Below are 57003 nucleotides of genomic sequence, written 5' to 3'. Positions count from 1 at the left end.
CGCCGCACGTCCGGGTGGTGCGTGATGGTCACGCGAGGCGCGGCCTTGTCGGCCTGCTGGGTGAGGTCGGCACCCTGGACGCGCTGCTTCGCATAGTCCAGGGCGTTGAGGTATGCCGTGGAGAGCGTCGAGATCGCCTTGGTACCCACCAGCATTCGCGCGTGCTCGATGACGCGGAACATCTGCGCGATGCCGTCGTGCTTGTCACCGAGCAGGGTGCCGGACGCCGGCTCCTTGTCGCCGAAGGTGAGCTCGCAGGTGGTCGAGACCTTGAGGCCCATCTTGTGCTCGAGGTTGGTGACGTAGACGCCGTTGCGCTCGCCGAGCTCACCGGTCTCGAGGTCGACGTGGTACTTGGGGACGATGAACAGCGACAGGCCCTTGGTGCCGGCGCCGGCGCCTTCGGGGCGGGCCAGCACGAAGTGGATGACGTTGTCGGTCATGTCGGACTCACCGGAGGTGATGAACCGCTTGACGCCGGTGACGTTCCACGTGCCGTCGCCGTTGTCGTGCGCCTTGGTGCGGCCGGCGCCCACGTCCGACCCGGCGTCGGGCTCGGTCAGCACCATCGTGCAGTGCCAGCCCTTCTCGATGATCCAGCGGGCCATCTTCTTCTGCTCGTCGGTGCCGAGGATGTAGAGCAGCTTGGCGAACGAGTAGGACGCGGCGAACATCGCGATGGCCGGGTTGGCGCCGAGCACCATCTCGTTCATGGCCCACTTGAGCGACGGGGGAGCGACGGTGCCGTCGAGCTCGCCGGGCACGTCGACGTTCCAGAAGCCGGAGTCGGTGTAGGCCGCGTAGCTCTTCTTGAACGACTCGGGCATCGTCACCGAGTAGGTCTTCGGGTCGTAGACCGGCGGGTTGCGGTCGGCATCGGTGAACGACTCGGCCAGCTCGTTCTCCGAGAGGCGGGCCACCTCCTTGAGCATCTCCTTGGCGGTGTCCGCGTCGACCTCGGCGTACGGGCCGCTGCCCAGCACGTCCTGGCGGCCGAAGACCTCGAACAGGTTGAACTCGAGGTCGCGCAGGTTGCTCTTGTAGTGGCCCATCGGGCACCTCCACTGTCGTGGGACGTCGGTGTCGTTCACTGGCGTCATTACTTGCCGGTAACTTCCATGGTGCTACTCACGAGTAACGAATGCAAGCCCCTGTGCGTCACGCCACCCGTACGGCCGATCCGGCGCGGCCCGCAGTGCCGACCCAGCGGGTCGCGAGAGCCCGCGCGGCACGGTCGGCGAGCAGGCGGCATACTCGCGTCCCATGAGTGGGCAGGATCCGCACGACGGCAGCCGCGTCGTGGCGCAGGCGCGCGCCGACCTGGCCGCCGGCCGCGAGTGGCAGGCGCGCGAGGCGCTCGTCACGCACCTGGCCCGCGCCTACGACCCGCCGGCGCTGGAGCTGCTGGGCGAGGTGCACGAGACGATGCGTGACCTGCCGGCCGCGGGCGCGGCCTGGTTCGGCACGACCCGGCGCGGCGCCGACGTGGACACCGCGATCGCCGCGTGGCGGGAGCGGTATGCCGACGACTTCCCGGCGATGTGGCGTTCCCTGCCGCGGCCCGTGCGTGAGCACGAGGGCAACGCGCGCGTCGACGCCCTGCGGCGCCGGGCCGACGCGGTGACGCCGGCGCCGGCCACGCCCCGGGCCGAGGGTGGCGTCGAGCCGGGCGCCGACGATGACAGCAACGGCGTGGACGGCGCCGTGGTCATCGCGATGATCCTCGCGGCCCTGTTCGTCGTGTTCGCGGTGATCGGCTTCATCTGGGTGCTGACCTGGATCGTCCCGAACTGAGTCGCTCGCACTGAGGCGCTGGTCCCTTACCGCCGTTCAGGAACCTTTCCCGACGGTCCGCTCGTTGCCGCAACGCCACGTCCGAACCCCAGGCGCCCTGTTGCCGCGCCTCCCGAACGGAGCTTCCTCGCTGTGAAACGCAACGTCCTCGTGTCCGGTGTCATCGTCGCGCTGTTCGTGGGGGTGATCGGCGCGGTCCTGGCGTTCGCACCCGACCGCGGCTCAGGCGGCCCCGGTGGCGGTGGCGGCGGTGGCGGGGGCGCCGTCGATGCCGCGACCCTGGTGCGCGAGAACAGCCACCGGCTGCAGACCGCAGCCGACGGCAAGGTGACGGTCGTGGAGTTCCTCGACTTCGAGTGCGAGGCGTGCCGGGCGGCATACCCGGTCGTGGAGGACCTGCGCGCGAAGTACGAGGGCAAGGTCACCTTCGTCCTGCGCTACTTCCCGATCCCGAGCCACCAGAACTCGATGAATGCCGCGGTCGCTGTCGAGGCCGCAGCGCAGCAGGGCAAACTCGAGCCCATGTACAAGAAGATGTACGACACCCAGGCGCAGTGGGGTGAGCAGCAGGAGAGCAGGGCGCCGCTGTTCCGCCAGTTCGCCCAGGAGCTGGGACTGGACCTCGCGGCATACGACAAGGCCGTCGCCGACCCGGCCACCCAGAAGCGCGTCGAGGCCGACCGCAACGACGGTGTCGCCCTCGGCGTGCAGGGCACCCCGACCTTCTTCCTCAACGGCACCATGATCCAGCCGCAGTCGGTGCAGGACTTCGAGGCCAAGATCGATGCCGCCCTCGCGAAGTGACGTCGCGCCGGCCGCGGAGCCGGTGAGCGACGACGAGCAGGCGGACCGCGCGGACGGCCACGAGGCATCGGCGCGTCCGTCGCGAGCGGTCGTCGTCGCCCTCGCCCTCAGCTCGGCTTTCGGGCTCATCGCATCCTTCACGCTCCTGCTGGAGAAGATCCGCGGACTCCAGGACCCGGCATACCGGCCGTCGTGCAGCCTCAACCCGGTCGTGAGCTGCGGATCGGTCATGAACTCCGAGCAGGCCGGCGTCTTCGGCTTCCCGAACCCGATGATCGGGGTCGCGGCCTTCGGTGCCCTCGTCGCGATCGCGCTCGCGCTGGTGGCCGGCGCTCGGTTCGCGCGCTGGTACTGGTGGGGGATGCTCGCGGGCACGACGTTCGGGCTCGTGTTCGTGCACTGGCTCATCACGCAGTCGCTCTACGAGATCAACGCCCTGTGCCCCTACTGCATGGTCGTCTGGGTGTGCACGGTGACGGCGTTCCTCGCGGTGGTGTCGCACCTCATCCGCACGAGCCCGGCGCGCCTGCCGGGCTGGGTGCGCGGGCTGCCCGGGTGGGCCATGGTCATCGGCGTCATCTGGGTCGTGGCGGTGGCCGGGCTCATCGCCGAGCGGTTCTGGTACTACTGGCAGACGCTGGTCTGACCTACCCTTCGAGCATGGCAAGGACGACGGCGGCGGACGAGGCGGTGCTCGGGCTCGATGCCTGTGTCGAGCGCGTCGTGCACCCCGACCGCGTGCAGCTCGCGGTCGACGCCGCGCTGCCGGCGGAGTCGCTCGGTCAGGCGGCCGCGTTGTTCAAGCTGCTCGGTGACCCGACGCGGGCGCGGCTGCTGTACGCGTTGCTCGAGGTGGGGGAGCTGTGCGTGTGCGACCTCGCTGCGGCGACCGCGACCCAGGAGGCGACGGTGTCGCAGTCGTTGCGGCTGCTGCGCGCCTCGGGCGTCGTCACGGGTCGCCGCGACGGCCGGCTCGTCTACTACCGCCTCGCCGACGCCCACGTCCGCATGCTGCTCGACCTCACCCGCGAGCACGTCGGCCACGAGGGGTCGAGTGAGGGACAAGACCCCGGTATGCCGGGTGTTCGCCACTAGCGCGGAGGTGCGGCATGCGTGGGGTCCCGGTCGGTGTCGGGTTCGCCCTCGTCGCGCTGGCGCTCGCGGGCTGTGGCGGCGGCGCGCAGACGATGGAGGCGGCGGACGGGACGCAGGTCTTCGTCGGGCGGTCTGAGTCCGACGGAGCTGACGCGCTGCTCGAGGGGCCGCTCGCAGTGCTGGACGGCTGCCTCGGCGCAGGGGAGCAGGTCGTGGTCTGGCCGCACGGAACCACAGTTGTGGACGACGACCCGTGACGGTGACGGTGCCCGGCAACCGGGGCGAGCTGCGGGTGGGTGACCAGGTCAGGCTTGGTGGCGGGGTGGCGCTGGAGCCGGCGCCGTCGAGCGTGGCTGCGGAGCCGCTCGAGGTCGCGGGCGTGACCGTGCCCGCGACGTGCGCCGGCCATGGTGTCTGGATGGCCTCCCCGGCCGACTGAGCCGGTTCGTCGCTCCGGAAGCCGCTTCCTCGGGTTTCCGCCCACACCCCTCCAGCCCCACCTGGCCGACCCGACCGGGCTGGTTCAGGACGTGATTTCGGGGGTGGACGCGGACTTGGGCATTGTGAGAGAGTCCTCTCGAAAGGGTTCTCTCACAACTTGGCAAGGGGTGCGCGATGGCCAACCCGTATGGCGACATCGAGCTGGGGGCGCGGGGGATGCGGGCGCTGGCGCACCCGGTGCGGCTGGCGATCCTGCACCAGCTGCAGAACAGCGGCCCCAGCACGGCGACCGCGCTGGCGCCGCTCGTGGGCGCCACCCCGTCCGTGACCAGCTGGCACCTGCGCCACCTGGCCGAGCACGGCCTGGTGCGCGACGCCGAGGTGGAGGGCGACGGGCGCCAACGGTGGTGGGAGGCGGTCGGCACCGGGTTCCGGTTCGCCGCCAGCTCCGAGGAGGACTTCGACGCGGCCAAGGTGCTGGGTGGGGTGCTCATGGAGCAGGCTGCCGGCCTGCCAGCCCAGTGGGCCCGTGAGGTCGAGCCGTTGCTCGACATCGAGTGGCGTCGTTCTGCGGGCCTGTCGAACACCACGTTCGAGGTCACGGCTGACGAGCTGGCCGCGTTGGAGAGCGCCATCGAGGACCTGATCGCCCCCTACGTGCGTCGCAAGAGCAGCGGGGACAAACCGGTCGACGCGCGATCCGTGCGAATGCTGCGGTACGTGCTGCCGGAAGCGGAGCGGGTCGACGAGGACGACGACGAGGACGCATCGTGACCGATACCGCTGCGCCACAACGACTTTCACGCGACCGCAGGTTCGTCCGCTTCTGGGTCGGAGACGGTGTCTCGCAGTTCGGCGACCGCATCACCGAGCTCGCGATCCCGCTCATCGCCGTCACGTCGCTGCACGCCAGCGCGCCGGTGGTCGGGTTCCTCACGGCCGCCGTCTGGGCTCCCAACCTCGTGTCGCTGCTCATCGGCAGCTGGGTCGACCACCAGCAGCACAAGAAGCGCCTCATCGTCGCGGCCGACCTGCTGCGGTGCCTCGTGCTGCTGTCGCTGCCGGTCGCCCACTGGTTCGGCGTCGTCACCATCGCACAGCTCTTCGTCGTCGCCCTCGTGGCCGGACTGGGGCAGGTGCTGTTCCAGACGGCATACGCGCCGTTCTTCGTCTCACTGGTCCGCCGTGACCAGTACGTCGAAGCCAACAGCATGCTCAGCACCACACGGTCCCTGTCCTTCGTCGGTGGCCCGGCCCTCGGCGGTGGGCTGATCCAGTGGCTCACCGCGCCGGTGGCGGTGCTGGTCGACGCGCTGTCGTTCGCGTTCTCCGCGTTCATGGTTCGCGGCGTGCGCGTGGAGGAGCAGCCGGTCGTCAGGGATGACGCGAGCTCCCTGGGTCGGCGGGCGTGGGCCGGTCTGCAGTTCGTGGGGCGCCACCCCTACCTGCGGGCGTCACTGGCCTGCGTGACCACGATCAACTTCTTCAACTTCGTCGCGTCGGCACTGGTGATCCTCTTCGCGAGCCGCCACCTGGGCCTGTCGGCCGGGGTCATCGGTCTCGCGCTCGGCATCGGCGCCACCGGTGGCGCGCTCGGTGCGATCACCGCGAGCCGCGCCGTCAAGGTCATCGGCGTAGGCCGCACGGTCATGACCGGTGTCGTCCTCTTCTCGGTGCCGTACGCCTTTCTGCCGCTGGCGGGTGGGTCGACGTGGAGCCGGGCGGCAGTGCTCGGTGCGGTCGAGTTCGTGAGTGGCTTCGGCGTCATGTGGCTCGACGTGCCGCTCAACGCCCTGCAGACCGCGGTCATCCCGGATGCGTTGCGCAGCAGGGTCGTCGGCGCCTTCTCGACCATCAACTACGGCATCCGGCCGCTGGGGGCGGTGCTCGGCGGTCTGCTCGGCGCGTGGCTGGGCGTCGAACCGACGCTCGTGCTCGCCGGCGTCGGCGGTGCGCTCGCAGTCCTGTGGCTCATCGGGTCGCCGATCGCGCGCACTCGCACGATCGACGACCTCGACGAGGTCCAGCCCGACCCTCTCACCTCACGATGAGCTCGCGCACCTCCGGTGGGGCGGACCCCGGGCTGAACAGCAGCCGGACACCGCTCACCTGCCACGCCGGGTCGACCGCAAACTTCGCGTAGGGCGCGGTTGGGTCGAGGGCGCCGACGGTCGTCCAGGTGTCGCCCCGGCGCACCTGGACCTCACCGGCCGCCGTGCCCACCACGACGACCTCGTTCACCGACTGTGCCGGGGTCACGTTGGCGGTCAGGTGCGCTCCCTCCACGGGTGCCGCCGCTGCCACGAACGCGGTCGCGGGGTTGGCGTCGAAGGCGAGGCCGGCGCCCGATCCCGGCTTGGCCCGGACATTGGTCTCGTAGGCGGTCGAGGGCGGGCTCACCGTGAACTCGCGGATCTTGACCCACTGTCCGCCGGGGTTGTCAGCGGCCGCGCGCAGTCGGACGTACCGTGCCTGGGCTGGGGCGTCGAAGGTGTAGCGCACCACAGGCGAACTGGAGAAGGTGCCTGCCGAACTCCACGTCGTCCCGTCGGTGGAGTACTCCAGCGCAGCGTTGTAGAACATGTCGCCGGTCTCGGTGTCGTTGTCGGCCTGGTGGATCTCGACGTCACCGACCGGCTTCACGGATCCGAGGTCGACCTGGACCCACCTGCCGGCGTTGCCTGCGGTGTTCGACCAGTAGAGCGTCGACAGGTCTCCGTCGACCATGCGGCTGACGGCGTTGCCGCCATAGGTGCCCATGGAGCTCGACGCGGTGGCCGGGTATGCCGGTGTGCTGACCGGCGTGGCGCCGAGCCACTTCACGTACTCCGCCTCGGCCTTGGCGACGAAGGCCTCGAAGGTGCCGTCGCCGACGGCGGGGACGATCACGTCCTTGCGGACGGTGCCGTCGCCGCCCTGGTCGTCGACCGTGGGCTGCTTGGCCTTGGCAGCCCACTCCTGGGCGGCGAGGTACTCACGCGTCGCGGGGACGCCGTCGCCCGCGTCGATCGCCTCCAGCATCGCGACCTCGTGCCGCAGGGCCGTCGCCCACTGCGACGCGGCAGTGATCCACGGCTCGGCGTCGGAGGCGAAGCCGGGCTGGGCCATGGCGGTGAGGGTGGTGGGGAGCGCCCGGATGCGCTCGAGCCGGCTCATCAGGGCGGTCGAGCCACCTGACCCGCCGCCGGTCCTGGCCGCCCAGAAGGCGTCGACGTCCGCGTTCAGCTCGGGCGCATACACGACCGCCTTCCGGTACGGCCAGCTCTGGTTGAGGTCGGCGAACGTGCGCAGTGCGGTGCGGACGGAGTCCTTGGGTCCGGCCAGCTCGTCGAGCACCGCGCGCATGGAGGCTGCCGGGTCGTATGCCGGGCCGTTCCACGTGTAGTCGGCGTAACCCGCCAGTGCGGGCAGTGAGGCGTACGGCTGGATCATCGGGTTGGACGTGAAGCCGTCGATGTGCTGGTAGAGGTCGGGTGCCCGACCGGTGAGCGGGTTGAGGAAGAGTCGCCCGCGGCGGCCGTCATTCACAGGGAAGTTGTCCCAGATGTAGAGGTGGTCGGTGCGGTAGGACTGGGCGGCCCGGGTCACCGACGGCACCGTGATCGTGTCGGAGAAGACGCCCTCGCCGGTCCACTGGATGCGCACGTCGTCGTCGAGGCGCTCGCCGAACTCTCCCTTGTAGGGGTCCTCGCCGGAGCCGCTGTAGTTGGTCGGAACCGTCTGGAGCGCGGGCAGGCCCTTCGGCTCGAGGTACTCGCGTTGGATGCGGTTCAGGTAGTCGGCCTGTGCGTCGGCGAGCCAGTGCCAGTCCCCGGTGTTCGGGTACTTCTGCCGGTCGGAGTCGCAGGTGAAGCGCAACGGGATGTCGTCGAGGGCGATGTAGAAGGACCGCACGCCGAGGGCGCGCAGCTGCTCGAACTTGGTGATCGTCGCGTCGAAGTCGGCCTGCGAGCTGTAGCAGATGTCGTTTCCGGGTGAGAGTGCGAAGGTGAAGTCGACCTTGTTGGCCGTCGCGCCGGTCACGAGCTCACGCATCCGGTCCAGGGCCGGGCCGTCGTACAGCTCGCGCCACTCGGCGCGCAGGAGGCGGTCGTCCTTGGGCGTGTAGATGTAGGTGTTCATCTTGTGCCGGCCGTAGAACTCGAACTGGTCGAGTCGTGCCTGGTGCGACCACGGGATGCCGTAGAACCCTTCGATGGCGCCGCGGATCGGCATCAGGGGCCAGTCCCTGATGGACGCCCCGGGCACCTGACCGGCCTGGACCAGCTGGCGCAGGGTCTGTGCCGCATAGAACGTGCCGCGCTCGTCCACGCCGTTGAGCGCGATGACCGGTCGGTCCTGATAGCGGCCGCTCACCAGCACGTAACCCTCGGGCCGCAGGTCGGCTGCGTCCTTGCTGCCCATGCCTGACACCACGCGCGAGATGCCCGGGTTGCCCTGAACGGTTCCCAGCCACACCTCCTTGCCCTGGCCCGAGGACGATGCCGAGACGACGGCCCTGCCCCCGGCGGCGGTGACGATTCCCCGCACCACGTCGACGGCGGCCGGGTCGGGTGCGTCACCCGTCACGATCGTGACGCGTCCCGACAGCGGCACTCGCGGCCCGCCCAGTGTCATCTGCTGCGGGGTGGGGAGCACCTGTGGTGGGTCGGAGGTGGCCGCCGTGGGTGCGGCCGGCACCGCTGCGGCGGGGACCGATGAGAGGATGGCGCCGGCCGCAGCGATGGCGGTGAATGCGGCGGTGACCATGCCGGCTCGTCGCGGTCGGAGGCGGTGGGCGGTGGCGGACGGTCGGGTGGTCATGGGCTACTCCTCCGCGGGTGCTGACCGTTTTGATGACTGGATCTGATCGATATGGGTCACAAGCGATCAAGGTCAAGCGTCACATCGCCCGACGCTAGACCGCTTTGGGCGGGATCGCCACGGTTCGCGGGGTATGGAGTTCGTAAATACCGACATCGCTAGGCTCGAGGCATGCAGTCGCCAGCCCAGGGAGCCGTGCGCCTGGCGCGGGCGGCGGGTCTGGCGGTGAGCGCCTTCTCCCTCGCCGCGGGTGCCCACCTCGCCGGAGGCGGCAGTATGCCGGCTGGCGCCTGGTCGGCGGCCATCCTCCTTCTCGTGTTCACCGGGTCGGTGCTCGTGACCGGCCGACGACTCGGTCCGGTCGCGGTCGTCGCATTGCTGGGTGGCTCGCAGCTGGTGCTGCACCGTGCGTTCGAGTTCACCCAGCCCACGGCTGTGGCGTGTGTCCCGGCGATGCCTGAACACGCTGGACACGTGGCGGGATCCGTTGCCGTGTGCGCGGATTCGTCCGTGACGGGCGCGGCCATGCAGGGCATGGACCACTCCATGGGTGGCGGCTGGGCGATGTTCCTGGCGCACTCGGTGGCCGCCGTGCTGCTCGGGCTCCTGTTGGCGCGCGGGGAGGCTGCAGTCTGGTTCCTGGCCGCACTCGTGGCGCCCCGTTGGCGAGTTGTGGTGCGGCCTCCGGTCAGGCCGCGCGCCCTCCGGGTGGCGTGGCAGGCGCCCGCCCGTCCACGTCGTGAACCTGTCCTCGGCGGAGTGGGTCGTCGGGGCCCACCGCTGTCCCTCGCGACCCTCGGCTGACCCGGACCGTCCGACCCGACGTGCGGGTGGCCGCTGCCGGTCGCAGACGACCCACCCCCTTCCGCTCCACCTCGACTGTGGCCGCGGACCCCCAATCGTCGTAAGGACTTTCGTACATGTTCAGCCTGCCCACCCACCCCCGCCGCCACGCGGCATACCCACTCGTCCTGGTCCTGGCAGTCCTCGCCGTGCTCACCCTCGGCAGTGGCCCGGCGTCCGCCCACTCGGCACTGAAGTCCACCAGCCCCAAGGCCTCCAGCACCGTGCCCACGCTGCCGGGCGAGGTCACGCTGTCGTTCAACGAACAGCCGCTCGAGCCGGGAGCCGTCGTCCGCGTCACCGACCCGACCGGCGCGGTCGTGTCCGACGGCAAGCCCACGATCGGCGACCGCATGATCAGCCAGAAGGTCAAGACGGCGCAGGCCCCCGCCGGCGCGTACAAGGTCTCGTGGCGCGTCACGTCCGAGGACGGTCACCCGATCTCCGGAACGTTCGGCTTCACCACCCGCACCGCAGCCGCCGCGCCCACCGCGGCTGCGCCCTCGACGACCACGTCGCCCGAACCCACCGCCACCACCGGTGCCGCGACGCCAACCGTCACTGCGAGCCCGACCTCGAGCCCGACCGCGAGCGCCCAGGCCGCGCCGGGGTCGACCGACGGGGACAAGGGCTCGCGCACCGGCGTGCTCATCGCGCTCGGTGCCGCCGTGGTCCTCGTCTTCGGTGGTGCCGCGGCCTTGCTGCTGGCCCGCAACCGACGCCAGGAGGACTGAGCCCCTGGGTCGTCAGCCCGCGGCTCCCTTCGCGGTCGCTGTCGCGGGAGCCGATGACGGGAGCCGTCGGCCCGCGGCTCGCTTCGCTCGCGGGCGGCCTCCTCCCGATTCCCGGCGCGACTTCCATTCAGAAAAATTGATGGCCCCGACGAAAAGCGTGTCGGGGCCATCAATTTTTCTGAGCCGATGACGGGAGCCGTCGGCCCGCGGCTCGCTTCGCTCGCGGGCGGCCTCCTCCCGATTCCCGGCCTGCCTCTGAGTCGCATTGCAAAGGGCCCCCAGACGGAAAAGCGTGTCTGGGGGCCCTTGCAATGCGAGCCGATGACGGGAATCGAACCCGCGTGTCCAGCTTGGGAAGCTGGCGCTCTACCATTGAGCTACATCGGCGTGCACCACCGGATCCGGTGGTGCGGCAGGCAGTCTAACCGACACCGCAGCCCCGCCAGACCACCCCCGCGAGGGCCTCGCGTTAGTCTCTGCACGTGCTGCTCAGCGACCGCGACATCAAGGCCGAGATCGACAAGGGACGCGTCGTCCTCGACCCGTGGGACCCCGAGATGATCCAGCCGAGCAGCGTCGACGTGCGCCTCGACAAGTTCTTCCGGCTCTTCGACAACCACAAGTACCCCTACATCGACCCCTCCGAGGAACAGCCCGACCTCACCCGCCTCGTCGAGGTCGACCAGGGGGAGCCGTTCGTGCTGCACCCCGGCGAGTTCGTCCTCGGCTCCATCTACGAGGTCGTCACCCTCCCCGACGACGTCGCCGCCCGCGTCGAGGGCAAGTCCAGCCTCGGCAGGCTCGGCCTGCTCACCCACGCCACCGCAGGCTTCGTCGACCCCGGCTTCACCGGCCACGTCACCCTCGAGCTGTCCAACGTCGCCACTCTCCCCATCAAGCTGTGGCCAGGCATGAAGATCGGCCAGCTCTGCTTCTTCCGCCTCTCCAGCCCCGTCGACAACCCCTACGGCTCGAGCAAGTACGGCTCCCACTACCAGGGCCAGCGCGGCCCGACCGCGAGCAAGTCGCACGAGAACTTCCGTGCCATCGACGTCTGACCCATCCGCGGACCGGTCGGTGTCGAATCGTGCCCGACACCACCGCCCGTACCGCAGGAGCACCGCTTGCCCGCACAGCTGACCTGGCCCGTCGAGCCCGATGGGCCCAGCGCCGTCGTCCTCGTGCTCCACGGCGGCCGCGACCGCAGCCAGGCGCCGGTCCGCGAATGGCAGACGGCCGTCCTGCGGATGCGACCGTTCGCGGGCGCGCTCGCCGACGCCAGCGACGGCCGCATCGCGGTGGCAGCCATCCGGTATGCCGTACGCGGCTGGAACGGTGCCGCGGCCAGTCCGTTGCGTGACACCGAGCTCGCGCTCGAGCAGGTGACCGGCCGCCACCCCGACCTGCCGCTCGGGCTGCTCGGCCACTCGATGGGTGGCCGCGTCGCCCTCCAGCTCGGCGGGGACGAGCGGGTCCGCGCGATCGCCGCGCTCGCACCGTGGGTCGAACCGCAGGACCCGGTGCGCAGCCACCCCGGCCTGCACGTCCTCATCAGGCACGGCACCCGTGACCGCATGACCTCGCCCAAGCGTTCCAAGGCCTACGCCGAAGCCCTTGCCGCGAGAGGCGTCGACGTCACCTACGAGTCAGTCAGCGGCGGTGACCACGCCATGCTGCGGCAGGCGTCGCAGTGGCACCAGCGGACCGCCGACTACCTCGTGCGCCAGCTGCTCACTGACTGAGCCTCACGGACTGGGCGCGGCGCACAGCTCGTCGCACAACCGTTCCGCCAGCTCGAAGTCGCCGCTGAGGTCGCGGTCGTCCACGTCGTCCGGCAACCGCTCGACCACCCGCCATGCCGGCGCGAGCCCACCTCTCGGCATCCTGCCGCGCAACCGCACCGCGCGGGTCGCGCAGACCAGCTCGACCGCGACCAGGCGCCGGTATGCCGCGAGCGCACGTCCCAGCCGGGCCGTCGCCTGGGGTGCGAACGAGGCGTCGTCCTCGATGCCTCTCGAGACGTGCGCCGAGTGGATGGACGAAGGCGCGGCAGCACATTCACGAACGATCGAAAGTGCAGACGTGGCAACGTATTCCGCCACGAGCGCCCCTGACGACCCGGCCTGTTCGCCGGCGAGGAAGAGCGGCAGGTCCGAGTCGCGGTCGGTGAGCAGGTGCGAGATACGCGACGTGCCCGCCTGGGCCGACCGCACCAGCGCCGACAGGGTCGCGTCGACGGCCACAGCCAGGTGTGCCGCATGGAACCCGCCGAAGTGGGCCACCACGCCGGCGTCCTCGAGTCCGAACCGCGGGTTCTCCGACCCCGCGTTGGCCATCGCTTCGACCACCGCCCGCAGCTGCGCGACCGCATCCACGACGGCGCCGTGTACCTGCGGCCACGTCCGCAACCCGAAGAAGTCCTGGATGTGCTGCGGCGCGAGCCCCTCGTCGAAGAGGAGGGAACGCAGTGCCGACGCCACCGAGCGCGAGCCCGCGAACGGCATACCCTGCTCGGCGGTCTCACTGAAGGACTCCGGATTGCCTTGCAGCGCAACGAAACTCAGTGCGCACGCCACCGTGGCGGCATCAGTCAGTCGTTCCAGCTCGTCAGCCAGCAACGCGGCCTCGGCGACCGTGAACGCGTTCGACGACATCAGGGGCAGGGCGTCGTCGGCGCCCATCGCGAGGTCGGTGCGGCGTTCGCCACCCGCGCGTGGGCGTTCCCCGGCGAGCGCCAGCCCCACCTCGGCGAGCGCGGTGAGGTCACCGGTGCCGAGCGACCCCAGGCGGTGGACCACGGGCAGGTCGTCGTCGGGTCCGTTCACGAGCGCGGCCACGGCGGTCACCAGGTCGGTGCGCGCGCCGGAGGTGCCCACGAGCAGCTGGTTGACCCGCACGGCGAGGGCCGCGCGGACCGTCGGCGCGGCATACACCTCGCCCCACCCGGCAGCGTGCGAACGCAGCAATCCCAGCCCGTGCCCGTCCGCGCCGTCGGTGAGCTGCTCGCGGGCCGCGCCGACCCCGGTGGTGCGGCCGTAGACCTCGCGCCGGTCGGCGACGTCGAGGGCGGCTGCGGCGTGGGCCGCGACCCGCTCCAGGGCGGTCGGGTCGACGGCCACCGACACGCCCGTGGCCACGCGGGCGAGGGCGGACAGGTCGAGCCCTGACCCCTGAAGCAGCACCGGATCCTCGCTCACCGCGCCAGTATCACCGGCAATCCCTACCTTGGTGTAGGCGACATCGTCCGACCCACCAGTTAGGTTGATTCGCATGATCGTGTTCGACGGCGTGACCAAGAAGTACCCCGATGGCACAGTCGCCGTCCACGACCTCACCCTCGAGGCCCCGACCGGCAAGATCACCGTGCTCGTCGGGCCGTCCGGCTGCGGCAAGACGACCTCCCTGCGGATGGTCAACCGGATGATCGAGCCCAGCTCGGGCACCATCAGCCTCGACGGCAAGGACACCGGGCGGATGAAGGCGTCCGAGCTGCGCCGCGGCATCGGCTACGTCATCCAGCACGCCGGGCTCTTCCCCAACCGCACCGTGCTCGACAACGTCGAGACCGTGCCGCGGCTCGTGGGCATGGGCAAGAAGGAGACCCGCGACCGGGCGATGCAGCTGCTCGAGCAGGTCGGCCTCGGCGCGGACTACGCCAAGCGCTACCCCTCCCAGCTCTCCGGTGGCCAGCAGCAGCGCGTCGGGGTCGCGCGCGCCCTCGCGGCGGACCCGCCGGTGATGCTCATGGACGAGCCGTTCAGCGCGGTCGACCCGGTCGTGCGCGACCAGCTCCAGGACGAGTTCCTGCGGCTCCAGGACGACCTCGGCAAGACGATCATCTTCGTCACCCACGACATCGACGAGGCCATCAAGATGGGCGACCAGGTGGCGGTCATGCGCGTCGGCGGCTACCTCGCCCAGCTGGCCGAGCCGGCATACCTGCTCGCCCACCCGGTCGACGACTTCGTGGCGGACTTCGTGGGACGCGACCGTGGCTACCGCGGCCTGTCCTTCCAGGCCGCGCCGCGCCTGCCGCTCGCCTCCGAGCGCACCATCACCCTCGGCGAGTCTGCGCGCGACGTCGACGACGACTGGGTGCTCGTGGTCGACGGTGACAACCACCCGCTCGGCTGGGTCGAGCCGCGGCGCATCGACGGCGAGGTCACCAGCGAGCGACTCCACCGCGGCGGCACCGTCGCCCGAGCGAGCGGCCCGCTGCGTGCGGTGCTCGATGCAGCGCTCTCGAGCCCCAGCCGGCGCGGCGTCGTCGTCGACGACTCCGGCGCCCTCGTCGGCACGGTCCGCCCGCACGAGGTGCTCACCGCGATCGAGGAGGCCGAGCGCCCCGTGGTCGAGAACCCCGACAACCCCGGGGCGCCGGCGGCCTGACATGACCTGGTTCATCGACCACCTCGGCGAGGTCTGGGACCTCGGGCGCCAGCACGCCGTCCTGGCCGGGCTACCCCTGCTGCTCGGGTTGCTGATCGCCCTGCCGCTCGGCTGGCTAGCGCGCCGGTTCCGCTGGCTCTACGCCCCGTTCACCGCCGGGTTCGGGTTGCTCTACACCATCCCCAGCCTCGCGCTCTTCGTGATCCTGCCGCTCGTCACCGGCCGCGGCATCCTCGACCCCTTCAACGTCATCGTGGCGATGACCCTCTACACCGTGGCGCTGCTGGTCCGCACGGTCGCCGACGGGCTGGGTTCGGTGCCGGGTGCCGTGACCAACGCCGCCACGGCCATGGGCTACACACCGGGCAAGCGGTTCTTCGCGGTCGAGCTGCCCCTCGCGGTGCCCGTCATCTCGGCCGGTCTGCGCGTCGCCGCCGTCAGCAACGTCAGCATTGTGAGCGTGGGCACCGTCATCGGCGTGCAGCAGCTCGGCCTGTTCTTCAGCGACGGCTTCAACCGACAGTTCTACGACCCCATCGTCGTCGGCATCGTCGCGTGCATCGTCCTCGCGCTGCTCTTCGACGCCGTCATCCTGGTCGTCACCAGGCTGCTCACGCCGTGGCTGCGCGCGACGGGAGCCCGCGCATGATCGCCTCCACCTGGCAGTGGCTGACCGACCCGGTGAACTGGTCGGGCCCCGGCTCGATCCCGAACCAGATCCTCACGCACCTCTGGTACTCCGCCATCGCGCTGTTCGTGGCGTCACTCATTGCGATCCCGGCCGGCCTGGCCATCGGGCACACCGGTCGCGGGCGGTTCTTCGGGGTCAACCTCGCCGCAGCCGCCCGCGCCATCCCCAGCCTGGGCCTGCTGTTCCTCATGGTGCTGTGGCTGTTCCCGAAGTTCTCGGGCAGCTCCGGCTCGGCCGCCTTCGTCGTGCCCAGCCTCATCGTGCTCGCGGTGCTCGCCATCCCGCCGATCCTCGCCGGCGCCTACGCCGGGGTGGAGGGCGTCGACCCGGCCGCGCGGGACGCGGCCAAGGGCATGGGCATGACCGGGATGCAGGTGCTGCGCCGGGTGGAGATCCCCAACGCCATGCCGCTGATCTTCTCCGGCTTCCGCTCGGCCACCCTGCAGGTCATCGCCACCGCGACCCTCGCCGCCGTGGTGGGCGCGGACGGGCTCGGGCGGTTCCTCATCGACGGGCAGAAGATCCGTGACTACCCGCAGATGGCCGGCGGCTCGCTCGTGGTCGCCATCCTCGCGCTCGTCGTCGACCTGCTGCTGGGCACGATCCAGCGGTATGCCGTGTCGCCCGGGCTCACCGGTCGGCGCACCTCGGCGTCGCGGCGCGGCCGCTCCGACGGGGTATCGGGGTCCGCGGAGTCCGCCGGTCGGTCAAATACCCCCCTCGATGTAGAGATTTCCGATCCGCGGCGTACCGTGGACAGCCAACCCAGTTGACGGGCCGTCCGTCGACCCTCCGGGAGGAACAGAACCCATGAAGCTCAAGCGAATCAGCGTGACCGTGGCCGTCGTGGCGGCCCTGCTCGGCACCGCTGCCTGCGGTGGTTCCGGCGGCGGCGACCCGCTGGCCACCAAGTCGTCCAGCTCGGGCGGCGGCGGGGACAGCAGCGCCATCACCGTCGGATCGGCCGACTTCCCCGAGAGCGCCCTGCTGGCCGAGATCTACGCTGGTGCCCTCGAGGCCAAGGGCGTCAAGGTCAACAAGAAGCTCAACATCGGTGCCCGCGAGGCCTACATCCCGGCCCTCCAGGACGGCTCGATCGATCTCATCCCCGAGTACACCGGTGTGCTGCGTGACTACTTCAAGAAGGACATGCCGGGCAAGGACTCCGAGGCCGTCTACACCGAGCTCAAGGGTGTCCTGCCGGGCACGCTGACCGTGCTCGACAAGTCGGCCGCCGAGGACAAGGACGCCCTGGTCATGAAGAAGTCCAAGGCCGACGAGCTGGGCGTGAAGTCGATCGAGGACCTCAAGGGCAAGAGCCAGGACCTCGTCGTCGGTGGCCCGCCGGAGTGGAAGACCCGCATCACCGGCCTGGTCGGGTTCAAGCAGATCTACGGCCTGGAGTTCAAGCAGTTCCGCCCGCTCGACGCCGGTGGCCCGCTCACCCTGCAGGCGCTGAAGAACGGTCAGATCGACGCCGGTGACATCTTCACCACCGACCCCAACATCCAGACCGCGGACCTCGTCGCGCTGGAGGACCCGAAGAACATGTTCGCGGCCCAGAACGTCGTGCCGCTCATCACCAAGTCCAAGAGCAACGACACCATCGCCGGGGCCCTCAACGCCGTGTCGGCCAAGCTCGACACCGAGACGCTGACCAAGCTGCTCAAGCAGGTGGTCGTCGACAAGAAGGACGCCGACGTGGTGGCCAAGGACTTCCTCAGCCAGGCCGGGCTCAGCTGACGGGAGTCGACCCGACCCACGCGTGAGGCGGGGTATGCCGCGGAGCCAGCGCCGCGGCATACCCCGCCTTTGTGCTGTCCGGCGAGCCGGCCTCCACCTCGAAGGGCCGGGTGGCGCTCCCCCAGAACGCCACCCGGCCCTTCGTGCTGGCCCTCCCACCAGGAGCGGAACCGGCTCCGCGGGTGACGCCCCTCCTCGCCGCCCGGTGGTGCTGGTTCCTGCCTCGGGAAGTAGCCTGCCGCGGCGCTTTCCGCAGGACATCAGTGAAACCACCGATATTGCGCCCGTAGGTGTCGATAGCCTCAGTTCGTGCTCACTCCGTGCATCGGTCGGGACGAGGTCATCGCGCAGCTGCGCAACCTCGTGGACGAGCACCGCTGGGTGACGCTGACCGGTGCGCCGGGCTCGGGCAAGTCACTCGTCGCGCAGCACACCCTCGGCGCCCGGGCCCGCGTGTGGGTGCGCGCCTCCGCCGGCGACACCCGCGAGTCGGTCGTCGAGTCGTGCCTCGAGGCTCTCGAAGGCGAACGAATCCCCGGTGACTCGCCGACGTTGGCCCTCAAGCGTGCCCTCGACGGCCGGGACGTGCTGCTGGTGCTCGACGGCGTCGACGCCATCGACGGTCTCGGCGAGCTGCTCACGGACCTGCTCGAGGACGCCGCCACCTGGCGGCTGCTGTGCACCGCGCAGACGATGGCCCGGCGACCGCACGAGCGGGTTCTGCGGCTCGCCCCGCTCAAGGTGCCCGAGCCGAGTGAGCCGCTCGACGGCCCGGCGCTGGAGCTGCTCCTGTCGCGGATCGCGACCGCCGGCGGGCACCTCGTCGACCTCGACCAGCACGAGGCCACCCTGCGCAAGCTGCTCAGCGCCAGTGGCGGACTGCCGTTGCTGATCGAGCAGCTGGCGGCGCAGATCGCGCTCGTAGGCGTGTCCGACGTCGTGCCGGTGCAGTCCATGGAGGACGCCGTGCGCGCCTCCCACGCCCTGCTGGGTCCCGATGAGCAGCAGTGCTTCCGGCGGCTGGCCGCGGTCGGCCAGCCGATGAGCCTCGACGTCCTTGCGGAGGTGTGCGAGGTGTCGCGCCCGCAGGCGGTGCAGCTGGCAGGCGCGTTGACGCGGCGCAACCTCGTCGAAGTCGGCGCGGACGGCCGGTTCGGGATGTTGGCTCCCCTGCGCGAGGTGGGCCGGTCGCTGGCGGCGGCGTCCGGTGACGACGTCGCAGCCCGCGCCGGGCTGGTGCGGTGGGCCGATCGGGTGTTGCCGGCGGACTTTTTCACTGGGGCGTCGGACCAGCCGTGGTTGTCGGAGGTGGAGCTGGTGGCGGCCTCGGTCGCGGACGCCTGCGCGCACCCGGCCACCCGCGACAAGGGCTACGAGCTGGCCAACCGCGCCTTCTCCTCGCTGTACACCGCGATGCGGCCACGCGAGGCCGTGGAGCTGCTGGAGGCGGTGCTCGACAGCGGCGACGGGCCACCGCTCGTGGGCTCGCAGCTCGCCCGCCGGGCCGGCATCTGCGCCTCGGAGGTGCGGGGGACCTACGAGGGAGTGCGCCTGCTCGACCGCGCGGAGGAGCATGCCAACGCGCTGGAGTCCGAGGCAGACCGCGACCTCGAGCAGGCGCGCAACGCCGCCATCCGGGCCGAGATGCACCTCGACGCCGGGGACCTGCCCCAGGCCCGGGCCGACGCCGAGCGGGCCCTCACCCTCGACGGCAGCGACTACGTCATCCGGCAGGCCCGCCGCACCCTCATGGACGTCCTCGTGTCCACCGGCGACTGGGACGAAGCCGAGCAGCTCGCCCAGCTGATCCACGACTCGCCGCCGGAGGAAGAGCGCTGGATCTCGTTGTCCGCGTTGACCTTGCAGGCCCGGATCGCGTTCGAGCAGGGCCGGGTCGTCGAGGCGCAGTCGCTGGCGCAGTATGCGCGCGACCAGGCCGTCGCGATCCACGAGGACCGGATCGCCCTGCTCGCCGACACGCTGCTGCGCCACATCACCGGTGAGCCCGGGGAGGTCGTGGACACCGAGCACCTGCCCTGGGCGGTGCGGGTCGTCGTGGCACTGCAGGAGGCCAGGGAGCTGCTGCCGGTGGACCCGGCCCGCGCGGCGGGGCGGGCCGCGGACGTCGTCGTGCTGGCCGACAGCAGCCGGCTCGGTCGGGACGCCGTCGAGGCGCGCACGCTCGTGGGTGACGCGTTGGTCGTCCTCGGCGAACCCGACCAGGCCCAGAGCTCCTACCTGTCGGCGCTTCGGCGCGCTGCCGAGATCGGTATGCCGATCCAGGTCGCCCACGTGCTCGACGCACTGGCCGCCCTCCTGCGCGCCCAGGGCAAGCCCGCCCACACCCAGCTGTCCGGTGCGGCGGCCGCGCTGCGGATCTCCCGCGGAGCGGTGGGCCGGTCGCGGCCGGGTGTGCCGTACGTCGCCGGGGTGCCGGGGGACTGCCCGCTCGGGTGGGTCATGCAGGGAAGGCTGACCGTCGCGGGCGCGGCGGCGATCCCCGCGCTGTTCCGCCCGGCCTTCCCCGGGCCGATGGTGGCCACCCCGCTCGACTCGCTGACCAAGGCTGAGCGCGCCGTCGCCGAGCTGGTGGCCGAGGGCCTCACGAGCCGTCGCATCGCCGAGGAGCTGTTCGTCTCACCCCGCACGGTGGACGCGCACCTGTCGCACATCTACCGCAAGCTCGACATCGGCTCGCGCGCCAAGTTGGCGGCGCTGATGGCCGAGGTCGCCTGAACTCAGGCGGGCTGGGGTGCCGGGTCGGGGTCGGACGGTGCCGGGTCCGACGGCTCGGGCTCGGCAGCGGCGTCCTCGGCCGGTGGCTCGGGACGCTTGACCGCGGCGAGCAGCATCTGGGCGACGTCGACAACCTCGACGTCCTCGCCGCGACCCTCGGACTGGGCAGCGGTGAGGCCGTCGCTCAGCATGACCCGGCAGAACGGGCAGCCGATGGCGATCCGCTCGGCGCCGGTGCCGATGGCCTCCTCGGTGCGGTTGACGTTTATCCGCGTGCCGAGCTTCTCCTCCATCCACATGCGGGCACCGCCGGCGCCGCAGCAGAACGACTTCTCCTTGGTGCGCTCCATCTCCTTGAGCTCGACACCGGGCAGGGCCCCGATCAGCTCACGCGGCGGGGCGTAGACGCCGTTGTGGCGGCCCAGGTAGCAGGGGTCGTGGTAGGTCACGGACTCCGCGGTGGAGGCGGCGTTCTTGTTGCTCGACTTGCCCGGCACCTCGGCCGGGCGGGCGACGGGCACGAGCTTCTTCTCGCGCACGAGCCGGTTGAGCAGCTGCGTGTGGTGCACGACCTCGTACTTGCCGCCGAGCTGCGGGTACTCGTTCTTGATCGTGTTGAAGCAGTGCGCGCACGTGACGACGATCTTGGTCGCGCCGACCTCGTTGAGCGTCTCGACGTTCTGCTGCGCCAGCATCTGGAAGAGGAACTCGTTGCCGGCTCGGCGGGCCGAGTCACCGGTGCAGGTCTCGCCGTCGCCGAGGATCGCGAACGTCACCCCCGCCTGGTCGAGCAGCTCAGCCACGGCGCGGGTGGTCTTCTTGGCGCGGTCCTCGTAGGCGCCGGCGCAGCCCACCCAGAACAGGTAGTCCACGTCGTCGGCGCTTTCGACGTCCTGGCCGAGCACCTTGATCTCGAACGGCAGGTCCTTGGCCCAGTCCATCCGCGCGCGGGCGTTCATGCCCCACGGGTTGCCCTTGTTCTCCAGGTTCTTGAACAGGCCGCCGAGCTCGGACGGGAACGCCGACTCGATGAGGTTCTGGTAGCGGCGCATGTCCACGATCGTGTCGACGTGCTCGATGTCGACCGGGCACTGCTCGACACACGCGCCACAGGTGGTGCACGACCACAGGACGTCCTGGTCGATCACCGCGTCGGGGCCGTGCGGGTTGTATGCCGCGAGCGCGCCGATGTCGGGGACGACGCCATGGGTGCCGTCCCCGCCCTTGGCGGCGGACGCGGCATACCCGGTGTCTCCGATGAGGGGCACTTCCTGGAGCTTGGCCGCGTCCTCGCCCATCTCGGCGCGGGCCGACTCGGACGCGAGCTGCCACGGGGCGCGCGCGTGGACGTTGTCGCGCAGCGTCATCATGAGCAGCTTGGGGGACAGCGGCTTGTCGGTGTTCCACGCCGGGCACTGGCTCTGGCAGCGGCCGCACTCGGTGCACGTGGTGAAGTCGAGCAGGCCCTTCCAGGTGAAGTCCTCGACCTTGCCGACGCCGAGCGCGGCGTCCTCGTCGAGCTCCTCGATGTTCTCGAAGTCCAGCGGCTTGCCGTCGACGAGCATCGGCTGGAGCGCGCCGAGCGACGTGCGGCCGTCGGCGTGACGCTTGAACCAGATGTTGAAGAACGCGAGGAAGCGGTGCCACGCAACACCCATCGTCGGCGTGAGCGCGATGGTGATCATCCACGCGAACGAGATGAGGATCTTCACGGCCGCGACGACGACGATGGCGTTCTCGAGGGCGCTGACCGACAGGCCGTCGAAGAGCCCGCCGAGCCACGCGGTCATCGGGAAGTGCAGTGCGGTGGCGGTGTCTGCGCCGGTGGCCTTGCCGAGCGCGTACTCGAGGCCGCGCAGGGTGAGAATGCACAGGGTGACGCCGAGGATGGTGAGCTCGACGTAGTAGGCCTGCCAGAACGTCGACCCGAAGAAGCGGGACCGGCGGCCGCCCTCGCCCTGCGCGCGGCTCGGCTTCTTCAGCTGCCGGATCGCCATCAGCGTGAGGATGCCAACGAGGCCGGTCCAGGCGAAGAACTCGGTGACCCACTCGTACGGCGGGAAGTGGCCGATGAGGGGGAGCGTCCACTCCGGGCTGACCAGCTGGCCGAACGCGTTGACCAGCGTGAAGAACAGCACGCCGAAGCTGATCATGGTGAACCAGTGCGCCACCGCAACGACCGGCAGCCGCGACATGCGCGTGTGGCCGAGGAACTCGCGGACCAGCGTCAGCGTGCGCCGGCCCGGGTCGTTCGTGCGCGAGTGGTCGGGCTGGCCGAGCTTGAACGTCGCGACGAACGACCGGTTGATGGTGCGGACGAACAACGCGACCGCCACGAGCGTCACGGGGATGGTCACCACGAGGGCGACGACCTGGAGCGCAGACATGCCGGCCACTCTAATGGGCACTAAGCGCCCGCTCACCTAGGTTGTGACGCTCACCGCACCTCGCGTCGGGGTGCTGCGTGCCTGGTCGACGGGTGGGGTGGCCCGCTCATCGGCCAGCGCCGCCGCCAGCCGGTCGCGCGCTCGCTGGATCCGTTTGCGGGTGGCGGGCGGGCTCGCGCCGACGACCGTGGCGACCTGTTCGCCCGTCAGCCCGTCCCAGTAGGTCAGCTCCAGCAGCTCGCGGTCGCCGTCGCCGAGCGTGGCGAGGGCCGTGCGGACGTCGTCGTGTGCGTAGCCGCCCGGGTCTGTCGGCTGCGCGAGCGGAGGGTATGCCGCGAGCTCGGCTCGCAGTCGCTGCGTCGCCGCGTGCCGCCGGTGGGCTGACCGGCGGTGGTTGGCGCTCGCGCGGCGGGCGATGGCCAGCAGCCAGGCGATCGCGTGGTCGGGGTCGTCGGGCGCGTGGTGGATCTTGCGCCAGGCGGTTGTGAGCACTTCCTGGAGGACGTCGGCGGCATCGGCAGGCGGGTCGGTGCGCCGGGCGAGGTAGGCCAGGACCCGCGGCCCGTGGGCGCTCGCGAGCTCCTCGAGTCGGCGCTCGGCCGGGGTTGCCGTCGTCGGGCTCGAACTCATCGCGGGCACCCGACCCACTGCGGCAGCCTGCTGTTGGCGAGGAAGGTGTCGGGGTCCTGGGTGCCGACCGACCCCTCGATCGTGGCCAGCCGTCGGGCTGCGGCATCGAGGTCGAGCATGGCGGTGCGGGCGGTGCGGGCCTGCGCGGTCCTGCCGTCCTCGGTGGCCCAGACGAGCGCGCAGCCCCAGTCTGCGCTGGCCGCGGCGAGCAGGTCGAGCCGCAGGCTGGTCGACTGCATGTCCGCCTGCGCCGACGGCGCGCACCCCGCACCGGCGGCCCACTGCTCGGCCAGCCCCGCGGCATACCCGTCCCACGTCTTGCCCGGCGCAGCCGGGAGGTCGGTCGGGGCCAGCGTGCGGACGTAGGCGGGGAAGTCCTTGGCGCACAGGTTGATGAACTCGGAGCGGTCCTCGAAGTCCGGGTTGGCCACCGGGTTGCCGAACCGGCCGGTCTGGGCGAGGAAGTGCTCGGCTGCCCAGGCGCCCGTGGGGACCAGGACGATGGCGGCCGCGGCGCCGGCTGCGGCGACCTTGTGCCGGCGACGCAGGCGACGCGCCCGGCCGGCAAGCGTGCGGTCGGACTCGACGACGTCCTGGGCCACGGCGCGGGCGAGTCCGGCAGCTCGCTCGGTCGCGATCGGTGGGGTGGGCGGCGCGGCGGCGGTGAGCAGCGCGCCGACCGCGTCGTCGGTGGTGGGGGTCGGTGAGGTGTCCATACCCCCGTCGTGTCCGCCCACGCCGGAAGTGTGACACCGCCTGCTCGCTTGAGTGGCCGGACGGCCCACCTCCCGGGACGGCGTTGCGCCCACACATAACGATCTGTTGGAATAGGCATAACGTCAGGTTCGCTCTACCGGGCGACCCAGCACCCGCGACCACGCGGCATACCGATCGAGGAAAGCAATGCCCATCTACGACGACGTCACCCAGCTCATCGGCAACACCCCGCTGGTGCGGATCAACCGACTCATCGACAGCGACGCGACCGTCGCGGCCAAGCTCGAGTTCTACAACCCGGCGAGCTCGGTCAAGGACCGCATCGGCGTCGCCATCGTCGACGCCGCCGAGAAGTCGGGCGAGCTCAAGCCGGGCGGAACCATCGTCGAGGCCACCTCGGGCAACACCGGCATCGCCCTCGCCATGGTCGGCGCGGCCCGCGGCTACAACGTCGTCCTCACCATGCCCGAGACCATGAGCAAGGAGCGCCGGGCGCTGCTGCGGGCCTACGGCGCCGAGCTGGTCCTCACCGAGGGGGCCCTCGGCATGAAGGGCGCCGTCGACAAGGCTGACGAGATCGCGGCCGAGCGGGGTGGGGTGCTGGCCCGCCAGTTCGCCAACGAGGCCAACCCCGAGATCCACCGCCAGACCACCGCCGAGGAGATCTGGAAGGACACCGACGGCCAGGTCGACATCGTCGTCGCCGGCATCGGGACCGGCGGCACCATCACCGGTGTCGGGCAGGTGCTCAAGTCGCGCAAGCCCGACGTGCAGCTCGTCGCCGTCGAGCCCGAGGAGTCGCCGATCCTCAACGGTGGGCAGCCCGGACCGCACAAGATCCAGGGCATCGGCGCGAACTTTGTGCCCGAGATCCTCGACCGCGACATCTACGACGAGGTCATCGACGTCAACGCCGACACCGCCGTCGAGTGGGCGCGCCGGGCTGCCAAGGAGGAGGGCCTGCTCGTGGGCATCTCGTCCGGCGCTGCGCTAGCCGCGGCGGACCAGGTCGCCCGTCGCCCCGAGAACGCTGGCAAGACCATCGTGGTCGTCATCCCGAGCTTCGGTGAGCGCTACCTGTCGACGATCCTCTTCTCCGACCTGCTCGACTGACATTGGGAGACAACGGAATCCGATGACCCTCGCCTTCCACGCCAGCCGCGCCCGGTCGCGCATCGTCGACGACCTCGACGCCGCGATCGTGCGCGACCCGGCGGCGCGCTCGCGGGTCGACGTGTTCCTCAACAGCCCCGGCCTGCACGCCATCTGGGCCTACCGGCTCGCGCACCGCCTGTGGTTGCGCGGAGGGTTGTATGCCGTGGCGGCGCGTCTGCTGATGACGTTCACCCGGTCGGTCACGGGCGTCGAGATCCACCCGGCCGCACGGATCGGCCGCCGGTTCTTCATCGACCACGGCATGGGGGTCGTCATCGGCGAGACCGCCGAGGTCGGTGACGACGTGATGCTCTACCACGGGGTGACGCTGGGTGGCCGTTCGCTCGAGCGCGTCAAGCGCCACCCGACGGTCGGGTCGCGCGTGACCATCGGCGCCGGTGCCCGCGTCCTCGGTCCCGTCTACATCGGTGACGATGTGCAGATCGGCGCCAATTCCGTTGTGGTGAAAGACGTTCCGTCTGGCGCGATTGCCACGGGCATCCCGGCGACCGTCCGCTTTCCCGACCGTCCGGCCGAGGACCCTTATGAGGCGATGTTCCGCGACCCGGCGCTCTGGATCTGACCGGGCGACCGGACCAGGCGGGTCGGTGAGCCGACCACGGTGAACGCTCCGGCGAGCAGGTCGCCGGAGTCGGTGGCCGCGGCCAGGGCCACGGAGGCCTCGAGACCCTCGGCCAGCCGGCGGTGGTACCCGGCCATGGTGCGCCGCGCCACGTCGTCCGGCACGCGGCATACCGCCGCCACGACCGAGGCCACGCCCAGCTGGAGCAGCGCGGCCGCGAGACCGAGCGGTTCGTCGCCCGGTGCCAGGGTCGACCGGCCGACGTCGCACGCCGACAGCACGACGTGCGAGGCAGTCGTGCCCTGGTTGACGAGCTCGTGCGCGACCACCGTGCCGTCGGTGAGGCGTACCGAGGAGAAGAGCGGGCTCTGCGGTTCGTGCCGGCCGTGGGCGGCGATGTGCACGAGGTCGCCGCCGGCGAGGGCTGCCTGGAGGTCGGCCGTGGTGCCGGCACCGGCCGGCGCTGGCGCGTGCCACGCGCCAGCAACATCGCGCCCCTCCTCGACCGCCTCGGGCAGGCCCGGCCCCACGACGACACCCACGCGCGGTTCGTCGACGATCACCGCCCCCGCGTGCCAGGCGGTGCCGGAGGGGGCCACCGTGGTGGGGGCGCCGCGCCGGCTCGGCAGCAGGCCCCACGGCACGAGCGAGACCGCGAGGGTCGGCACCACGACCAGTGCCCGGTCGCTGCTGCGCACCTCCGCCAGGAGCGACGCGTCGAGTGCAGCCACCCCCTTGACGAGGGAGGATCGCACGGCGGCGCCCAAGGGGCCTTCACCGTGCGCCGACAGGGCCTGGAGGTCGGCGTGGACCCGCTGGCTCAGCTCGGTGACCTCGGCGAGGGTGCCGACGCGGCGCACGCCGGCCCGGCCGCGCACCAGCGTCGCGACGTGCAACTCGCGGCCGCGCGCGAAGAACGACACGAGGTCGGTCTCGCGCTCGGCCAGGGCCGACCGCAGCTGCGCCAGCCGCGCCGCCCGCATCGTCGGTGGGCGACGTGGCGTCCGGGTGTCCGCCGCGACCGCCGACTGGAGCTGCCACTCGCGCTCGCGAACGGCCTGCCGCAGCCGGGCTTCCTGGGCGCGCAGCTCGCGCGGGTTGGGGTCGGGGCTGTCGATCACCTGCCGGCCGGTGGCGCGCAGCTGGGCCAACAGTGCGGCCAGTTCCTCGTCGGCGGGCGGGACGATCGCAGGCATCCGAGAGGTGGCGGCCCGCCACCGCTCCGTGCAGGCGAGCACGGCGGCCGGCCCGCGCGTCGCCGCGTGGGCCAGGTCGAGCTCGGCGAGTGCGGTGCCGTGCACCGACCTGGCGGTGCGCAGGTCGATGCTGGCCGACCGGGCCGCCTCGAGGTGCAGGTCCCGAGCGGCGCGGGTCAGGACGGCGCGGAACCGCCGGGTGTCGCCCGCGCGCCCGGCGAGGTCGGCCTCCACCAGGGCGAGCTGGAGCCGGGTGGACAACGACGCGCCCCGGCGCAGCGACGAGCATCGGGCCAGGTGGTGCGCCGCGAGCGCCGCGTTGCCGGTGGCGAGCTCGGCCCGGGCGGCCAGCAGCGAGGCGTGGGCCTCGAGCGCGTCGTCCCCGGCCGAGCGCCCCTGCTCGGCGAGCCGCGCGCCCGTCGTCGCCACCCACGAGGCGGATCGGCCCTGTTGGAGGGTCATGCCGAGGGTGAGCAGGTGGGCGCGGTGGGCCCACAGCGGGGCACCGCGCCGCCGGAACACCGCCTCGGCGCGACGGGTCAGGGCCCGGGCGGGTGCCACCAGCCCCAGGGCTGCACGGGCGCGCGCGAGCTCCAGCTCGATCTCGCCGCGCACCTGCCACTGACCGCGGTCGACGCACAGGTCGAGGGCGCGCCCCAGTACCGCCTCAGCCTCGCTGACGAGTCCCGCCTCGAGCAGCACCCGGCCCCGGTCGAGGTACGGCACCGCCCGCGACACCTCGACCGGCACGGCATCGGCCTCGCCCATGAGACGAAGGGCGAGGGGCAGGTCGCCGGCGAGGTACGCGGCATACCCGAGGTTGTGCATCGCCATGTAGGTCTGTGGCGCGAGGTCGGCCGCGCGGGCGACCGCGAGGGCGCGCTCGAAGTCACGTCGCGCCCCGGGCACGTCGAGCAGCAGGCTGCGCACCATCCCGCGGTTGAGGTGCACCACCCACTGGTCGCGCGGCTGCAACCGGTGCAGCAGCCGGACCGCGTGGTCGAGCTCGGTGAGGGCACCGGGCAGGTCGCCCGAACGACCGCGGGCCATGGCGAGCTGGGAGTGAGTGAGCGCGACGAGCTCCGCGTCACCCAGGTCGGTGGCCTCCGCGGCCGCCACCCCAAGGGTCTGCTGCGCGGTCGCCAGCCCATGCAGCTCGAACTCGGCGAGCGCCTGCGCCAACCGCACCCGCACCAGCAGCCGTCGGCCCGCTTCGTCGAGGTCGCGCTCGGCCAGACGCGCTCGCGCCGAGCCCAGGGCCCGTCGCGCAGCGCGGGGTCGCCCGGCGTCGTTGGCCGCGACGCCGCGCTCGTAGAGGCCCCACAGCTCGGCGTGGGCCGGGTCTGCGCCAGGCGTGTCGGCCGCCTCCTCAGACGTCGATGGTGGGGGTGACCACGGGCCGCTCACCGCGGTCGCCGTCGGGCCACAGCATGAACCTGATCATGCCGCGGTCGACCGCCGTGAAGGTGAACCGGCCCGTGTCGTCGGCCGTCGTCCGCGCGTCACCGGAGGCGGAGTGGAGCTGCACGACCGCACCCGGGGCCGTCACCCAGCCGTCGATGCGCACCGTCGTCGCCGTCTCGTCGGAGACGTTGACGAGCACGTCGGCGCGCGAGCTGGCGAAGGTGATCGACTCCGGGCGCGCGACCTCGGCATCCGACCGCGTCAGCACGAGCGAGGCGCTGGTGAGCTCGGCCAGCTCGGCCTCGAGGCCGTGCAGCGTGATGGCGAACTTGACCCGTTCGGCCAGACCCGTCGGCACGGGGTCCTCCACCGACCAGGCCTGGCGCAGCTCGTGCAGCAGCTCGACGTCGAGGTCGTCGAGGGGGCCGATGTCCGAAGCGTTCATCTCACACCGTCCAGCGCAGGTCGGAGGGAAGGCTGGTGCGCAGCTTGTGCAGGCACCGTCCTCGAGTGGGGCCGATGCTGCCGACCGGCATGCCGAGCGCGCTGGCCACGGCGGCGTAGTCGGGTCGTTCGGCGAAGGCGATGACGCGCAGGATCTCGCGGCAGCGAGCGGAGAGCTGTTCGACGTGCTGCCAGAGCAGGCGTTGCTGCTCGGTCAGCAGGGCCGACCGCTCGGGCCCTGGGTCGCCGTCCGGGGCGGCCTGGTCGAGCACGTCCTCGTCGGGCCGCACCCGGTCGGCCCGACGCACCACCTGCCACGCCTCGCGGCGCACCGTGGTGATGAGCCACTGGAGCACCGCCTGCGGCTCGCTGATGCTGTCGCTGCGCTCGACGAGCCGCACCCACGCCGTCTGCACGACGTCCTCGGCGGTGGCGGCGTCCGCGCGCTGGGCGCGGGCGGTGTGCCACAGGATGGGGGTGAGGAGCTCGACGAGGTCGTCCATGCGCTCCTCGTGACCGGCCCGGTATGCCGCGAACGCGGCTGCCGCGCGCGTGGCCAGCGAGACGGGGGTGGCGTCGGTGCTCACGGCTTCACCTCCAGTGTCTTGCTCAGGGCCTTCTCGGCGCGGCGTCGCATCGACGCCACGGAGACCGTGCCCACGCTGCGCTCGGCGGCGAGGGCGGCCGCGACCTCCGCAGCCAGGACCGGCGCCGCGAAGGAGGTGCCGCTCCAGACGCCGAAGCCGGAGCTGTAGTCGTCGGGGTCGATGGTGGCCCGGGCGCGTGCGGCCCCGGCAGGCACCTGGGTGCTGGCTCCGCCCGGCCCCTGGAAGTTGGTGGGCATCGTGCTGACCACGGCCGCTCCTGGCCGGTAGGCGTTGACCCAGGTGCCCGCGTTGGAGAAGAGGGCCACCGTCGACGGCGAGGTGTTGAGCGACCCCACGGCGGCGATCGGCAGGCCGGGCTCGCCCTGCACCGGCTCGGTGAAGCCCGCCGGGAAGAGCCGCTCCTCGGTGCTGTCGTTGCCGGCGGCGGCCACCACGACGACACCGCGGTCGACGAACTCGGCGATGAGGTTGCGGAACTGCCGATCGGTGATCTCGTCGGCCGGGCTCTCGTGGTAGTAGCCGAGTGACAGGCTGAGCACGTCGATCACGAGCTCGGGTGCGCGGCGCTCCTGGCCCTCGACGTGGCGCAGCAGCAGCAGGCTGAGCACCTCGTGCAGGTCGCCCTCGACGACCGACCCGCTCGCGCGCATGACGGGCAGCGCGAGGATCGACGCCTCGGGGCAGCCCTGCCGGATCAGGCCGGCGATGAAGGTGCCGTGGCCGGCGAGCGGCTCGAGGGCACCGGTCATGGCGTCGATGGCCAGGCTGCCGTCGGGGTTGCCGAGACCCGGCGCGGCCAGCGGCAGTCCGTGCCACGGTGCGGCGAGCGCGGCCCGCTTGCCCGGCTCGAACCACGGGTGCTGGCCCAGACCGGTATCGGGCACTGCGACCACGGGGTGCCGGCCCAGCTTGGGCGCGTTGGTGCACGGGTCGATGCCCGGCCACGCGACCGGCATCCGCCCGCCGAAGCCCGGCGCGGCATACTCGCCGGGTCCTCCGTGACCACCCCAGAAGCCGTGCCCGCCCCAGAAACCCACGCCCCCGCCGTGGCCTCCCCAGAACCCGACACCACCGAGGTCGCCTGGCACGGCGGTGCCGCGGAAGTTCGCCCCGGCACCGACGACGTGGTTGAGGCTGGCGCTGGTCGACGTGTCGGCGCGGGTGGACTTGAGGCGTTGCAGCGCCTCGAAGGCGTCGACCTGCGGTTCGGCCTCGGCGACCGGCAGCAGTCGCACCCGGGTGACCCAGACCCGCTCCGCCACGGCCGTCACCGACGGCAGGCCCACCTCGCGGATCACGCGCTCGGCCGCGACGTCGCGTTCGTTGACCTCGACCACCGCGGTCGGCTGACCGTCACGGTCGACGAGTGCCTCGCGCAGGGCTTCGACCACGGGCCCCGCCGACCCCGAGGGCAGCCCGGCCACGAGCAGCTCGTTGCCGACGTAGGCGGTGGCGCGCAGCTCGGTCTGGTCGCCCAGCCGCGGGGCCGTCACCGGGTCGAGGGTGCGCGCGCCGACCTCCTGCAGGGCCTGCGGTGAGAAGGGCACCGCTGTGCGGCGGACCTGGTCGCCGGGTCCAGAGGTGGGCGTTGTTGCCATGGATGCTCCTGAGGTCACGCCGACGACGCGGTGAGGTCAGCGTAGTGAGGGACCTGCTCTTGCAGGACAGGAGAATCCGAGCGGCCGGGTGATACGCGAAGAGTGCCGGAATTTTTTTCTGGTTCCGGATGTATCAGGCGCGTGGCCGGGCGCTCTTGTCGGGTGTCAGCCTGGTCGGGGGACGAGGAAGACGCCGGTGGCCGCCAGGGGTGTCACCGGTAGTGGTGGAAGCGCACGGGGGCGTGCTGCCGCCAAGGCCCCCCATGGGGCAGGCAGGGGACGACGGGCGGTGCGACCGACGGGGGTGGGTCGCACCGCCCTCTCGTGCGTGCGGGTATGCCGCGGGTGCGCGCCCTCGCGCGGGTCAGGGCAGCTTGCCGGGCCCGGGGCCGAACCCGGTGGTGTCGGCGTGGAGGCGTCCGTCGGTGCCGCGGTGGATGGTCTCGGGCAGGTCCTCGCCCTTGATGCGGTCGCCGGCGCTGGTGGCGGCGGACTTGGCGACGTCGCCGAGCTTGGCGGCGACGGCCGGCGCCTGGTCCTTGACGGTCTGCTTGACGGTGTCGACGCGGGCCTGCACGGGTCCGCTGGACCAGAGCTGGTCGGCGCGGGTGCGGATCTGCTCGTACCGCTTGCGGCCGGCCTTGGCGCCGAGCACGTAGCCCGCGGCCATGCCGACGAGGAAGGACAGCTTGCTCATGGGATGGACCTCCTGGTGGGTTTCCTTTCGACCCTAACCGGGGCTTTGGCGGCTCGCAGGCCGCGCTACCGTTGGTCTCCGGTCGCGGGCGGTATGCCGGGTGGCCGAGGAGGGCTCGCATAGTGGCCTAGTGCGGCGGTCTTGAAAACCGCTATGGCGGCAACGTCATCGTGGGTTCGAATCCCACGCCCTCCGCGTGCGAGGTTCGATGGGGCCGAGGAACGAGGTCCCGTCGGTTCTCGCACATTGAGCAGGCGGGATTCGGAGGAGCGGCGAGGAACGAGCCGCGACGGTTCCCACGCCCTCCGCCGGGCGATTCTGGAGGCACTGAGTCGCGGGAAATGGGGAGCAAGCGGCAGGATCCGGGCGCTTCCGCCCACATCCACGATGAAAGTCCGCCAAATGTGGGAGCGCCGCCGGTGGGTGGGCCCCTAGGCTTGAACGTGCAACATGGAACGTCCACCTGATGGTGGCGGGCCGAAGGCCGGGCAACCCTGCAGCCCGGCCTTCGTGCCGCTCGGGAGAGCTCGTCTGCGACGGCCGGAGTCAGCGGGCCAGCCGGCTCGAACCGAGGGGCCGCGCGGCAGCCGCGACGAGGTCCGCGAGCTCGGCGGCGCGGTCCTTCGGCACGGCGCCCACGGTGACCCGCACGTGCCCACCCACCGGGTCGGTGCTCCGTGCGACTCGGAAGGGCGAGCCGGCCGCGACCCCGACCCCCAGGCTCGCCAGCCGCACCACGGCAGCGGTCTCGTCGACCACGGGCACCCACACGTTGAGCCCCTCGACGCCACCGACGCCGACGCCGTGCTCGCGGAGGCGACGGACGAACTGGGCTCGCCGAGCGGCATACGTCTGGCTCGCCTTGGCCACGGCCCGTCGTGACGGCTCGCGCGTCAGCAACGACACGAGCACCTGCTGGAGCAGGCGGCTCGACCACCCCTGTCCCAGCTGGCGGCGCAGGCTGATCGCCCGGTGCACCTCGGCGGGCGCTCCCAGGGCGGCGAGGCGAAGGTCGGGTCCGTAGGCCTTGGAGAAGGATCGGATGTGCACGGTGCGTTCCGGCAGCCAGCGGCCGACGCTGACGAGTGGCGACTGAGACAGGCCGTAGGCCGAATCGTCTTCCACCACAAGGCAATCCGTCCCGGCGAGGAGGTCGGCGATGGACTTCGCGCGGCGGCGGCTCATCGTGACGCCGGTGGGGTTCTGGGCGCGTGGCTGGACAAAGACGGCGCGTATGCCGCGTGCGAGCGTCGCGCGTAGGCCGTCCAGTTCGAGCCCCTCGTCGTCGACGGGGACACCGACCACCTCGACCCCGAGCGACTCGAGCAGGTCGAGCAGGGGCGGGAAGCCCGGGTCCTCGACGACCACGCGGTCGCCGAAGCCGAGCAACGACCGGGCCACCAGGTCGAGGGCGTCCATCGCCCCGTCCACGACGGTGAGCTGGGCGTCGCGGACGGGCCAGTCCGAGCGCAGGATGTCCGCGAGCTCGGGCAGCAGCGGGTCGTCGAGGTAGCTGCCGGTGGGGGCGGCCGCGGTCACGGCTCGCAGCGCGGCCCGTAGGTCTGGCAGGAGGGCCGGGTCTGGGACGCCGGTCGACAGGTCGAGGGCGATGCCGCGGTGGTCGAGGGCCTGGCGGTAGCGGGTGGTGCCCGGTTCGGTCCGGCCGCGGGTGTCGAGGATTGTGGTGCCGCGGCGGCCGTCCGTCGCCACGGTGCCGGAGCGCCGCAGGAGGGCCCACGCGGCGCTGACGGTCGTGGGGGAGAGGCCGAGCTCTGCGGCCACGGTGCGAATGGGTGGCAGCCGGTCGCCCGGGCCGAGGTCGCCGGCCCGGATCGTGGCCGAGACGGCGTGGGCCAGGCCCTTGGTCGTGGGCTCGTCGAGCCGTTGCTCGATGGCCGACAAGAGCGCCTTCACGGTTTGTACTGTATCAATCAGACGATTGTGTGACACCAATTCCGCTCGTATGGTGGCGAGCATGAGCCAGCGCATCACCCACTGGGTCGACGGCCGCGCCGTCGACGGCACCTCCGGTCGCACCGCCCCCGTCTTCAACCCGGCGACGGGCCAGCGCACGGCCGAGGTCGACCTCGCGTCGGTGCAGGAGGTCGAGGCCGCGGTGGCGAGCGCGACCGCTGCCGCCGCCGAGTGGCGGCACGCGTCGTTGTCGCAGCGGTCGGCCGTGCTGTTCGCCTTCCGCGAGCTGCTGCACCAGCGCACCGACGAGCTCGCGGCGATCATCACCGCCGAGCACGGCAAGGTGCTCTCCGATGCGGCCGGCGAGATCGCCCGCGGCCTGGAGAACGTCGAGTTCGCGACCGGTGTGCCGGCCCTGCTCAAGGGTGGGTTCAGCGAGCAGGCCGCGACGGGTGTCGACGTCTACAACATGCGCCAGCCGCTCGGCGTCGTCGCCGGCATCACGCCGTTCAACTTCCCGGCGATGGTGCCGCTGTGGATGTGCGCCAACGCGATCGCGTGCGGAAACGCGTTCGTCCTCAAGCCGTCCGAGAAGGACCCGTCGGCTGCGCTCTTCCTCGCCCGGCTGTGGCAGGAGGCCGGTCTGCCCGACGGTGTCTTCACCGTCGTCCAGGGCGACAAGGTCGCCGTCGACGCGATCCTCGACCACCCGGGCATCGCTGCGGTGAGCTTCGTCGGGTCGACCCCGATCGCCAAGTACATCTACGAGCGGGGCACCGCCGCCGGCAAGCGGGTGCAGGCCCTCGGTGGCGCGAAGAACCACGCGCTGGTGCTGCCCGACGCCGACGTCGACATGGCCGCCGACGCCGTGGTGTCCGCGGCATACGGCGCAGCGGGCGAACGCTGCATGGCCCTGTCGGTGGCGGTCGCGGTGGGCGACGTCGCCGAGCCGCTCGTCGACGCCATCGCCGCCCGGCTGCCCAAGCTCACCGTCGGCAACGGCGCTGACCCCGACACGGACATGGGGCCGCTCATCACGGCCGAGCACCGCGACAAGGTGGCCGGTTACGTCGAGGCGGGTGAGGCCGCGGGTGCGTCGGTGGTCGTCGACGGGCGCACGGGTGACCACCCGCAGGAGGGCTTCTTCCTCGGCACGACGCTGCTCGACCACGTGACGCCGGAGATGACCGTCTACACCGACGAGATCTTCGGCCCCGTGCTGTCGGTCGTGCGGGTCGACACCTACGACGAGGGCCTGGCGCTCATCAACGCCAACCAGTACGCCAACGGCACCGCGATCTTCACCCGCGACGGCGGGGCCGCCCGGCGCTTCCAGTACGACGTCGAGGTCGGCATGGTCGGCATCAACGTGCCGATCCCCGTGCCGGTCGCCTACTACTCCTTCGGCGGCTGGAAGGACTCGCTCTTCGGAGACACCCATATGTACGGTCCGGAGGGCATCAGCTTCTACACGCGCGGCAAGGTCGTGACGCAGCGGTGGCCCGACCCGGCCACCTCTTCCGTCGACCTCGGCTTCCCGCGCACCCGCTGAGGAGTGGCCATGACGACGACCGAATCTCCCTCCGCCGCAACGCATCCGACGGCGACAGACAGCGATGGGTATGCCGCGGCGTCACCGTTGGCGGCCGTCACCAGCGCCGACGAGGCGCGCGTGCGCCGCGACGACCGGGCGCACGTGTTCCACTCCTGGTCGGCACAGGCGCAGATCGACCCGCTGCCCATCGCGTCCGCGCAGGGGTCGCACTTCACCGACTACGAGGGCAGGCGCTACCTCGACTTCTCCAGCCAGCTGGTCAACGTCAACATCGGCTACCAGCACCCGAAGCTTGTCGCCGCGATCCAGGAGCAGGCCGGCCGCCTCACCACGATCGGGCCGCCGTTCGCGAACGACGCCCGCTCCGAGGCGGCGCGCCTCATCGCCGAGCTCGCCCCCGGCGACCTCAACCGGGTCTTCTTCACGAACGGCGGCGCGGAGGCGACCGAGAACGCCATCCGCATGGCTCGGCTGCACACGGGTCGCCAGAAGGTCCTCGCGGCATACCGCAGCTATCACGGCGCCACGGCCGGGTCGATCACGCTCACCGGTGACCCGCGTCGCTGGCCCAGCGAACCGGGCGTGCCCGGCGTCGTCCACTACTGGGGGCCGTACCTCTACCGCTCGGCGTTCCACGCCACCACCGAGCAGGAGGAGACCGAGCGCGCCCTGCAGCACCTGCGCGACCTGCTCATGGTCGAGGGCGCACACACCATCGCGGCGATCATCCTCGAGTCGGTCGTCGGCACCAACGGCATCCTCGTCCCGCCGCCGGGCTACCTCGAGGGGGTGCGTGCGATCTGCGACGAGCACGGCATCGTCATGATTGCCGACGAGGTCATGTCGGGCTTCGCGCGCTGCGGCGAGTGGTTCGCGATCGACCACTGGGGCGTCACGCCCGACCTCATCTGCTTCGCCAAGGGCGTCAACAGCGGCTACGTGCCGCTCGGGGGAGTGGTCATCTCCGAGCGCATCGCGCAGACCTTCGACGACCGGCCCTACCCCGGCGGGCTGACCTACTCGGGCCACCCGCTGGCCTGCGCGTCGGCCGTCGCGTCGATCGAGATCTTCAAGGACGAAGGCATCATCGAGCACGCCCGCTCGCTCGGCGCCGAGGTCATCGGCCCTGGCCTGCGCGAGCTCGCCGACCGCCATCCGAGCGTCGGCGAGGTGCGCGGCCTCGGCGTCTTCTGGGCCGTAGAGCTGGTGCGGGACAAGGGAACTCGTGAGCCGCTCGTCCCCTACAACGCCAGCGGTGCGGACGCCAAGCCGATGAACGACTTCGCCGCCGCCTGCAAGCAACGCGGCCTGTGGCCCTTCACCCACTTCAACCGCACCCACGTCGTGCCGCCGTGCACCACCACGGCCGACGAGGTGCGCGAGGGGCTGGCCATCCTCGACGAGGCGCTCGAGGTGGCCGACGGGTTCACCACGGGCGCCGCCTGAGCGAGAGCCGTCGTGGCGAGCCCGAGCAGTCGCACCACCCATCCGTCGCTGCGTGACGCCGAGCCGCGGGTGTTCTGGCTGGACTCACCTGAGCGCCCCGCGCCGCGCCCCGGGCTGGACGGGCGACGCGACAGTGCCGACCTCGTCGTCGTCGGCGGTGGCTACACCGGTCTCTGGACCGCGTTGCTCGCCAAGGAGGCCGACCCCGGCGTGGACGTGCTGCTGCTCGAGGCCAACACGGTCGGGTGGGCGGCCTCCGGCCGCAACGGCGGCTTCTGCTCGGCGAGCCTCACGCACGGCGAGGCCAACGGGATGGCCCGATGGCCGCAGGAGTATGCCGCCCTGGCGCGGCTCGGGCGGGCCAACCTCGACGCGATCGAGGAGACGTTGTCCAGACACGGGATCGACTGTGACTTCAGGCGGTCCGGTGAGCTGTCGGTCGCCACGGAGCCGCACCAGGTGGCGTGGCTCGACGAGCTGTCGGGCGAGCGGCTCGACCGGGATGCGGTGCGCGAGCACCTGGACTCACCGACCTACCTGGGTGGCGTCTACGACCCGGACGACACCGCCATCGTCGACCCGGCCCGGTTGGCCTGGGGGCTCGCCCGGGCGTGCGAGTCGGTCGGGGTGCGCGTCGCCGAAGGGGTGCGGGTGACCGGACTCGACGTCGTGGGCGGTGCGGTCGAGGTGTCGACCCTCGACGGCGCGAGCGTCCGCGCGGCGCGAGTCGCCTTGGGCACCAACGCGTTCCCGTCCCTGTTGGCCCGGTTACGCCTTTACACGGTCCCGGTCTACGACTACGCCCTCATGACCGAGCCGCTGAACGACGGCCAGCTCGATGCACTCGGCTGGGCCAGCCGGGCCGGCGTGGGGGACATGGGCAACCAGTTCCACTACTACCGGCTCACGGCGGACAACCGGATCCTGTGGGGCGGCTACGACGCGATCTACCACTACGGCCGTCGCATGGGACCGTCGCTCGACCAGCGGCCCCAGACGTTCGACACCCTCGCCGAACACTTCTTCACGACCTTTCCCCAGCTCGACGGCCTGCGGTTCACCCACCGCTGGGGTGGCGCCATCGACACCTGCACCCGGTTCTGCGCGTTCTACGGCACAGCGCTGGGTGGCCGGGTCGCCTACGCGCTCGGCTACACCGGCCTCGGGGTCGGCGCCACGAGGTTCGGGGCGCAGGTCATGCTCGACCTGCTCGACGGGCGCGACACCGAGCGCACGCGGCTCGACCTGGTGCGCCAGACCCCGCTGCCGTTCCCGCCGGAACCGTTGGCGTGGGCCGGGATCGAGCTCACCAAGTGGTCGATGGCGCGGGCCGACGAGAACGGTGGCCGGCGCAACCTGTGGCTGAAGGCGCTCGACGCGGCCGGTCTCGGCTTCGACTCCTGACGTTCGCGCACTTCGCCACGAGTCGCGCTCCTGCAGGTGCGCGAACGATGGCAAGCAGCGCGCAGGTGCTCGGGCGTCGTGCCACGATGCTGGCATGGCCGACTCCCCGCCCGACGTGAGCGTCGGCGCGCTCGCGATCAACGTCGACATCCCGGAACCATTGCAGTGGAACGACACCCGCCGTGACGTCGAGTACGTGCTGACCACCCTCAACGTCCGGCTGCTGCCCGACGGGCGGCTCGCCGCCAAGGCCTACGGGCGCCCCGTAGCCGGCGGCCGCGGCGGCTACACGTCCTTCCGGGTGCCCGACCGCCCGGACCTCGCCGAGCTCGTCGCCGCGGCTGCTGACCAAGCCGCCCGACTGTGGGCCGCCCACCGCGACTTGACCTGAGCGTGCGCCCACAGGCCCTTCACCAGAGAACGTCGACGCCCGGCGCGCTGGAGAAGGCAGGGTCCTTCGTCACGAGGGTCATGGTCTCCGTCAGCGACTGAGCGGCCAGCATCCGATCGAAGGGGTCGCGGTGGTCCCAGTCCAGGGAGCCGGCGAACAGTGCATGTCTGCCCGTGATCGGCAGCTCCTTGGCCTTGAGCCTGCCCAGGTGCTCGAACCACGAGGCAGTAACGGCCTGTGCACCAGGCAGCTTGCCCAGCCGGTGCTTGGTCGCGACTTCCCACGCAGAGGCGTCGGAAACCCAGAGCTGCGTGTCCCGGTCAGACAGGGCTCTGCGGGCCCGACGCCCCAGTCGTTTGGGTTCAGTGAGGGCCCACAGCAGTGCGTGGGTGTCGAGCAGGAGGTTCACGCAGACTGTTCCCAGGCAGCAAGCTCATCGGGCGGCAGCTCGTCGAAGAAGGCGTCGGGGACGGTCCACTTCACAAATCCGAGTTCGCGCGGCCCGGGCTCCACGGCAACCAACCGGGCGACTGGCACGTCGCCGCGCGCAATCACAACCTCCTCGCCCGCCTCGACCTCCCGGAGCAGGTCGGACAGGTGGGTCTTCGCCTCAAGAACCTTGACCGTCCGCACAGGTCCAAGGCTAGGCTTGGTCAACCAACTTGGTCAACGCGCTCACCTGATGCCTTCCTCAGCGGACCAGGTGGGAGAGGGCCCGGTCGACCATGAGGGGGACGGACGCCCCGGCCCGGCCGTACCCCGGGCCGTCGGCCTGACCGGCGAGGTAGCGAGCATGCACACCCTCGGCGATGACGGCGAGCCGGAAGTCGCTGAACGCCCGGTAGTAGGCAAGCCCGCTGACGTCGCGACCGGTCACCGCGGCATACCGGCTCGCGACCTCCTCCGGCGACGGAAAGCCTTCCAGCGCAGGCACTCCCGCGCCAACGATGAGCGGCTGTCCCTCGTCGTCGCGACCGGTGTAGTAGGTCAGCCAGGTCGCGAGGTCGGCCAGTGGGTCACCGAGCGTCGACAGCTCCCAGTCGACGACCGCTGCCACCTGGGGGGCCGCCGATCCCTCGATCGCGAGCAGGCAGTTGTCGTGGCGGAAGTCGCCGTGGACGAGCGTGACCTCGCCCTCGGCCGGACGCTCCTCCTGGAGGCGTCGCACCAGCTCGTCCATCGCGGGCAGCTCACGGGTGCGGCTCGCCTCCCACTGCCCGGACCAGCGGCGCACCTGTCGCTCGAGGTAGCCAGCGGGCTTGCCGAAGTCGCGCAGCCCGGTCGCGTCCAGGTCGACGGCGTGGATCGCAGCGAGCGTCTCGACGAGGGCGTCGACCAGCGAGTTCCGTTGCCCCGCAGTGAGGTATGCCGCTTCCTCCGGTTCGCGGAGCACTTCACCCGGCACCTCGGCCATGACGTAGAAGGGCGCACCCGCCACGGTGTCGTCGGCGCAGACCGCGAGCACCTCGGGCACCGGGACCGCGGTGTCCTGCAGGGCGGTGAGCACCTTCGCCTCGCGCATCATGTCGTGCGCGCTCGGCAGCAGCTTGCCCGTCGGAGGCCGTCGCACGATGACGCTGCGGTCACCCCCGGTCAGCCGGTACGTGATGTTGGACAGCCCACCGCCGATGACCTCTGCGCGCCAGTCGTCGCCCAGCCCGGGCAGTGCCTCGCGCGCCCAGGCGGTGAACGACTCGCGTGGCAGCCCGCGGACCTCCTGCGGCTGCGTCACGACGCGCCACCCGTGCGCGGGAGCGGCCCGTCGACCGCGGACCCGCCGGCCTCGAGCCGCGTGGCCGCCCGTGCGGCCGCGCGCCGGGCCAGGGACATCTTGTGCACCTCGGTCGCGCCGTCGTAGATGCGGAACGACCTGATGTCGCGGTAGATCCGGCCGAGCACCAGCGACTCCGACGTCCCCATCCCACCGGCGAGCTGGACCGCCCGGTCGACCACGCGGCATACCGCCTCGCTCACGAAGACCTTGGCGCGCGAGGACTCCTCGCTGCTGCGCGAGCCCTCGGCGATCTGCCAGGACGCGTGCCGGATCACGGCCCGGGCGGCGTCGAGGTCGACCTCGTTCTCGGCGATGAGCGCCTGAGCCATGCCGAGGTCGGCCAACCGCGAGCCGAAGAGCTCACGCCCCACCGCCCGCTCCAGGGCGATGTCGTGCGCTCGACGCGCCGCGCCCAGCCACCGCATACAGTGCGTGAGCCGCGCGGGGGCGAGGCGCACCTGCGCGCTCTGGAAGCCGCGTCCGGGTTCGCCGAGCACATGGTCGTCGGGCACGAAGCAGTCGGTGATCGTCACGCGGCAGTGCCCGCCGATGCCGGTCGCGTCGATGGTGTCGAGGTGCTCGCCGACGACGAAACCGGGGTTGTCCGCGTCGACGAGGAACATGGTCGCGCCCTCCGGTGCGTCGTCACCGACGTTGCGGGCCATGACGATCGAGAATGCCGCCCCGTCGGCACCCGTGATGAGCCACTTGTCCCCGTTGACCACCCAGCCACCGTCGGTGCGACGCGCGACCGTGCGCAGGGCGGAGGGGTCCGAGCCCGCGCCCGGGGGCGGCTCGGTCATCGAGAAGCACGACCGCACGTCGCCGGCGACCAATGGGCGCAGGTACTTCTCCTGCTGCTCGGCCGACCCGGTCTGGTGCAGCAGGTGGATGTTGCCCTCGTCCGGCGCCGCACAGTTGAGGGCGAGAGGCCCGAGCAGGGAGTAGCCGGCCTCCTCGAGCAGCACCCCGGCCTCGTCGAACCGGAAGCCACCGCCACCGAGCTCGGCCGGCGCCTGCGGCGCGAAGATGCCGGCGTCCTTGGCCTTGCGCTGCAGCGTCAGCCGCAGGTCGTCGGTCATGCCGTCGCGGAACACATGCTGCTCGAGCGGGATCACCTCGGTCGCCACGAACTGCGCCGTGCGTTGCCGCTGCTCCTCGAGCTCGGGGCTGAGGCTGAAGTCGAACGCCATGCCGTGACACTACCCAGCGGGTCGGGGGCACGACCGGCTCAGGCGGGTCCGTGCGCATTTCGATGATCGGGAGACTGACCAAGTCCTGAACTCCTCCGTAACACCCGCTCACCCGTCGTGGCGTAGACCGGAAGGACTCCGCACGAACTCTGGCAACGAGGTCTCCGCACGGCCTCCAGGACGAAGGGATGGCGTGATGGCTCGATGGCGCCTGAAGGTGGCAGCACTGGGCGTGGGCGCGGCGGTGGTCGCGACGACAGGGATGACGAGCACCCTGGCCCACGCCGACGACGCGGAAGGAGGTGGCAACGCGTCGGCCCAGTCGGTCGAGGACCTCGCAGACCTCGACACGCGGCCCGCAGCCGTGCCGCCGAGCAGCACCCGACGCTCCGCCGCAGCCGATGCGGCGCGCTCTGGGCAGGGGCAGCCCGCGCAGCAGACGTGGAACCGGTTCGGTTCGCCCGGGGTGGTCCTCGCGGCCAAGGCCGCACCGCTCGCCTCGGGGCTGTCGAAGGACCCGACCACGGCCGCCAAGCAGTACCTCCAAGGCGAGCGCGCGGCATACGGGCTCTCCGCCTCTGACATCGACGCGATGGAGGTGATCGGGCGAAACACATTGGGCGACAACACGATCGTGATGCTGCGCCAGAAGTTCGGTGAGCTGCCCGCAGGCGTCGACGGCACCGTCACGGTCGCCGTCAAGGACGGTGCGGTGCGCTACGTCAACTCCAACCTCGCACCCGCCGACACCACCGCGCTGCGTCGCGCGCCCGCTGCGGCCAAGCTCACCCCCGAGCAGGCGCTGGCGCGGGCTGCGTCGCACATCGGAGCCAAGGCCACCGACATCACCGAGCGCGGCAGCGCCACCAACAGGTCGGCGAACGGCGGGTGGCGCACCTTCACCGCCGACGGCCTCGAGCGCGACCAGCGCGTCAAGGAGGTCGCGGTGCCGGTGCCCGGCCAGGCCGCCCGCGCGGCGTACCACGTCGAGGTCGTGGAGCGACCGGACAAGGCGTATGCCGTGTACGTGGACGCCGTGACCGGTGAGGTGCTCGTTCGCGAGAACCTCGTCGACCACGAGGAGTCGCCGGAGAACCCGCAGTGGAAGGTGTTCACGCCCACCCCGCCGCTGGACTACTCCACCCAGGACACGCGGGCGACGTGGTGCTGGACGGCCGGACCGGGCTGCACCGAGGCCGTCGCCAACCCGGCGTCGCCGCAGCCGTGGGACATCGACCCCGCCACCGACGCTCCCTCCGGGACCACCGTCGGCAACAACGCGTTCACCTTCGGCCAGTGGACCGACGGCGACGCGCAGTACCCGCCGAAGAGCGACACCCGGCAGTACGCCTTCCCGTGGACGAACGCGTGGCAGGAGGCGAAGTGCAACCCGGACAACTACAGCAAGCCCGGCGGCAACGACGTCTACGCGACGGCGACCCACATGTTCGCCACGCACAACCGGCTGCACGACTGGTCCTACCACCTGGGCTTCACCGAGACCGCGTGGAACCTCCAGGAGGACAACTACGGCAAGGGCGGTCTCGGCGGTGACTCCGAGGAGGGCTGGTCGCAGTACGACGCGGTCGGCGACGCCCGCAACAACGCGTTCCAGGGCACCGGCGCCGACGGCGGCGCCGCCTACACCGGCATGTACCTCTACCAGCCGATCGGCGGCTCCGGGTACTCGCCGTGCGTCGACGGCGGCTACGACACGACCGTCGTCGGCCACGAGTACACGCACGCCATCAGCAACCGGATGGCGGCCGGCCCCGACCGCGGCCTGTCCAGCCACCAGGCCCGCGCGATGGGCGAGAGCTGGTCGGACATGATCGGCCTGGAGTTCATCCAGGAGAACGGGTTCCAGCCGCTCACGCGCCTGTTCACCTCGCGCGCCGTCTACACCAACGCCAACGCCGACCACGGCAACCGCACCTACAACTTCGCCACGAGCCCGCTCAACTACTCCAACGTGGGCTACGACGTCGTGGGCCCGCAGGTGCACTCCGACGGGGCGATCTGGTCGGCCACGCTGACCGAGCTGCGGGCGAAGTTCGTCGACCGCTACGGCCTCGGTGACGCGGCGACCATGAAGGCGTGCGCGACCGGCAAGACCCCGGTCGAGTCGTGCCCGGGCAGCCGCCGCTGGGCGCAGGTCGTGTTCGACGCGTGGCTGCTGATGAGCGACGGCAACGTGTCGATGCTCGACGCCCGCAACGCGATGCTGGCCGCCGACCTGCTGCGGTTCGACGGTGCGAACCAGGACATCCTGTGGAACACGTTCGCAAAGCGCGGCATGGGCCAGAGTGCGTCCTCCAGCACCGGCACCGACACGGCGCCGCGTCCCGGCTTCGACTCGCCCCGGGCGAACAACGCGACGCTGCGGTTCACCCCCGTCGACGAGGACGGGCGCCCGGTCGCGGGCGCCAACCTCTACGTCGGCGACTACAGCGTGCGCAGCCGCCCGGTCGCGGACACCGACCCCACCACCACCATGACCGATCGCGTCACCGTCGTGCCCGGGTCAATGACCTACACCGTCACCGCGCCCGGGTACGCCCAGTCGCGGGTGACGCTCGAGGCCAAGCCCGGCCAGGTGCGCGACTTCCCGGTCAAGCTGGTCACCAACCTGGCGAGCACGGCGGCTGGTGCCACCGTCGCAGGCGAGGGCACGGCGCTGCCGCTGCTCGTCGATGGCGATGAGGCGACGAATGCCGCGACCGTCAACGCGCCGACGGCGTCCCAGCGCGAGTTCACCGTCGACCTCGCGGGCGGCCGTCAGGTCGTGCGCCGAGTCCAGGTGAGCGCGATGACCGGACCGTCGACGGGAGTCGGCCGGTTCCAGACCCTGCGCCAGTTCGAGGTGCTCGCCTGCGACGCCAAGGGCGTGGTCACCTGCACCGAGGACCGCGACTACCGCAGCATCTTCACCTCGCCGGCGGACGCCTTCCCCGGTGACCGTCCCAAGCCGGTGCCGTCGCAGCTGCTGATGCGGTCCTTCGAGGTCCCGCAGACGCCAGCGACGCACCTGCGGCTACGGATGGTCACCAACCAGTGCACCGGCGGTCCCGACTTCCAGGGCGAGCAGGACAACGACCCGAGATCGACGACGGACTGCCCGGCGGCCCTTGCCAACTCGGGCAAGATCGGCGTCGCCGAGTTCCAGGCCATGCGTCGCTGACCGGTATGCCGCGTGCCTCGGCCGGGTGCCCACCTCACGGTGGGCGCCCGGCCGTCGCCGTTCCGGGGCTGCGAGGATGTGGGCGTGACGAGCATCGAACCGGCGCCGCTCGACCTGCCCCGCACACCCCCACTGGTGTTGCGGGGCAACAGGTTTGACTGCACCCGACCCGCGGTGATGGCGATCATCAACCGCACCAGCGACTCGTTCTTCTCGGGCAACCGGCACGCCGACCTCGACTCGGCCAAGCGCGCGCTCGACGACCACGTGGCCGCCGGCGCCGACATCGTCGACATCGGCGGCGTCCGCGCCGGGCAGGAGGGTGAGCAGGTCAGCCCGGGGCAGGAGATCGACCGGGTCATCCCGTTCGTCGAGCATGCCCGCCAGGCCTACCCCGACCTCGTGCTGTCCCTCGACACCTGGCGCAGCGAGGTCGCCCGTGAGGCCGGCGCCCACGGCCTCGACCTCGTCAACGACACGTGGGCCGGTCATGACCCTGCACTCGTCGAGGTGGCCGCCGAGATCGGCGCCGGTGTCGTCGTATCGCACACCGGCGGCCTTCCGCCGCGCACCGACCCGGTCAAGGTGACGTACGGCGCCGACCCGCTCGACGTCGTCCGCGACGTGATCCGCACCCTCGCCGACGGCGCCGCGCGGGCCGTCGCAGCCGGCATACCCGCCGAGCGCGTCCTCATCGACCCCACCCTCGACTTCGGCAAGACCACCGCCCACTCCCTGGAGGTGCTGCGCCACACGGCCGACCTCGCCGGCCTCGGCTACCCGATCCTGCAGGCGTTGTCGCGCAAGGACTTCGTGGGCGAGTCACTCGGGCTCGAGGCCGACGAACGGCTGGAGGGAACGTTGGCCGCGACCGCGGTCGCCGCGTGGCTGGGTGCGACGGTGTTCCGCGCACACGACGTGCGGGCCACGCGCCGGGTCGTCGACATGGTGGCCGTCATCCGCGGCGACCGCCCACCCGTGCGCGCGGTCCGGGGCACCTGAGGTGCACACGCGGCATACGAGAATTTGACTTCGCCGACCTCCACGGTGACCCACCCGCGTGCTAGCGTCTGTGACGGTTGCAAAAGCAGTTCCTCGCAGATCGACGAAAAGCCCGTCGCAGCAGCATCAGCGTCGGGCCTTTCTCATCAGAGGGCGGGCATGTCTCGTCGGTGGGGTTGTGTACGGCAGCCGGGGGTCCCGCGAGGTGCGGGATCCAGTGGCTACAAAGGAAAGAGTTACCCCATGGCACAGGGAACCGTTAAGTGGTTCAACGCTGAAAAGGGCTTCGGCTTCATCGCCCAGGACGGCGGCGGCCCCGACGTGTTCGTTCACTACTCCGCGATCGACTCCTCGGGCTACCGCTCGCTGGACGAGGCGCAGCGTGTGGAGTTCGAGGTCACCCAGGGCCCCAAGGGTCCGCAGGCTGACGCCGTTCGCCCCATCTGAGGACCGCAACCACACACCGGTCTTCGCGAAGCCCCTCACCGCCTGCGGTGGGGGGCTTCGCCGTTGCCGGTATGCCGCGTGCGTTGCGTGTGCGTGAGTGGTCGCCATGGCCACCACTCACGCAGACGCAACAGCGGGGTCAGCGGGCGAGCTCGGTGAGGAACGCCTTGGCGACGGGGGCCGCGACCGAGCCGCCGCTGCGGCCCTTCTCGACGAGGACCGCGAACGCGACGTCGCCCTGGTAGCCGATGAACCAGGCGTGGGTCTCCGGCGGGTTCTTGTCGCCGAACTCGGCGGTGCCGGACTTGCCGTGGACGGGTCCGCCGGGGACGTCCTTGACCGCCGTCCCCGAGCCACTGGTGACGACGCCGCGCATGAGTGACTGCAGCTGGGTCACGACCTTGGGGTCGAGCGGCTTCGGGGTGCGGTCGACGTCGTCGGCCGGCTTGGGCTCGGTGACCAGCGACGGGGGCACGGTCGAGCCGCGGGCGACGTTCGCGGCCAGCTGCGCGAGGGCCAGCGGCGACACGAGGTTGCGGCCCTGCCCGATCGAGGCGGAGGCCTTGTCGGTCTTGCCGTTGTTGGTCGGGACGCTGCCGTCGAAGGCGTTGGCGACGCCGAGCGCCTTGCCCCAGCCGGTGCCGATGCCGAGGGCCGTGGCGGCCTTGGCAAGGTCGTCGTCGCCGAGCTTGTCGGCCAGCTGGATGAATGCCGTGTTGCACGACTGCGCGAAGTCCTCGGCGAACGTCGGGTTGGTGATGGCGCCGCCCTCGAAGTTCTTGAAGGAGCGGCCGTCCACGGTGAGCGTCTTGGGGCAGCTCACCTGCGTCGTCGGCGTGACCTTGTTGCCGGTGAGGAGCGCGTACGTCGTGGCCACCTTGAACGCCGACCCCGGCGGGTAGCGGCCGGTGATCGCCCGGTCGAAGCCGAGCGCGGGGGAGTTGGCCGAAGCGAGGACGCCGCCGCTCTTGACGTCGACCGCCACCAGCGCCGACGGGATGTCCTTGGTGCCGGTCAGGGCCTTCTCGGCCGCGGCCTGCACGGTCGGGTCGAGTGTCGTCTGGACGTCCAAGCCGTCGACGGCGGCCTTCTCGAACATCGGGGTGCTGGGCCGGCCGCTCGACACGACCTTCACCCCCGCGGTGCCACCGAGGACGCTGTCGTACTGCCCCTGGAGGCCACTGGTGCCGGCGAAGTCGCCCACGGCATACCGGCCCTTGCCCTTGTCCACCATCTCGGCGTTCACCGGTCCGAACGAGCCGAGCAGCGGCTGGCCGAACGTGCGGGAGGAGGCGAGGGGCTGCTCGCGGGCGGGGTAGATGACGCCCTTGAGCGCGTCGAGCTTGTCGCGGCGGGCGTCGAAGTCGGCCTGGCGGTAGGTGATGACCGCGATCGGTGCCTTCGAGCCGGACTTCTGGGCGGCCTGGAGCTTGGCCACGAGGCTGCCCGCCGGTTCGTCGACGATCTTCTCCAGCGCGCGGGCGGTGTCGGCGTTCGCCCGGCCGGGGTCGAGCTGCACCGGGTAGACCTTGCCCATCGGCATGAGCGGTTTGCCCTTGAGGTCGAGCAGGTCGCCGCGCGTGCCCCAGGTGCGGGTGGCGGTGAGCTTGTCGCCCGGCTTGAGCTCCGGGTGCCACGGCGAGGCGTCGACAGGGGGGACTATGCGCCAGTCGCCGCTGTCGTCCAGTCGCGCCTTGACGGGGACGGTGTAGGTCCACGGCACGCCGCCGGCCAGCGTCCAGGTGACGCGGAAGGTGGACGACGCGCGGTCGCCTTCCCGGCTGACCGGCTCGGCCTTCACGGTGACCGGGGTGCTCTTGCCCAGGCCGGAGGTGACTGTGTCGAAGTCCGCCTGCCACTCGGCCGGACTGCGGTCGTTGCCCACGGCAGACTCGAATGTCACGTCGCCGAACGACCGCTTCTGCCAGCCCTTCGCGTATGCCGTGATGGCGGCTTGTGCGGCTTGGTCTGCCTTGCGCTGCCCCTGGTCGTACCACCACCAGCCGCCACCGGCCGCTGCCGCCACGACTGCGACGGCGACCACCGTCCCCACCACGGTTCGCTTCGTCATGTCCCACATCCAACCCCACGAGTCTGGGCACGAGTCTGGGCGCCCGGTGGACGGGTCACCGGGGGGACCGTCAAGGGGAACGGCGCACGCACGCCGATGGGGACGAACCGGACACTTCGCGCGTTGAGGCAACCAACGGCGCCGGTACGGCGTCGTTCAAGTAGTCCTCCTGTAGTAGTGCAAGTGGCCCGGGCACCCAGCCCGCGCCCGTACACTCCCGATGGCGATCCGTCGCCGACGTCCGCCTGCCCCGGCGGCCGCGATCTCCAGACCGCGTGATCCTGACCGCGTGACCCCCGACCGAAAGGCACCCGTGAGCGAGCCCACCATGCTGCGCCGCTCGGATCGACCCGCGGGGCAGCGGCGACACCCGTGGGTGCGCCGCGTGATCTTCGGGGTGTCAGCGGTGCTGGTCGTGGTGCTGGTGCTGGGCCTCGCGGCATACGTGAAGCTCAACGGCAACATCCACCGGGTCGACATCGCCACGGCCCTGGGCAACCGCCCGAGCCAGGTCGCCACCACGGATGCCCAGACCAACCTCAAGCCGCTCAACATCATGATCATCGGCTCGGACAGCCGCGCCGGCACCAACCTCGGCAAGCAGCAGACCGAGTACGGCGTCTACGGCGCCAGGTCCGACACGAACCTCATCGTGCACCTGTCGGCCGACCGCAAGTCCGCCATCGTGGTGTCGATCCCGCGCGACTCGATGACCAAGGCCCCGCGCAACTGCAAGAACCCCCAGGACACGGTCGCGAACGGCGTGATCCGCCAGTGGAACTCCAACTTCACCCAGGGCGGGGCGCCGTGCACGATCCGCACCTTCGAGGGCCTGACCAACATCTACATCGACCACTTCATCGAGGTCGACTTCCGCGGGTTCGAGAGCATGGTCAACGCGCTCGGCGGCGTCACCGTCTGCACGCCGGTGCCGATCGACGACGAGGACAGCCACCTGAAGTTGCCCGCCGGCCGCACCAAGGTCAACGGCAAGCAGGCCCTCGGCTACGTGCGGGTGCGCAAGACGATCGGTGACGGGTCCGACCTGGGCCGCATCGACAGGCAGCAGGCGTTCCTGTCCTCGGTGATCCAGGAGGCGACGAAGTCGTCGTTGCTGCTGCGTCCGGACAAGCTGTTCCGGTTCCTCAACGCCGCCACGGGCGCGATGACGACCGACAACGGGCTCGACGTCGGCACCATGACCGACATCGCGCAGAGCGTCGCCCGGATCGGCACCGACCAGATCCGGTTCGTGAAGCTGCCGACCGAGCCGTACCCGGCAGACCCGAACCGCGTTCAGTGGACCCCGGCCGCGGAGACGATCTGGTCCGCGATGCGTGAGGACAAGCCGTTGCCGGGCACCAAGGTCCCGTCGGGCACGACCACGGCCACGGCGTCGCCGACCACGACCGAGCCGGCGCTGACGGTGTCGCCGGACAAGGTGCGGGTGCGGGTCATCAACGACTCGGGCGTGCCGGGTCTGGCCAAGCAGGCCGCGGCCGCGCTGACAGTGCAGGGCTTCGGGGTCGACGGCTACATCACCGGCAGCGGCAAGCCGACCAAGGGTGTCGTCGTGCGGTACGGCCCCGGCAAGGCGGAGGCGGCGCGCACCGTCGCGGCGGCCTTCCCCGGCGCGCAGACCCGTGAGGACGAGCTGTTGGGTTCGACGCTGGAGCTGAGCATGGGGCTGGACTCGCCGCAGGCGGTCGAGGTGCCGAACCGTCTGGGCACCGAGCCGTTGCCGTCGCCGTCCGTGACCCCGACGGCGCCCGAGCCCAGCGCCACCACGACGATCAAGGCCCGGACCGCCAACCAGGACATCTGCAGCTGACGTCGTGGTCGCCGGTGGTGGCTCGGGTATGCCGCGTGGCCGGACTTTCGTGCCTGCTCGCCGCGGCGGCCGGGGCCGCTTTGCTCCGGTTGGCGTCGGCCGGATACCCTGTGCGGGCTCGGCTGCGGTGACGTGCCGGGCGTGGAGGCGTCGCCTAGTCCGGTCTATGGCGCCGCACTGCTAATGCGGTTTGGGTTAATCGCCCATCGAGGGTTCAAATCCCTCCGCCTCCGCCACACGAGGACGACCCCGACACGCTTTTCGTCGAGGTCGTCCTCGTGTATCGGGAATGGGGGATTTGTGGAGGAACCCCTCGGCGCGAAGCGCCCCGGTGTGACGGCTCCCTCCGCCTCCGCGCAGGCACCCAACCCAGCCGTTGGCGCTGGTACCTGTTGCCGGTCGCTCGGCACTGGGGTGGGTTTCGGGCTGCGGGTGCCGAGCGGTGGGCAACGAGTGGTGGGCGCCTGCGCGGCATACCCTGCGGGTCCCCATTCAGCTCGGCCCGCGTAACAGATCGGTCAAAACGCCTCCGCAACGCTGCCTGCCGCCCCATGCTGGCCGGGAACCACTGGAGGAGCCATGTCCGTCCCACCCGTCCCGCCGAACCCGTTCGCGCCGCCCGGCCCCGGGGGTCCCCCGGCCGCGTCGCAGCCAGCACAGGCGCCCTACCCCGCCAGCCCGGGCTGGGGCGGACAGACCCAGCCCATCTCGCAGTGGAACCAGCCCGCGCCCGCCGGCCAGCCGGCATACGTCGGGCAGCCGCCCCCGCGTGGTGGGCGAGGCCTCGCGATCACCGCGATCGTGCTGAGCTCGCTGGCCCTGCTCGGGGTCCTGGGGCTTGGCGGGTTCCTGGTGGTGGGGATGGTCAGCGGCGCCGGCATGCCGTACGCCCTGAACGGCTCGATCACGGTGGTGGACAAGGGCGTCCAGGGCCCTGACCTCGAGGCCGAGCTCCGGCGGATCGTCGAGGACGACGGCGGTTTCGTCGACCAGGTCGAGTGCCCGCAGCGCTCGCAGGTCGGTCAGGGTCTCGTCACGGTCTGCCACGGGAGCGTGGACGGCTACGACTGGACGGGCGTGGTCGTGTTCGAGGACGACGACGGCTCGTTCATCCTCACCGAGTACTGACCGGAGCCGTCGGGCGTCGCCACGCCCGGCCGGAAGATCCAGGACCTCATCGCAGCGAAGCGCAGCACCGTCGAGGCTGCGGTCGCCCCGGCGAGGACCGTCGTCGAGACGGCGGTCGACGGTGTGGCCACCACCCAGTGCAGCCCGGCGAGCGCCCCCGACGTCAGCGCCCACGTCAGTGCGAACACCGCCAGCCCCTGGGCCTGGTGCCGCGCCACGTCCTGCCGTCCGCGCACACCGAAGGTCCAGCTCCGGTTGAGGGCGGTGTTGACGAGGGTGGCGAGCAGGAGTGCGAGCAGGTTGGCGGCCTGCGCCGATCCGAGGGCCGGCTCGAGCAGGGCGAAGAGGCCGAGGTGCACGACCGTCGACACGGCGCCGACGACGGCGAACCGGCCGGCCTGCCGCAGGGTGGCCGCGGCCGAGCCGCTGGTGGGGGTATGCCGCCCGAGCCGGTCGGCGAGGTCGCTCACCGGGAGTGCCCCAGCGGCGAGTGACCGGCGCAGGCGCCGGATGCCGCGCAGGTCGTCGAGGGCCGTGCCGACGATGGCGACCCGGGAGTCGGGGTCGTCGTACCAGTCGACGGGCACCTCGTGGATCCGCAGCCGGCACCGCTCGGCGAGCACGAGCAGCTCGGTGTCGAAGAACCAGGTGTCGTCCTCGACGAGCGGCAACAGCTCGGCAGCGACGTCGGCCCGGATCGCCTTGAACCCGCACTGGGCATCGGTGAACCGCGCCCCCAGCAAGGCACGCAGCAGCAGGTTGTAGCCCCGCGAGATGACCTCGCGCCGCAGTCCGCGGACCACCCGCGACCCATGGGCCAGACGCGACCCGATGGCGAGGTCGGAGTGGCCGGACAGCAGTGGTGCCACCAGCGGCCACAGCGCGTCGAGGTCGGTGGACAGGTCGACGTCGACGTAGGCGACGACCTCGGCGTCGGAGGCAAGCCAGGCCCGGCGCAGGGCCCGCCCGCGCCCCTTCTCGGCGAGCTCGACCACCCGAACCCCCGGCAGCTCGGCCGCCACGGCCCTGGCCGTCGCCACCGTCGCGTCGGTGCTCGCGTTGTCGGCGACGGTGATCCGGAACGGGTAGGGGAAGGTGTGCGTGAGGTGGTCGTGCAGTCGCCGCACGCAGGCGGCCACCGTGTGCTGCTCGCAGTGGACGGGCACCACGACCTCGAGGACCGGGCCGGGTTCGGACGCTGCCGAGCTCATGTCGTCTGGGCCGTGCTGTCGGCGGCGGTGTCGCCGGTGGCGGACGTCGAGCCGAGTGGCTGGGTGAGGTCGTAGAACGTCTGGCTGCCGATCGTGACCTGGGTGAAGTTCGCCTGCACCCACTCGGAGATCTGCCCCGCAGTGCCCGCGCCGCCCATGCCGCCACCGAGTCCGCCGCGGCCACCACCCATGCCACCGCCGGCGACGAAGTAGTGGATGTCGCCGTCGGCGACGTACTGCTGGAACTGCGCCAGCGTCGGTGACGGGTCGCTGCCGTTGAACCCGCCGATCGCCATGACCGGCAACCCGCTGCCGAGCTGGAGGCCTGCGGCGTTCTGCGACCCGATCGCCGCGGCCACCCAGCGGTAGCTGGAGGAGTCGGCGGACAGTGCCGCGACGACCTCCGTGGACGGCGTCGAGGCGTCGAGCAGGCCGCCCATGCCGCCGCGCGGTGCGCCGGTGGTGCCGCCGGTGGTGCCCCCGGGGAGACCACCCGGGGCGCCGCCGGGGAAGCCGCCCTGCTGCATGCCGGGAGGCATGCCCTGTTGTCCCGCGCCGGCAGGGGGCCCGAACCCGCCCGGGCCACCACGCGGCATACCCCCGGGTCCTGCGCCGAGGGTCGCCGGGCCGGCGGTCACGATCGAGCCGGTGTGCGCCGTGCGCACGGTGTCGATGCTGTATGCCGCGGGGCCGGCGAGCGCGGCCACGACCGCCCCGGCGAGGGCGAGGGGCACGAAGCGCCGGTGCAGCTGGGTGATGACGAGCAGCGCGAGGGCGCTCGCCAGGCCGAGGACGAGGATCGACAGGCGCAGCACGCTGGTCCAGTCGGTGCGGGCCAACAGGACGCACGACCAGATGGCGGCTGCAGCCGTGGCGACGGCCAGCGCACCCCTGCCCACCAGGGAGCTGCGCCGTTCCCAGGCCTCGGCTGCACCCATCCCGACCAGAGCGGCCACGGCCGGTGCCAGGGCGACCGTGTAGTACTCGTGGAAGATGCCGGCCATGAACGAGAAGGTCACCAGGGTCACGAGGAGCCAACCGCCCCACACGACGTAGGCGGCGCGGCGGGTGTCGGTGCGTGGCGCGCGTCCCCGCAACCAGAGCCCGCCTGCCAGCAGAACGAGCGCCGAGGGAATGAGCCACGAGATCTGGCCACCGATGGTCGAGCTGAACATGCGGCCCAATCCGGTTGTGCCCCAGCCGTTTCCGCCGCCGACCGAGCCGGTCTCGTCACCACTCAACCGGCCCAGACCGTTGTAGCCGAACGTCACTGACAGGAAGGAGTTGTCCTGCGAGCCGCCGATGTAGGGCCGCATGCTCGCGGGGACGAGCTCCACGACCGCGACCCACCAGCCGGCGGAGAGGACCATCGCTGCCGATCCGAGCAGTGCGCCGGTGATGCGACGGCGCAGCGTGGTGTGCGCGAAGAGCAGATAGGCCAGGCCGAACGCCGGGACCACGAGCAGCACCTGGAGTGCCTTGGTGAGGAAGCCGAGACCGACGAGCACACCGACGAGGACGAACCACTTCGCCGAACCGAGCTCGATCGACCGCATCGTCGCCCACGCGCCGAGGGCCATGAGCAGGACGAGCAGGGCATCGGGGTTGTTGAACCGGAACATCAACACGGCCACCGGCGTCAGGGCCATGACCGCGCCGGCGAGCAGGCCTGCGGCGGCTCCGAAGTGGCGCTTGACGGCCGCGTACACCACACCGACGGTCGCGACTCCCATGAGCACCTCGGGGAGCAGGATGCTGAACGAGCTCAGCCCGAGCAGCCGCACCGACAGGGCCATGACCCACAGCGCCGCCGGCGGCTTGTCGACGGTGATCGAGTTCCCCGCGTCGGAGCTGCCGTAGAAGAACGCCTTCCAGTCGACGCTGCCCGCCTGCACGGCTGCGGAGTAGAAGGAGTTGGCGTAGCCGTTGGCGGTGAGGTTCCACAGGTAGAGCGCGGCGGTGGCGGCCAGCAGACCGAGCAGCGCCGGTCGGGCCCAGGCCGGGTCACCCACCGGACCGCGCCAGAAGCGGCCGAGCCGCGAGGTGGGCGGTACCTGGTCGGTCGGGTGCGGCCGGGTCGACGTGGCCGGTTCCTGTGCCGGGTCCATCGTCGACGCGGCCGGGCTGAAGGTCGTGGTGTCCATGCCAACCAGATTTCGCCGGTCGGCTGTGCTGTGGCTGTGCCGTTCCTGAGCCCGGCCGATGGGTCGAGGAAGGACTCAGTCGGCGGGGAGGATCACGGTGAACCGTGTGACTCCCGGCGTGCTCGACAGCTCGACCCGGCCGCCGTGCGAGGTGGTGACAGCTTCGACGATGGAAAGCCCGAGCCCGGTCGAGCCGGCTGCCCGGTTGCGTGAGTTGTCGCCCCGGGTGAACCGCTGGAACACATTGGGCCGCAACGCATCTGGTATGCCGGGTCCGTCGTCGACGACGGACAGGCGCACCCCTTCGTCCGCTCGCCGCAGCGAGGTGGTCACCCGAGTGCCCTCGGGAGTGTGGGCGCGCGCATTGGCTAGGAGGTTGGCGACCACCTGGTGCAGTCGAGCCTGGTCGCCCACGACCTCGACGGGCTCGTCGGGCAGGTCGAGGTGCCACGAGTGGGCGGGCGAGGCGGCGTGGGCGTCGCCGACGGCGTCGACCACGAGCCGGGTCAGGTCGACCGGTTGGCGCTCGAGTGGTCGGCCCGCGTCGAGGCGGGCGAGCAGCAGCAGGTCCTCGACCAGGCCCTGCATCCGCAGCGCCTCCGACTCGACCCGGCCGAGTGCATGGGTCACCGACGCCGGCACGGGGTCACGCTCGCGTCGTGACAGCTCGGCATACCCACGGATCGAGGCGAGCGGTGTGCGCAGCTCGTGCGAGGCATCGGCGACAAACTGACGCACCCGCTGTTCCGATTCGTGCCGAGCCCGCAGGGCCCCTTCGACGTTGTCGAGCAGCCCGTTGAGTGCCAGTCCCACCTGGCCGACCTCGGTGCGGGGGTCGGTGTCGGATGCCGGAACCCTTTGCGCGAGAGCGACGTCCCCCTCATCGAGCTTGAGCCGCGACACCTGCGTGGCGGTGTGGGCGACGCGGTCGAGCGGGGTGAGGTTGCGACGCACGAGCCACAGCCCGCCGACGGTGACGAGGACGAGTCCGATCGCGGTGCTGCTGGTGACGAGGGTGGCGTACTCGCCCACGGCATACGTGACGCCGCTCGTGGGCAGCCCGGCGATGACCGTGTCTCCGTCGGGCCGGCGCAGCGCGGCGAGCCGGTAGTCCCCCAGACCGGTGATGTCGACGGTTCGCGGCGTGCTGCCGAGGCTCGCCGCCTCGAGCTGGGCAACCTGGTCATCGGTCAGCGCCTCGACGCTGCGGTCGTGCTCGACCCGGCTGGTCACCGCGCCGTCGGAGAGGGTGAGCGTCAACGAGTCGCCACCACCGGGCAGCGGGCGCCCGGGGCCGCCTCCGCCGGGGCCGGGGCCGGCGCGATCGCCGGACGCGCGAAGGACGGCCGTCGTGACGTCCCGGTCGAGCTGGCCCGTCAGTGAGTTACGCAACAGCAGCACGGTGAGCGCGGCGGTGGCCACCGTGACCACGAGGAACAGCCCGACGACGACCGCCACCAGCTTCGTGCGCAACGACCACCGCGACGGACGCGCCAGGTCCCGGGCACCGGGGCCGTCGCTACGCGCGACGGCGGTCACGGTGCCGGCTTGAGCACGTAGCCGACGCCTCGCATGGTGTGGATCATGGGCTCGCGGCCGACGTCGATCTTCTTGCGGAGGTAGGAGATGTAGAGCTCGACGACGTTGGCCTGGCCGCCGAAGTCGTAGTTCCAGACGCGGTCGAGGATCTGGGCCTTGGACAGCACCCGCTTGGGGTTGCGCATGAGGTAGCGCAGCAGCTCGAACTCCGTTGCGGTGAGCTGGATCTGGTCGCCGCCGCGGGTCACCTCATGGCTGTCCTCGTCCATGGTCAGATCGCCGACGGCGAGCAGGGACGTGGACTCGCTGGCAACGACGGCGGTGCGCCGCATCAACGCCCGCAGCCGGGCCACCACCTCCTCGAGGCTGAACGGCTTGGTGACGTAGTCGTCGCCCCCCGCAGTGAGTCCGGCAACCCGGTCCTCCACCGCGTCCTTGGCGGTGAGGAACAGGACTGGGACGGTCGAGTTGTCGCCCCGCATGCGGCGCAGCACCTCCATCCCGTCGAAGTCCGGCAGCATCATGTCCAACGCCACCGCGTCCGGCTGGAACTCGCGGGCCATCCGCACCGCCTGCTGCCCGGTGCTCGCCGTGCGCACCTCCCAACCCTCGTAGCGCAGGGCCATCGACAACAGCTCGGTCAGGTTGTTCTCGTCGTCGACGACGAGAACCCGCACGGGGGAGCCATCGAGGCGCTGGAGCTTGGGCGACTGCTCGGTCTTCATGTCAGCCAGCGTGCCCTCCCTCCATGTGAGGCGCACGGGCGCGACCTGTGCGCACCCTGTGAAGCAACTGTGTCACTCCCACCGTGCGGCCACCACCGAGCCGCGCGCCGAGCCCTGCAGACCCAGCGCCCCGACACCCCGGGCACAGCGGCGCCACAGCCTGCGCGCCCATCGTCGTGACCATGACGACGAACTCCGTGAACACCTCAGTCCCGGCCACCGCCCCCGCGATCAACCCGCCGAGGTGGCCCGGCCGTAAGTCGGCCGTCGCCGCCGTGCGGGCGGTCATCCACCACCCGGTCTCGCGAATGACCAATGGGGTCAAGGACTTCAGCGCACTCCCGACGTGCGGTGGTGTGCGCCCGAGGTGACCCGAGAGGCTGTGCCCACGCACAGGTATGCCGCGTGGTCGGCGACCACGCGGCATACCCGTCCTTCATCGTGCGGAGAGGGTCAGCGGCGCATCACCTGGACCTCGCTCACCGCGACCGTGTTCGCACCGCTGTAGGCGGTCGCGCAGTCGGTCGCGTTGCCGGGGTCGTCGTCCTGCTCGCC

At 71.4% G+C, this 57003-nt stretch carries 51 protein-coding genes and 3 tRNA genes (2 of these 54 only partly in view); 31 read left to right on the top strand and 23 right to left on the bottom strand.

Annotation, left to right across the window (positions count from 1 at the left end):
- On the bottom strand, positions 1-1052 hold the 5' portion of the coding sequence (locus HJG52_RS15145; RefSeq protein WP_171244444.1) for an acyl-CoA dehydrogenase. 829 nt of this gene lie to the left of the window's left edge; the window shows 1052 of its 1881 coding nt (coding positions 1-1052); it begins with the start codon at positions 1050-1052; its stop codon lies off the left edge, out of view.
- A 211-nt stretch (positions 1053-1263) separates the two neighbouring features.
- Here HJG52_RS15145 and HJG52_RS15140 point away from each other — a divergent pair, with 211 nt between their 5' ends.
- The 8 genes from HJG52_RS15140 (at position 1264) to HJG52_RS15105 (ending at position 6185) form a co-directional block, all read left to right on the top strand.
- A complete protein-coding gene (locus HJG52_RS15140) occupies positions 1264-1794 on the top strand; it encodes a hypothetical protein (protein ID WP_171244443.1) in 531 nt (176 codons plus the stop codon).
- A 132-nt stretch (positions 1795-1926) separates the two neighbouring features.
- Positions 1927-2598, top strand: coding sequence for a thioredoxin domain-containing protein (locus HJG52_RS15135; protein ID WP_171244442.1), 672 nt, complete (start codon positions 1927-1929; stop codon positions 2596-2598).
- Positions 2579-3244, top strand: a complete 666-nt coding sequence (locus HJG52_RS15130; RefSeq protein WP_171244441.1) for a vitamin K epoxide reductase family protein — start codon at positions 2579-2581, stop codon at positions 3242-3244. The genes HJG52_RS15135 and HJG52_RS15130 overlap by 20 nt, the downstream gene beginning before the upstream one ends.
- Before the next feature lie 14 nt (positions 3245-3258).
- Positions 3259-3693: an ArsR/SmtB family transcription factor gene (locus HJG52_RS15125; RefSeq protein WP_171244440.1), complete on the top strand. Its 435-nt coding sequence runs from the start codon at positions 3259-3261 to the stop codon at positions 3691-3693.
- A 14-nt stretch (positions 3694-3707) separates the two neighbouring features.
- Positions 3708-3950 (top strand): hypothetical protein, encoded by a 243-nt coding sequence (locus HJG52_RS15120; RefSeq protein ID WP_171244439.1) that lies wholly within the window; start codon positions 3708-3710, stop codon positions 3948-3950.
- Positions 3947-4132, top strand: a complete 186-nt coding sequence (locus HJG52_RS15115) for a hypothetical protein (protein WP_171244438.1) — start codon at positions 3947-3949, stop codon at positions 4130-4132. The genes HJG52_RS15120 and HJG52_RS15115 overlap by 4 nt, the downstream gene beginning before the upstream one ends.
- A gap of 176 nt (positions 4133-4308) precedes the next feature.
- Entirely contained in the window at positions 4309-4908 is a 600-nt protein-coding gene (locus tag HJG52_RS15110; protein WP_171244437.1) for a helix-turn-helix domain-containing protein, read from the top strand.
- Positions 4905-6185 (top strand): MFS transporter, encoded by a 1281-nt coding sequence (locus HJG52_RS15105; protein ID WP_171244436.1) that lies wholly within the window; start codon positions 4905-4907, stop codon positions 6183-6185. Before HJG52_RS15110 ends, HJG52_RS15105 begins: the two co-directional genes overlap by 4 nt.
- Here the strand turns inward: HJG52_RS15105 and HJG52_RS15100 are convergent.
- Entirely contained in the window at positions 6172-8937 is a 2766-nt protein-coding gene (locus tag HJG52_RS15100; RefSeq protein WP_206070864.1) for a glycoside hydrolase family 84 protein, read from the bottom strand. The genes HJG52_RS15105 and HJG52_RS15100 overlap by 14 nt on opposite strands.
- 171 nt (positions 8938-9108) lie before the next feature.
- Between HJG52_RS15100 and HJG52_RS15095 the strand changes: the two genes are divergently transcribed.
- Positions 9109-9741: a hypothetical protein gene (locus HJG52_RS15095; RefSeq protein WP_171244435.1), complete on the top strand. Its 633-nt coding sequence runs from the start codon at positions 9109-9111 to the stop codon at positions 9739-9741.
- Between the two features lie 116 nt (positions 9742-9857).
- Positions 9858-10514 carry a copper resistance CopC family protein gene (locus HJG52_RS15090; RefSeq protein ID WP_171244434.1) on the top strand — a complete coding sequence of 219 codons (657 nt, stop codon included), beginning with the start codon at positions 9858-9860 and terminating at the stop codon, positions 10512-10514.
- A 316-nt stretch (positions 10515-10830) separates the two neighbouring features.
- On the opposite strand, the gene HJG52_RS15085 is transcribed toward HJG52_RS15090, so the two are convergent.
- Positions 10831-10901: transfer RNA gene (locus HJG52_RS15085), tRNA-Gly, on the bottom strand.
- A 95-nt stretch (positions 10902-10996) separates the two neighbouring features.
- Here HJG52_RS15085 and dcd point away from each other — a divergent pair.
- Both dcd and HJG52_RS15075 read left to right on the top strand, forming a co-directional pair.
- Positions 10997-11572: a dCTP deaminase gene (gene dcd, locus HJG52_RS15080; RefSeq protein WP_171244433.1), complete on the top strand. Its 576-nt coding sequence runs from the start codon at positions 10997-10999 to the stop codon at positions 11570-11572.
- Positions 11573-11638: 66 nt separating this feature from the next.
- Complete coding sequence (locus HJG52_RS15075) at positions 11639-12256, top strand: dienelactone hydrolase family protein (RefSeq protein ID WP_171244432.1); 618 nt, start codon at positions 11639-11641, stop codon at positions 12254-12256.
- 3 nt (positions 12257-12259) lie between these two features.
- On the opposite strand, the gene HJG52_RS15070 is transcribed toward HJG52_RS15075, so the two are convergent.
- Positions 12260-13711: an aromatic amino acid lyase gene (locus tag HJG52_RS15070; protein WP_171244431.1), complete on the bottom strand. Its 1452-nt coding sequence runs from the start codon at positions 13709-13711 to the stop codon at positions 12260-12262.
- A gap of 73 nt (positions 13712-13784) precedes the next feature.
- Here HJG52_RS15070 and HJG52_RS15065 point away from each other — a divergent pair, with 73 nt between their 5' ends.
- From HJG52_RS15065 to HJG52_RS21730, 5 genes are all read left to right on the top strand, one after another.
- A complete protein-coding gene (locus HJG52_RS15065; RefSeq protein WP_171244430.1) occupies positions 13785-14903 on the top strand; it encodes an ABC transporter ATP-binding protein in 1119 nt (372 codons plus the stop codon).
- 1 nt (position 14904) lies between these two features.
- A complete protein-coding gene (locus HJG52_RS15060) occupies positions 14905-15552 on the top strand; it encodes an ABC transporter permease (protein WP_171244429.1) in 648 nt (215 codons plus the stop codon).
- A complete protein-coding gene (locus HJG52_RS15055) occupies positions 15549-16367 on the top strand; it encodes an ABC transporter permease (RefSeq protein WP_171244428.1) in 819 nt (272 codons plus the stop codon). The genes HJG52_RS15060 and HJG52_RS15055 overlap by 4 nt, the downstream gene beginning before the upstream one ends.
- Before the next feature lie 37 nt (positions 16368-16404).
- Positions 16405-17337 carry an ABC transporter substrate-binding protein gene (locus HJG52_RS15050; RefSeq protein WP_171244427.1) on the top strand — a complete coding sequence of 311 codons (933 nt, stop codon included), beginning with the start codon at positions 16405-16407 and terminating at the stop codon, positions 17335-17337.
- Between the two features lie 309 nt (positions 17338-17646).
- Positions 17647-20073: a LuxR C-terminal-related transcriptional regulator gene (locus HJG52_RS21730; protein ID WP_171244426.1), complete on the top strand. Its 2427-nt coding sequence runs from the start codon at positions 17647-17649 to the stop codon at positions 20071-20073.
- Positions 20074-20075: 2 nt separating this feature from the next.
- Here HJG52_RS21730 and HJG52_RS15040 read toward each other — a convergent pair whose 3' ends face one another.
- The 3 genes from HJG52_RS15040 to HJG52_RS15030 are packed head-to-tail and all read right to left on the bottom strand — an operon-like array spanning position 20076 to position 23827.
- Positions 20076-22460: a (Fe-S)-binding protein gene (locus HJG52_RS15040; RefSeq protein ID WP_171244425.1), complete on the bottom strand. Its 2385-nt coding sequence runs from the start codon at positions 22458-22460 to the stop codon at positions 20076-20078.
- A 36-nt stretch (positions 22461-22496) separates the two neighbouring features.
- The gene (locus HJG52_RS15035) at positions 22497-23090 is read right to left on the bottom strand and encodes an RNA polymerase sigma factor (RefSeq protein ID WP_171244424.1); all 594 of its coding nucleotides are present in this window, start codon (positions 23088-23090) and stop codon (positions 22497-22499) included.
- On the bottom strand, positions 23087-23827 hold the full coding sequence (locus HJG52_RS15030) for a hypothetical protein (RefSeq protein WP_171244423.1): 741 nt from the start codon (positions 23825-23827) through the stop codon (positions 23087-23089). Before HJG52_RS15030 ends, HJG52_RS15035 begins: the two co-directional genes overlap by 4 nt.
- 166 nt (positions 23828-23993) lie before the next feature.
- On the opposite strand from HJG52_RS15030, the gene cysK reads away from it, so the two are divergent.
- The gene (gene cysK, locus HJG52_RS15025; protein WP_171244422.1) at positions 23994-24920 is read left to right on the top strand and encodes a cysteine synthase A; all 927 of its coding nucleotides are present in this window, start codon (positions 23994-23996) and stop codon (positions 24918-24920) included.
- A 22-nt stretch (positions 24921-24942) separates the two neighbouring features.
- Positions 24943-25545 carry a serine O-acetyltransferase gene (gene cysE / locus HJG52_RS15020; protein ID WP_171244421.1) on the top strand — a complete coding sequence of 201 codons (603 nt, stop codon included), beginning with the start codon at positions 24943-24945 and terminating at the stop codon, positions 25543-25545.
- On the opposite strand, the gene HJG52_RS21725 is transcribed toward cysE, so the two are convergent.
- The 5 genes from HJG52_RS21725 to HJG52_RS14995 form a co-directional block, all read right to left on the bottom strand.
- Positions 25506-28148, bottom strand: coding sequence for a CHAT domain-containing protein (locus HJG52_RS21725; RefSeq protein WP_171244420.1), 2643 nt, complete (start codon positions 28146-28148; stop codon positions 25506-25508). The genes cysE and HJG52_RS21725 overlap by 40 nt on opposite strands.
- Entirely contained in the window at positions 28111-28590 is a 480-nt protein-coding gene (locus tag HJG52_RS15010) for a hypothetical protein (protein ID WP_171244419.1), read from the bottom strand. The genes HJG52_RS21725 and HJG52_RS15010 overlap by 38 nt, the downstream gene beginning before the upstream one ends.
- A 1-nt stretch (position 28591) precedes the next feature.
- Positions 28592-29176, bottom strand: coding sequence for an RNA polymerase sigma factor (locus tag HJG52_RS15005; protein WP_346767763.1), 585 nt, complete (start codon positions 29174-29176; stop codon positions 28592-28594).
- Positions 29173-30795 (bottom strand): S8 family serine peptidase, encoded by a 1623-nt coding sequence (locus HJG52_RS15000; RefSeq protein WP_171244418.1) that lies wholly within the window; start codon positions 30793-30795, stop codon positions 29173-29175. The genes HJG52_RS15005 and HJG52_RS15000 overlap by 4 nt, the downstream gene beginning before the upstream one ends.
- Before the next feature lie 364 nt (positions 30796-31159).
- Positions 31160-31492 carry a YtxH domain-containing protein gene (locus HJG52_RS14995; protein WP_171244417.1) on the bottom strand — a complete coding sequence of 111 codons (333 nt, stop codon included), beginning with the start codon at positions 31490-31492 and terminating at the stop codon, positions 31160-31162.
- Between the two features lie 108 nt (positions 31493-31600).
- Here HJG52_RS14995 and HJG52_RS14990 point away from each other — a divergent pair.
- Positions 31601-31687: transfer RNA gene (locus tag HJG52_RS14990), tRNA-Ser, on the top strand.
- Between the two features lie 351 nt (positions 31688-32038).
- On the opposite strand, the gene HJG52_RS14985 is transcribed toward HJG52_RS14990, so the two are convergent.
- Positions 32039-33406, bottom strand: a complete 1368-nt coding sequence (locus HJG52_RS14985) for an aminotransferase-like domain-containing protein (protein ID WP_346767762.1) — start codon at positions 33404-33406, stop codon at positions 32039-32041.
- A 61-nt stretch (positions 33407-33467) separates the two neighbouring features.
- Between HJG52_RS14985 and HJG52_RS14980 the strand changes: the two genes are divergently transcribed.
- From HJG52_RS14980 to HJG52_RS14965, 4 genes are all read left to right on the top strand, one after another.
- On the top strand, positions 33468-34958 hold the full coding sequence (locus HJG52_RS14980; protein WP_171244415.1) for a CoA-acylating methylmalonate-semialdehyde dehydrogenase: 1491 nt from the start codon (positions 33468-33470) through the stop codon (positions 34956-34958).
- Positions 34959-34967: 9 nt separating this feature from the next.
- Positions 34968-36407, top strand: a complete 1440-nt coding sequence (locus HJG52_RS14975; protein ID WP_171244414.1) for an aspartate aminotransferase family protein — start codon at positions 34968-34970, stop codon at positions 36405-36407.
- A gap of 12 nt (positions 36408-36419) precedes the next feature.
- Positions 36420-37811: an FAD-dependent oxidoreductase gene (locus HJG52_RS14970; protein WP_171244413.1), complete on the top strand. Its 1392-nt coding sequence runs from the start codon at positions 36420-36422 to the stop codon at positions 37809-37811.
- 94 nt (positions 37812-37905) lie between these two features.
- Positions 37906-38202: a hypothetical protein gene (locus tag HJG52_RS14965; RefSeq protein WP_171244412.1), complete on the top strand. Its 297-nt coding sequence runs from the start codon at positions 37906-37908 to the stop codon at positions 38200-38202.
- 19 nt (positions 38203-38221) lie between these two features.
- On the opposite strand, the gene HJG52_RS14960 is transcribed toward HJG52_RS14965, so the two are convergent.
- The 4 genes from HJG52_RS14960 to HJG52_RS14945 are packed head-to-tail and all read right to left on the bottom strand — an operon-like array spanning position 38222 to position 41169.
- Complete coding sequence (locus HJG52_RS14960; RefSeq protein ID WP_171244411.1) at positions 38222-38611, bottom strand: PIN domain-containing protein; 390 nt, start codon at positions 38609-38611, stop codon at positions 38222-38224.
- Entirely contained in the window at positions 38608-38835 is a 228-nt protein-coding gene (locus HJG52_RS14955; protein WP_171244410.1) for a type II toxin-antitoxin system prevent-host-death family antitoxin, read from the bottom strand. Before HJG52_RS14955 ends, HJG52_RS14960 begins: the two co-directional genes overlap by 4 nt.
- A gap of 58 nt (positions 38836-38893) precedes the next feature.
- Positions 38894-39934 carry a phosphotransferase gene (locus tag HJG52_RS14950; protein WP_171244409.1) on the bottom strand — a complete coding sequence of 347 codons (1041 nt, stop codon included), beginning with the start codon at positions 39932-39934 and terminating at the stop codon, positions 38894-38896.
- Positions 39931-41169, bottom strand: a complete 1239-nt coding sequence (locus HJG52_RS14945; protein ID WP_171244408.1) for an acyl-CoA dehydrogenase family protein — start codon at positions 41167-41169, stop codon at positions 39931-39933. Before HJG52_RS14945 ends, HJG52_RS14950 begins: the two co-directional genes overlap by 4 nt.
- Positions 41170-41365: 196 nt before the next feature.
- On the opposite strand from HJG52_RS14945, the gene HJG52_RS14940 reads away from it, so the two are divergent.
- The 3 genes from HJG52_RS14940 to HJG52_RS14930 all read left to right on the top strand — a co-directional run bounded on the left by HJG52_RS14940 (position 41366) and on the right by HJG52_RS14930 (position 45799).
- The gene (locus HJG52_RS14940) at positions 41366-44350 is read left to right on the top strand and encodes a M36 family metallopeptidase (protein ID WP_206070860.1); all 2985 of its coding nucleotides are present in this window, start codon (positions 41366-41368) and stop codon (positions 44348-44350) included.
- 84 nt (positions 44351-44434) lie between these two features.
- Entirely contained in the window at positions 44435-45352 is a 918-nt protein-coding gene (gene folP, locus HJG52_RS14935; protein ID WP_430413352.1) for a dihydropteroate synthase, read from the top strand.
- 243 nt (positions 45353-45595) lie between these two features.
- Positions 45596-45799, top strand: coding sequence for a cold-shock protein (locus tag HJG52_RS14930; protein ID WP_056915917.1), 204 nt, complete (start codon positions 45596-45598; stop codon positions 45797-45799).
- Between the two features lie 139 nt (positions 45800-45938).
- Here HJG52_RS14930 and HJG52_RS14925 read toward each other — a convergent pair whose 3' ends face one another.
- Positions 45939-47870 (bottom strand): penicillin-binding transpeptidase domain-containing protein, encoded by a 1932-nt coding sequence (locus HJG52_RS14925; protein ID WP_171244407.1) that lies wholly within the window; start codon positions 47868-47870, stop codon positions 45939-45941.
- A 289-nt stretch (positions 47871-48159) separates the two neighbouring features.
- Here HJG52_RS14925 and HJG52_RS14920 point away from each other — a divergent pair, with 289 nt between their 5' ends.
- The 3 genes from HJG52_RS14920 (at position 48160) to HJG52_RS14910 (ending at position 50829) form a co-directional block, all read left to right on the top strand.
- On the top strand, positions 48160-49701 hold the full coding sequence (locus HJG52_RS14920) for an LCP family protein (RefSeq protein ID WP_346767761.1): 1542 nt from the start codon (positions 48160-48162) through the stop codon (positions 49699-49701).
- A gap of 143 nt (positions 49702-49844) precedes the next feature.
- Positions 49845-49937: transfer RNA gene (locus tag HJG52_RS14915), tRNA-Ser, on the top strand.
- Positions 49938-50280: 343 nt separating this feature from the next.
- Positions 50281-50829, top strand: coding sequence for a hypothetical protein (locus HJG52_RS14910; RefSeq protein WP_171244406.1), 549 nt, complete (start codon positions 50281-50283; stop codon positions 50827-50829).
- Here the strand turns inward: HJG52_RS14910 and HJG52_RS14905 are convergent.
- The 4 genes from HJG52_RS14905 to HJG52_RS14890 form a co-directional block, all read right to left on the bottom strand.
- A complete protein-coding gene (locus HJG52_RS14905) occupies positions 50763-52040 on the bottom strand; it encodes a glycosyltransferase (protein ID WP_171244405.1) in 1278 nt (425 codons plus the stop codon). The two genes, HJG52_RS14910 and HJG52_RS14905, sit on opposite strands and share 67 nt — an antisense overlap.
- Positions 52037-54184 (bottom strand): ArnT family glycosyltransferase, encoded by a 2148-nt coding sequence (locus HJG52_RS14900; protein ID WP_171244404.1) that lies wholly within the window; start codon positions 54182-54184, stop codon positions 52037-52039. The genes HJG52_RS14905 and HJG52_RS14900 overlap by 4 nt, the downstream gene beginning before the upstream one ends.
- Positions 54185-54259: 75 nt before the next feature.
- Positions 54260-55723 (bottom strand): ATP-binding protein, encoded by a 1464-nt coding sequence (locus tag HJG52_RS14895; RefSeq protein WP_171244403.1) that lies wholly within the window; start codon positions 55721-55723, stop codon positions 54260-54262.
- Positions 55720-56448 carry a response regulator transcription factor gene (locus HJG52_RS14890; RefSeq protein WP_171244402.1) on the bottom strand — a complete coding sequence of 243 codons (729 nt, stop codon included), beginning with the start codon at positions 56446-56448 and terminating at the stop codon, positions 55720-55722. The genes HJG52_RS14895 and HJG52_RS14890 overlap by 4 nt, the downstream gene beginning before the upstream one ends.
- A 182-nt stretch (positions 56449-56630) precedes the next feature.
- Between HJG52_RS14890 and HJG52_RS14885 the strand changes: the two genes are divergently transcribed.
- Positions 56631-56819 carry a hypothetical protein gene (locus HJG52_RS14885; protein WP_171244401.1) on the top strand — a complete coding sequence of 63 codons (189 nt, stop codon included), beginning with the start codon at positions 56631-56633 and terminating at the stop codon, positions 56817-56819.
- An 82-nt stretch (positions 56820-56901) separates the two neighbouring features.
- Here HJG52_RS14885 and HJG52_RS14880 read toward each other — a convergent pair whose 3' ends face one another.
- On the bottom strand, positions 56902-57003 hold the final stretch of the coding sequence (locus tag HJG52_RS14880) for a M36 family metallopeptidase (RefSeq protein ID WP_171244400.1). 2886 nt of this gene lie beyond the right edge of the window; 102 of the gene's 2988 nt are visible here — the last part of the coding sequence; its start codon lies beyond the right edge, outside the window; its stop codon occupies positions 56902-56904.

It is taken from the genome of Knoellia koreensis, from assembly GCF_013041615.1.
GTDB classification, from domain to species: domain Bacteria; phylum Actinomycetota; class Actinomycetes; order Actinomycetales; family Dermatophilaceae; genus Pedococcus; species Pedococcus koreensis.
The sequence above is the reverse complement of the archived record's forward strand: the minus strand, read 5'-3'. Positions and strand labels throughout refer to the sequence as shown.

Excerpts from the sequence above, each read along its gene's own strand:
- cysE (WP_171244421.1), top strand. The coding sequence starts at position 24,943 with ATGACCCTCGCCTTCCACGCCAGCCGCGCCCGGTCGCGCATCGTCGAC.
- HJG52_RS14940 (WP_206070860.1), top strand. The coding sequence starts at position 41,366 with ATGGCTCGATGGCGCCTGAAGGTGGCAGCACTGGGCGTGGGCGCGGCG.
- HJG52_RS15050 (WP_171244427.1), top strand. The coding sequence starts at position 16,405 with ATGAAGCTCAAGCGAATCAGCGTGACCGTGGCCGTCGTGGCGGCCCTG.
- HJG52_RS15120 (WP_171244439.1), top strand. The coding sequence starts at position 3,708 with ATGCGTGGGGTCCCGGTCGGTGTCGGGTTCGCCCTCGTCGCGCTGGCG.
- HJG52_RS15090 (WP_171244434.1), top strand. The coding sequence starts at position 9,858 with ATGTTCAGCCTGCCCACCCACCCCCGCCGCCACGCGGCATACCCACTC.
- HJG52_RS14925 (WP_171244407.1), bottom strand. The coding sequence starts at position 47,870 with ATGACGAAGCGAACCGTGGTGGGGACGGTGGTCGCCGTCGCAGTCGTG.
- HJG52_RS14980 (WP_171244415.1), top strand. The coding sequence starts at position 33,468 with ATGAGCCAGCGCATCACCCACTGGGTCGACGGCCGCGCCGTCGACGGC.
- HJG52_RS14905 (WP_171244405.1), bottom strand. The coding sequence starts at position 52,040 with ATGAGCTCGGCAGCGTCCGAACCCGGCCCGGTCCTCGAGGTCGTGGTG.
- HJG52_RS14900 (WP_171244404.1), bottom strand. The coding sequence starts at position 54,184 with ATGGACACCACGACCTTCAGCCCGGCCGCGTCGACGATGGACCCGGCA.
- cysK (WP_171244422.1), top strand. The coding sequence starts at position 23,994 with ATGCCCATCTACGACGACGTCACCCAGCTCATCGGCAACACCCCGCTG.
- HJG52_RS15100 (WP_206070864.1), bottom strand. The coding sequence starts at position 8,937 with ATGACCACCCGACCGTCCGCCACCGCCCACCGCCTCCGACCGCGACGA.
- HJG52_RS14910 (WP_171244406.1), top strand. The coding sequence starts at position 50,281 with ATGTCCGTCCCACCCGTCCCGCCGAACCCGTTCGCGCCGCCCGGCCCC.
- HJG52_RS15110 (WP_171244437.1), top strand. The coding sequence starts at position 4,309 with ATGGCCAACCCGTATGGCGACATCGAGCTGGGGGCGCGGGGGATGCGG.
- HJG52_RS14930 (WP_056915917.1), top strand. The coding sequence starts at position 45,596 with ATGGCACAGGGAACCGTTAAGTGGTTCAACGCTGAAAAGGGCTTCGGC.
- HJG52_RS15055 (WP_171244428.1), top strand. The coding sequence starts at position 15,549 with ATGATCGCCTCCACCTGGCAGTGGCTGACCGACCCGGTGAACTGGTCG.
- HJG52_RS15035 (WP_171244424.1), bottom strand. The coding sequence starts at position 23,090 with ATGAGTTCGAGCCCGACGACGGCAACCCCGGCCGAGCGCCGACTCGAG.
- HJG52_RS15095 (WP_171244435.1), top strand. The coding sequence starts at position 9,109 with ATGCAGTCGCCAGCCCAGGGAGCCGTGCGCCTGGCGCGGGCGGCGGGT.
- HJG52_RS15060 (WP_171244429.1), top strand. The coding sequence starts at position 14,905 with ATGACCTGGTTCATCGACCACCTCGGCGAGGTCTGGGACCTCGGGCGC.
- HJG52_RS15065 (WP_171244430.1), top strand. The coding sequence starts at position 13,785 with ATGATCGTGTTCGACGGCGTGACCAAGAAGTACCCCGATGGCACAGTC.
- HJG52_RS14995 (WP_171244417.1), bottom strand. The coding sequence starts at position 31,492 with ATGAGCAAGCTGTCCTTCCTCGTCGGCATGGCCGCGGGCTACGTGCTC.
- HJG52_RS14945 (WP_171244408.1), bottom strand. The coding sequence starts at position 41,169 with ATGGCGTTCGACTTCAGCCTCAGCCCCGAGCTCGAGGAGCAGCGGCAA.
- HJG52_RS15140 (WP_171244443.1), top strand. The coding sequence starts at position 1,264 with ATGAGTGGGCAGGATCCGCACGACGGCAGCCGCGTCGTGGCGCAGGCG.
- HJG52_RS14965 (WP_171244412.1), top strand. The coding sequence starts at position 37,906 with ATGGCCGACTCCCCGCCCGACGTGAGCGTCGGCGCGCTCGCGATCAAC.
- HJG52_RS15130 (WP_171244441.1), top strand. The coding sequence starts at position 2,579 with ATGCCGCCCTCGCGAAGTGACGTCGCGCCGGCCGCGGAGCCGGTGAGC.
- HJG52_RS14885 (WP_171244401.1), top strand. The coding sequence starts at position 56,631 with ATGACGACGAACTCCGTGAACACCTCAGTCCCGGCCACCGCCCCCGCG.
- HJG52_RS15040 (WP_171244425.1), bottom strand. The coding sequence starts at position 22,460 with ATGTCTGCGCTCCAGGTCGTCGCCCTCGTGGTGACCATCCCCGTGACG.
- HJG52_RS15000 (WP_171244418.1), bottom strand. The coding sequence starts at position 30,795 with ATGGCAACAACGCCCACCTCTGGACCCGGCGACCAGGTCCGCCGCACA.
- HJG52_RS14890 (WP_171244402.1), bottom strand. The coding sequence starts at position 56,448 with ATGAAGACCGAGCAGTCGCCCAAGCTCCAGCGCCTCGATGGCTCCCCC.
- HJG52_RS15125 (WP_171244440.1), top strand. The coding sequence starts at position 3,259 with ATGGCAAGGACGACGGCGGCGGACGAGGCGGTGCTCGGGCTCGATGCC.
- HJG52_RS14975 (WP_171244414.1), top strand. The coding sequence starts at position 34,968 with ATGACGACGACCGAATCTCCCTCCGCCGCAACGCATCCGACGGCGACA.
- HJG52_RS15010 (WP_171244419.1), bottom strand. The coding sequence starts at position 28,590 with ATGAACGCTTCGGACATCGGCCCCCTCGACGACCTCGACGTCGAGCTG.